Annotated in this window: 53 protein-coding genes and 3 tRNA genes (1 of these 56 only partly in view); 29 read left to right on the top strand and 27 right to left on the bottom strand. The window is 65.3% G+C overall.

Annotated features, from left to right (window positions below; genetic code table 11):
• Positions 1–355, top strand: partial view of a class I SAM-dependent methyltransferase gene (locus ACIPK7_RS01000; RefSeq protein ID WP_192430358.1) — the end only. 692 nt of this gene lie to the left of the window's left edge; 355 of the gene's 1,047 nt are visible here — the last part of the coding sequence; its start codon lies beyond the left edge, outside the window; it ends in the stop codon at positions 353–355.
• Between the two features lie 132 nt (positions 356–487).
• Complete coding sequence (locus ACIPK7_RS01005; RefSeq protein ID WP_401084535.1) at positions 488–1,057, top strand: hypothetical protein; 570 nt, start codon at positions 488–490, stop codon at positions 1,055–1,057.
• A gap of 77 nt (positions 1,058–1,134) precedes the next feature.
• On the opposite strand, the gene ACIPK7_RS01010 is transcribed toward ACIPK7_RS01005, so the two are convergent.
• The 4 genes from ACIPK7_RS01010 to ACIPK7_RS01025 all read right to left on the bottom strand — a co-directional run bounded on the left by ACIPK7_RS01010 (position 1,135) and on the right by ACIPK7_RS01025 (position 4,887).
• On the bottom strand, positions 1,135–1,350 hold the full coding sequence (locus tag ACIPK7_RS01010; RefSeq protein ID WP_401084537.1) for a DUF3079 domain-containing protein: 216 nt from the start codon (positions 1,348–1,350) through the stop codon (positions 1,135–1,137).
• Between the two features lie 133 nt (positions 1,351–1,483).
• The gene (locus tag ACIPK7_RS01015; protein ID WP_192430361.1) at positions 1,484–2,503 is read right to left on the bottom strand and encodes an AraC family transcriptional regulator; all 1,020 of its coding nucleotides are present in this window, start codon (positions 2,501–2,503) and stop codon (positions 1,484–1,486) included.
• Between the two features lie 222 nt (positions 2,504–2,725).
• Positions 2,726–3,907 (bottom strand): VWA domain-containing protein, encoded by a 1,182-nt coding sequence (locus ACIPK7_RS01020; RefSeq protein ID WP_184593066.1) that lies wholly within the window; start codon positions 3,905–3,907, stop codon positions 2,726–2,728.
• 134 nt (positions 3,908–4,041) lie between these two features.
• Positions 4,042–4,887 carry a MoxR family ATPase gene (locus tag ACIPK7_RS01025; protein ID WP_015476360.1) on the bottom strand — a complete coding sequence of 282 codons (846 nt, stop codon included), beginning with the start codon at positions 4,885–4,887 and terminating at the stop codon, positions 4,042–4,044.
• Positions 4,888–5,181: 294 nt separating this feature from the next.
• Here ACIPK7_RS01025 and cysK point away from each other — a divergent pair, with 294 nt between their 5' ends.
• The 3 genes from cysK to ACIPK7_RS01040 all read left to right on the top strand — a co-directional run bounded on the left by cysK (position 5,182) and on the right by ACIPK7_RS01040 (position 8,985).
• The gene (gene cysK / locus ACIPK7_RS01030) at positions 5,182–6,156 is read left to right on the top strand and encodes a cysteine synthase A (protein WP_401084539.1); all 975 of its coding nucleotides are present in this window, start codon (positions 5,182–5,184) and stop codon (positions 6,154–6,156) included.
• A gap of 211 nt (positions 6,157–6,367) precedes the next feature.
• Complete coding sequence (locus ACIPK7_RS01035) at positions 6,368–7,462, top strand: polyamine ABC transporter substrate-binding protein (protein WP_045212354.1); 1,095 nt, start codon at positions 6,368–6,370, stop codon at positions 7,460–7,462.
• A gap of 620 nt (positions 7,463–8,082) precedes the next feature.
• Complete coding sequence (locus ACIPK7_RS01040) at positions 8,083–8,985, top strand: DMT family transporter (protein WP_401084541.1); 903 nt, start codon at positions 8,083–8,085, stop codon at positions 8,983–8,985.
• A gap of 189 nt (positions 8,986–9,174) precedes the next feature.
• Here ACIPK7_RS01040 and ACIPK7_RS01045 read toward each other — a convergent pair whose 3' ends face one another.
• Entirely contained in the window at positions 9,175–10,080 is a 906-nt protein-coding gene (locus ACIPK7_RS01045) for a DMT family transporter (RefSeq protein ID WP_401084544.1), read from the bottom strand.
• Positions 10,081–10,165: 85 nt separating this feature from the next.
• Positions 10,166–10,663: a GNAT family N-acetyltransferase gene (locus ACIPK7_RS01050; RefSeq protein ID WP_401084547.1), complete on the bottom strand. Its 498-nt coding sequence runs from the start codon at positions 10,661–10,663 to the stop codon at positions 10,166–10,168.
• A gap of 176 nt (positions 10,664–10,839) precedes the next feature.
• On the opposite strand from ACIPK7_RS01050, the gene aceK reads away from it, so the two are divergent.
• Positions 10,840–12,588 (top strand): bifunctional isocitrate dehydrogenase kinase/phosphatase, encoded by a 1,749-nt coding sequence (aceK, locus tag ACIPK7_RS01055; RefSeq protein ID WP_401084550.1) that lies wholly within the window; start codon positions 10,840–10,842, stop codon positions 12,586–12,588.
• Positions 12,589–12,689: 101 nt separating this feature from the next.
• Here the strand turns inward: aceK and ACIPK7_RS01060 are convergent, their stop codons facing one another.
• The 4 genes from ACIPK7_RS01060 to ACIPK7_RS01075 form a co-directional block, all read right to left on the bottom strand.
• Entirely contained in the window at positions 12,690–13,214 is a 525-nt protein-coding gene (locus tag ACIPK7_RS01060; protein ID WP_045212366.1) for a DUF2937 family protein, read from the bottom strand.
• 90 nt (positions 13,215–13,304) lie between these two features.
• Positions 13,305–14,078, bottom strand: coding sequence for a class II glutamine amidotransferase (locus ACIPK7_RS01065; protein WP_192430368.1), 774 nt, complete (start codon positions 14,076–14,078; stop codon positions 13,305–13,307).
• A gap of 3 nt (positions 14,079–14,081) precedes the next feature.
• Complete coding sequence (locus tag ACIPK7_RS01070; protein ID WP_401084554.1) at positions 14,082–14,528, bottom strand: HIT family protein; 447 nt, start codon at positions 14,526–14,528, stop codon at positions 14,082–14,084.
• A gap of 64 nt (positions 14,529–14,592) precedes the next feature.
• Positions 14,593–15,063 (bottom strand): hypothetical protein, encoded by a 471-nt coding sequence (locus tag ACIPK7_RS01075; protein WP_017518502.1) that lies wholly within the window; start codon positions 15,061–15,063, stop codon positions 14,593–14,595.
• A gap of 99 nt (positions 15,064–15,162) precedes the next feature.
• On the opposite strand from ACIPK7_RS01075, the gene ACIPK7_RS01080 reads away from it, so the two are divergent.
• Positions 15,163–17,223 carry a S9 family peptidase gene (locus ACIPK7_RS01080; RefSeq protein ID WP_401084557.1) on the top strand — a complete coding sequence of 687 codons (2,061 nt, stop codon included), beginning with the start codon at positions 15,163–15,165 and terminating at the stop codon, positions 17,221–17,223.
• Positions 17,223–17,558: a CPCC family cysteine-rich protein gene (locus ACIPK7_RS01085; RefSeq protein WP_401084560.1), complete on the top strand. Its 336-nt coding sequence runs from the start codon at positions 17,223–17,225 to the stop codon at positions 17,556–17,558. The genes ACIPK7_RS01080 and ACIPK7_RS01085 overlap by 1 nt, the downstream gene beginning before the upstream one ends.
• Before the next feature lie 8 nt (positions 17,559–17,566).
• On the opposite strand, the gene ACIPK7_RS01090 is transcribed toward ACIPK7_RS01085, so the two are convergent.
• Positions 17,567–18,016, bottom strand: a complete 450-nt coding sequence (locus tag ACIPK7_RS01090) for a YcgN family cysteine cluster protein (RefSeq protein WP_192430372.1) — start codon at positions 18,014–18,016, stop codon at positions 17,567–17,569.
• A gap of 247 nt (positions 18,017–18,263) precedes the next feature.
• Here ACIPK7_RS01090 and ACIPK7_RS01095 point away from each other — a divergent pair, with 247 nt between their 5' ends.
• Positions 18,264–18,857, top strand: coding sequence for a nitroreductase family protein (locus ACIPK7_RS01095; protein ID WP_401084563.1), 594 nt, complete (start codon positions 18,264–18,266; stop codon positions 18,855–18,857).
• A gap of 133 nt (positions 18,858–18,990) precedes the next feature.
• Here ACIPK7_RS01095 and ACIPK7_RS01100 read toward each other — a convergent pair whose 3' ends face one another.
• The 3 genes from ACIPK7_RS01100 to rnd all read right to left on the bottom strand — a co-directional run bounded on the left by ACIPK7_RS01100 (position 18,991) and on the right by rnd (position 21,656).
• A complete protein-coding gene (locus tag ACIPK7_RS01100) occupies positions 18,991–19,923 on the bottom strand; it encodes a D-2-hydroxyacid dehydrogenase (RefSeq protein WP_192430374.1) in 933 nt (310 codons plus the stop codon).
• Positions 19,924–20,172: 249 nt separating this feature from the next.
• Entirely contained in the window at positions 20,173–20,466 is a 294-nt protein-coding gene (locus tag ACIPK7_RS01105) for a YcgL domain-containing protein (protein WP_045212389.1), read from the bottom strand.
• Positions 20,467–20,516: 50 nt separating this feature from the next.
• Entirely contained in the window at positions 20,517–21,656 is a 1,140-nt protein-coding gene (rnd, locus tag ACIPK7_RS01110) for a ribonuclease D (RefSeq protein ID WP_401084566.1), read from the bottom strand.
• Between the two features lie 134 nt (positions 21,657–21,790).
• Here rnd and ACIPK7_RS01115 point away from each other — a divergent pair, with 134 nt between their 5' ends.
• Positions 21,791–22,852, top strand: coding sequence for an SMP-30/gluconolactonase/LRE family protein (locus ACIPK7_RS01115; RefSeq protein ID WP_401084569.1), 1,062 nt, complete (start codon positions 21,791–21,793; stop codon positions 22,850–22,852).
• A gap of 23 nt (positions 22,853–22,875) precedes the next feature.
• Here the strand turns inward: ACIPK7_RS01115 and ACIPK7_RS01120 are convergent, their stop codons facing one another.
• Positions 22,876–23,670: a lysophospholipid acyltransferase family protein gene (locus ACIPK7_RS01120; protein ID WP_401085560.1), complete on the bottom strand. Its 795-nt coding sequence runs from the start codon at positions 23,668–23,670 to the stop codon at positions 22,876–22,878.
• 79 nt (positions 23,671–23,749) lie between these two features.
• Here ACIPK7_RS01120 and ACIPK7_RS01125 point away from each other — a divergent pair, with 79 nt between their 5' ends.
• The 4 genes from ACIPK7_RS01125 to ACIPK7_RS01140 all read left to right on the top strand — a co-directional run bounded on the left by ACIPK7_RS01125 (position 23,750) and on the right by ACIPK7_RS01140 (position 27,503).
• The gene (locus tag ACIPK7_RS01125) at positions 23,750–24,604 is read left to right on the top strand and encodes a sulfurtransferase (RefSeq protein WP_401084572.1); all 855 of its coding nucleotides are present in this window, start codon (positions 23,750–23,752) and stop codon (positions 24,602–24,604) included.
• 115 nt (positions 24,605–24,719) lie between these two features.
• The gene (locus tag ACIPK7_RS01130; protein ID WP_192430378.1) at positions 24,720–25,373 is read left to right on the top strand and encodes a tetratricopeptide repeat protein; all 654 of its coding nucleotides are present in this window, start codon (positions 24,720–24,722) and stop codon (positions 25,371–25,373) included.
• 182 nt (positions 25,374–25,555) lie between these two features.
• A complete protein-coding gene (locus ACIPK7_RS01135; protein ID WP_192430379.1) occupies positions 25,556–26,035 on the top strand; it encodes a hypothetical protein in 480 nt (159 codons plus the stop codon).
• 178 nt (positions 26,036–26,213) lie between these two features.
• Positions 26,214–27,503: an outer membrane protein transport protein gene (locus ACIPK7_RS01140; protein WP_192430380.1), complete on the top strand. Its 1,290-nt coding sequence runs from the start codon at positions 26,214–26,216 to the stop codon at positions 27,501–27,503.
• A 72-nt stretch (positions 27,504–27,575) separates the two neighbouring features.
• Here the strand turns inward: ACIPK7_RS01140 and ACIPK7_RS01145 are convergent, their stop codons facing one another.
• A complete protein-coding gene (locus tag ACIPK7_RS01145) occupies positions 27,576–28,145 on the bottom strand; it encodes a MarR family winged helix-turn-helix transcriptional regulator (RefSeq protein ID WP_192430381.1) in 570 nt (189 codons plus the stop codon).
• A gap of 114 nt (positions 28,146–28,259) precedes the next feature.
• On the opposite strand from ACIPK7_RS01145, the gene ACIPK7_RS01150 reads away from it, so the two are divergent.
• Both ACIPK7_RS01150 and ACIPK7_RS01155 read left to right on the top strand, forming a co-directional pair.
• Positions 28,260–28,484 (top strand): thioredoxin family protein, encoded by a 225-nt coding sequence (locus ACIPK7_RS01150; protein ID WP_192430382.1) that lies wholly within the window; start codon positions 28,260–28,262, stop codon positions 28,482–28,484.
• Between the two features lie 10 nt (positions 28,485–28,494).
• Entirely contained in the window at positions 28,495–28,776 is a 282-nt protein-coding gene (locus ACIPK7_RS01155) for a Rho-binding antiterminator (RefSeq protein WP_401084577.1), read from the top strand.
• A 15-nt stretch (positions 28,777–28,791) separates the two neighbouring features.
• On the opposite strand, the gene ACIPK7_RS01160 is transcribed toward ACIPK7_RS01155, so the two are convergent.
• Positions 28,792–29,331, bottom strand: coding sequence for a DUF2058 domain-containing protein (locus ACIPK7_RS01160; protein ID WP_192430384.1), 540 nt, complete (start codon positions 29,329–29,331; stop codon positions 28,792–28,794).
• Between the two features lie 162 nt (positions 29,332–29,493).
• Between ACIPK7_RS01160 and ACIPK7_RS01165 the strand changes: the two genes are divergently transcribed.
• Positions 29,494–30,426 (top strand): aspartyl/asparaginyl beta-hydroxylase domain-containing protein, encoded by a 933-nt coding sequence (locus ACIPK7_RS01165; protein WP_192430385.1) that lies wholly within the window; start codon positions 29,494–29,496, stop codon positions 30,424–30,426.
• Positions 30,427–30,584: 158 nt separating this feature from the next.
• Here the strand turns inward: ACIPK7_RS01165 and mazG are convergent, their stop codons facing one another.
• The 6 genes from mazG to ACIPK7_RS01195 all read right to left on the bottom strand — a co-directional run bounded on the left by mazG (position 30,585) and on the right by ACIPK7_RS01195 (position 38,200).
• A complete protein-coding gene (mazG, locus tag ACIPK7_RS01170) occupies positions 30,585–31,418 on the bottom strand; it encodes a nucleoside triphosphate pyrophosphohydrolase (RefSeq protein WP_192430386.1) in 834 nt (277 codons plus the stop codon).
• Positions 31,411–33,672, bottom strand: coding sequence for a GTP diphosphokinase (relA, locus tag ACIPK7_RS01175; RefSeq protein WP_401084582.1), 2,262 nt, complete (start codon positions 33,670–33,672; stop codon positions 31,411–31,413). Before relA ends, mazG begins: the two co-directional genes overlap by 8 nt.
• An 89-nt stretch (positions 33,673–33,761) precedes the next feature.
• Positions 33,762–35,132, bottom strand: coding sequence for a 23S rRNA (uracil(1939)-C(5))-methyltransferase RlmD (gene rlmD / locus ACIPK7_RS01180; RefSeq protein ID WP_401084585.1), 1,371 nt, complete (start codon positions 35,130–35,132; stop codon positions 33,762–33,764).
• A gap of 1 nt (position 35,133) precedes the next feature.
• Positions 35,134–36,033, bottom strand: coding sequence for a cysteine synthase CysM (gene cysM / locus ACIPK7_RS01185; protein WP_081520291.1), 900 nt, complete (start codon positions 36,031–36,033; stop codon positions 35,134–35,136).
• Between the two features lie 102 nt (positions 36,034–36,135).
• Positions 36,136–37,482, bottom strand: a complete 1,347-nt coding sequence (locus ACIPK7_RS01190; RefSeq protein ID WP_192430389.1) for a sensor histidine kinase — start codon at positions 37,480–37,482, stop codon at positions 36,136–36,138.
• Between the two features lies 1 nt (position 37,483).
• The gene (locus tag ACIPK7_RS01195; protein ID WP_192430390.1) at positions 37,484–38,200 is read right to left on the bottom strand and encodes a response regulator transcription factor; all 717 of its coding nucleotides are present in this window, start codon (positions 38,198–38,200) and stop codon (positions 37,484–37,486) included.
• A 127-nt stretch (positions 38,201–38,327) separates the two neighbouring features.
• Here ACIPK7_RS01195 and ACIPK7_RS01200 point away from each other — a divergent pair, with 127 nt between their 5' ends.
• The 4 genes from ACIPK7_RS01200 to ACIPK7_RS01215 all read left to right on the top strand — a co-directional run bounded on the left by ACIPK7_RS01200 (position 38,328) and on the right by ACIPK7_RS01215 (position 43,003).
• Positions 38,328–41,099, top strand: coding sequence for a response regulator (locus ACIPK7_RS01200; RefSeq protein WP_192430391.1), 2,772 nt, complete (start codon positions 38,328–38,330; stop codon positions 41,097–41,099).
• Between the two features lie 16 nt (positions 41,100–41,115).
• The gene (locus tag ACIPK7_RS01205; protein WP_192430392.1) at positions 41,116–42,105 is read left to right on the top strand and encodes a 2-hydroxyacid dehydrogenase; all 990 of its coding nucleotides are present in this window, start codon (positions 41,116–41,118) and stop codon (positions 42,103–42,105) included.
• A gap of 62 nt (positions 42,106–42,167) precedes the next feature.
• Positions 42,168–42,608 (top strand): hypothetical protein, encoded by a 441-nt coding sequence (locus ACIPK7_RS01210; RefSeq protein WP_192430393.1) that lies wholly within the window; start codon positions 42,168–42,170, stop codon positions 42,606–42,608.
• Positions 42,605–43,003 carry an META domain-containing protein gene (locus ACIPK7_RS01215; protein ID WP_192430394.1) on the top strand — a complete coding sequence of 133 codons (399 nt, stop codon included), beginning with the start codon at positions 42,605–42,607 and terminating at the stop codon, positions 43,001–43,003. Before ACIPK7_RS01210 ends, ACIPK7_RS01215 begins: the two co-directional genes overlap by 4 nt.
• A 4-nt stretch (positions 43,004–43,007) precedes the next feature.
• On the opposite strand, the gene dinB is transcribed toward ACIPK7_RS01215, so the two are convergent.
• On the bottom strand, positions 43,008–44,066 hold the full coding sequence (gene dinB, locus ACIPK7_RS01220; protein WP_401084592.1) for a DNA polymerase IV: 1,059 nt from the start codon (positions 44,064–44,066) through the stop codon (positions 43,008–43,010).
• Between the two features lie 219 nt (positions 44,067–44,285).
• On the opposite strand from dinB, the gene ACIPK7_RS01225 reads away from it, so the two are divergent.
• From ACIPK7_RS01225 to ACIPK7_RS01250, 6 genes are all read left to right on the top strand, one after another.
• Positions 44,286–44,362 (top strand) — tRNA-Met (locus ACIPK7_RS01225).
• 118 nt (positions 44,363–44,480) lie between these two features.
• A tRNA-Met gene (locus ACIPK7_RS01230) sits at positions 44,481–44,557 on the top strand.
• A gap of 117 nt (positions 44,558–44,674) precedes the next feature.
• Positions 44,675–44,751: transfer RNA gene (locus tag ACIPK7_RS01235), tRNA-Met, on the top strand.
• Between the two features lie 163 nt (positions 44,752–44,914).
• A complete protein-coding gene (gene mprF / locus ACIPK7_RS01240; RefSeq protein WP_401084595.1) occupies positions 44,915–47,548 on the top strand; it encodes a bifunctional lysylphosphatidylglycerol flippase/synthetase MprF in 2,634 nt (877 codons plus the stop codon).
• A 1-nt stretch (position 47,549) separates the two neighbouring features.
• Entirely contained in the window at positions 47,550–48,824 is a 1,275-nt protein-coding gene (locus ACIPK7_RS01245) for a virulence factor family protein (protein WP_401084598.1), read from the top strand.
• Positions 48,825–48,965: 141 nt separating this feature from the next.
• Positions 48,966–49,529: a cytochrome b gene (locus tag ACIPK7_RS01250; protein ID WP_401084600.1), complete on the top strand. Its 564-nt coding sequence runs from the start codon at positions 48,966–48,968 to the stop codon at positions 49,527–49,529.
• Positions 49,530–49,599: 70 nt separating this feature from the next.
• Here ACIPK7_RS01250 and ACIPK7_RS01255 read toward each other — a convergent pair whose 3' ends face one another.
• Positions 49,600–50,724: a GNAT family N-acetyltransferase gene (locus ACIPK7_RS01255; protein WP_401084603.1), complete on the bottom strand. Its 1,125-nt coding sequence runs from the start codon at positions 50,722–50,724 to the stop codon at positions 49,600–49,602.
• Between the two features lie 212 nt (positions 50,725–50,936).
• Between ACIPK7_RS01255 and ACIPK7_RS01260 the strand changes: the two genes are divergently transcribed.
• Entirely contained in the window at positions 50,937–51,185 is a 249-nt protein-coding gene (locus tag ACIPK7_RS01260) for a hypothetical protein (RefSeq protein ID WP_192430399.1), read from the top strand.
• Here the strand turns inward: ACIPK7_RS01260 and ACIPK7_RS01265 are convergent, their stop codons facing one another.
• Entirely contained in the window at positions 51,186–52,217 is a 1,032-nt protein-coding gene (locus ACIPK7_RS01265) for a glycosyltransferase family 1 protein (protein ID WP_192430400.1), read from the bottom strand. It abuts the gene before it with no gap.
• On the bottom strand, positions 52,214–53,023 hold the full coding sequence (locus ACIPK7_RS01270) for a UDP-2,3-diacylglucosamine diphosphatase (protein ID WP_401084606.1): 810 nt from the start codon (positions 53,021–53,023) through the stop codon (positions 52,214–52,216). The genes ACIPK7_RS01265 and ACIPK7_RS01270 overlap by 4 nt, the downstream gene beginning before the upstream one ends.
• Before the next feature lie 135 nt (positions 53,024–53,158).
• Between ACIPK7_RS01270 and ACIPK7_RS01275 the strand changes: the two genes are divergently transcribed.
• Positions 53,159–53,923 carry an AraC family transcriptional regulator gene (locus tag ACIPK7_RS01275; RefSeq protein ID WP_401084609.1) on the top strand — a complete coding sequence of 255 codons (765 nt, stop codon included), beginning with the start codon at positions 53,159–53,161 and terminating at the stop codon, positions 53,921–53,923.
• Position 53,924 lies beyond the last annotated feature (1 nt).

Here is a 53,924-nt window from a genome sequence, read left to right on the forward strand (position 1 = left end):
CCCGGGCAACGACTACGACCTGATCTGCTTCTTCGACTGCCTGCACGACATGGGCGACCCGGTGGGCGCCGCGCAACACGCTCGCCAGGCACTGAAGGCGGACGGCACGGTGCTGTTGGTGGAACCCTTCGCCAATGACCACCTGGACGACAACCAGAACCCGGTCGGCCGGCTGTTCTATGCCGCCTCGACCTTCATCTGCACGCCCAATTCGCTGTCCCAGGAAGTCGGGCTGGGGCTGGGTGCACAAGCCGGCGAAGCGCGGCTGCGCAAGGTATTCGAAGAGGCCGGCTTCAGCCGCTTCCGCCGCGCGGCGCAAACGCCGTTCAACCTGATCCTCGAAGCCCGCCCGTAACGCCTCCCCGATCAGCTACAGCGCCCGGAATACGGGCGCTGTACCACGGAAGCAATTCGTCATTTGGACGTCATCAATTCGTTATGTGGCCCGTTGAAACTCGCAGGCTTTCAACCCAGGGAAGCCCCCAAGATGTTCAATAAAAAGACTGCCAACAAAGCTGCATCTCTCGCTGTGCTCGTCGCCGCCCTCGCCGGCTGCGCCGCTCAGGCTCCGGTCGCCAGCAAGGAAGCCTCCCCCAACAACGACGACTGGTACCTGGTCCGCACCGACGAGACCCTCTACCTGTTCGATGACGCCACCGTTTACCGGGACTACATCGTGACCGGCAAGACCACCTACACCAAGGAAGTCGGCGAGAAGGACAAGTTCGGCCAGAACGTCGTGCTGGTCGTGCGTGCCGAAGACAAGGACAAGGACGCGAAGAAGATCGCCTCCTACCAGTTCTACAAGCAGAGCCTGCCGCCGGCGGCCGGCTTCTACGGCGAAATCCGCCAGGAAGGCGTGATCTACGTGGCCCAGCGCTACGGCGACATGATCGACATGAACGGCCTGGGCGAACCGATCTTCCGCCACACCGAAATCGCCAGCGGCCCCAATGGCGAGCGCGTGGTGTACCTGATGCAGAAGGAAGAGAAGAAGCCGGTCGGGCTGATCGCCCGCTTCCAGAAGATCTACGGCATCACTCCCGCCAAGGGCTGATGACGAAAAAGCGCGCACTCCGGGGAGGGAGTGCGCGCTTTTGGTCTTGACCGGCGCCGCAATGGCGCGGGTATCCGCTAGCTGGAGGGCTCCAGCTGCACGGTGGGAATCGTCTTCGGCACCTCGATGCCCCAGTCGCCGTACTGGTACCAGTCATCGCCGAGCATTTCGGCCGGGTGCATGGTGCGGTCCGCGCCGTTGCCGCAGGCCAGGTTGGTTGCCGGGCAATATCGGTCGCAGCCCCAGCAGATGCGCTCCGGGTGCGGCGGATTGAGGGGGAATTTCTTGGCCATGGTCAGGCCCTCGGGCTTCCTCGTGGGACTCCTGAAGGCTATGCCTGTCAGACCGACCTGAGCCTTGATCCGCGACAATTCCGCGCGCAATTCCTGCGCGGTGCTTGGTGCGCGAATATTTATGCTCGGCTCTCTATGCACGGAAGTGGCTCGGCGGCTGGCCGCTCCAGCGCTGGAAGGCGTGGCGCAGGCTGGCGGTCTCGCTGAAGCCCAGTTCCTCGGCGATGCGGTAGATCGGCATGTCGCCGTCCTGCAGCAGTTCCTTGGCGCGGGCGAAGCGCAGCTCGTCGAGCAGTTGCTGGTAGCTGGTCTGCTGTTGTTGCAGGTGGCGGCGCAGGCTGCGCGAGGAACAGTTCAGGCGCCGTGCCAGTTCCTCCAGGCCCGGCGGCTCCTGCAGGCGCTCGCCGAGGATCGCACGCACCTTGTCCAGCCAGGCACGGCGCGCCGCCAGGTCGATGTTCTGGCGGCGGCATTGTTCGAGCATCTCGCGGTGAGTCACCGCGTCGGCCAGCGGCAAGCGCATGTCCAGCCAGCTAGCGGGGAAGCCGATGGCGCTGCGCGCGCAATCGAACTCCAGCTGGCAGCCGAACAGCGTGGCATAGGCTGCGCGGCGGTCGGCCGGGCCGGCGTAGTCGAATTCGGCGCGCACCAGCGGCAGCGGCTGGCCGAGCAGGTCGGCGCAAGCCACCTTCAGCGAGCCCAGGCACAGCTCGGTGTTGAACGGGCGCATCTCCTCCTCTTCGCCGTAGCCGGTGGCGACCAGCCAGGCCATGTCGCCTTCCACTTCCAGCGCGAGGTGGAAGTACGTACCCAGCAACACCGGGTAACTCAGCCCGATGCGCAGCGCTTCGCCCAGGGTCGGCGCGGAGATCAGCGCATAACCCAGAAGGCCGTAGGCGGTGATCCGCGTGCGCACACCCAGGCGCAGGCCAAGTGCCGGTTCGCCAGCGAGGTTCTGCACATTGCCGAAGACCTGCTGCTCCTGCCAGGGGCTGACCAGCCGGCGCAGGTCGAGCAGATCGTCGCCGGTGATGCCGCTGCCCTCGAGGATGGACTCGCGGCTGTGCCCCTCGGACTCCATCAGCGCGACGGTCAGCGAGGTCATGTGCAGGGAGTTGAGCCAGGTGGAGCGGGAGAAGGTCAGAGGATTCATTCGATGCCCATCGTAGACGCTACGGCGCGCCAGCGGATGTTACCGCGGCTGGCGCAGGTCTGGGGGAGGCAAGATGCGTGCCGGCCACCTGGCGTGGCCGTATCGATCCCCACGGGCGGGGCTTGCGAGCCCGGACGGGAAATTTTCCGCCGGCTGCAGGGTTACCTTTGCGGACGCCAGGACGGTGCGGATGCACCGTCCTGGCGCTCGACCCTGTGTAGCTCAACCACGCGAGAGGAAGCGCATGCCCTCTTCCAGGCCGCTCAGGGTCAGCGGGAACATCTGCTCCTTCACCAGCTCGCGCACGAGGCCCGTGGAAGCGGTGTAGTTCCAGGTGTCCTTCGGGTACGGGTTGATCCAGATGAGCTTCTTGTACTTCTCCATGAAGCGCTGCATCCACACGTAGCCGGCTTCCTCGTTCCAGTGCTCGACGCTGCCGCCGGCCTGGGTGATCTCGTACGGAGCCATGGCGGCGTCGCCGACGAACACCACCTTGTAGTCCGGCCCATACTTGTGCAGCAGGTCGAAGGTGGAGGTACGTTCGCTCCCGCGACGCAGATTGTTCTTCCACACCGACTCGTAGATGAAGTTGTGGAAGTAGAAGTACTCCAGGTGCTTGAACTCGGTCTTGCAGGCCGAGAACAGTTCCTCGCAGACCTTCACATGGGCGTCCATGGAGCCGCCGATATCCAGCAGCAGCAACAGCTTCACGGTGTTGCGGCGCTCGGGACGCATCTGGATGTTGAGCAGCCCGGCATCCTTGGCGGTGTGGTCGATGGTGCCGTCGATGTCCAGCTCTTCCGCCGCGCCTTCGCGGGCGAACTTGCGCAGGCGGCGCAGGGCGATCTTGATGTTGCGCGTGCCCAGCTCAACCTGGTCGTCGAGGTTCTTGTACTCGCGCTGGTCCCACACCTTGGCAGCCTTGCCCTGGCGCTTGCCAGCGTCGCCGACGCGGATACCCTCGGGGTTGAAGCCGCCAGAGCCGAACGGGCTGGTGCCGCCGGTGCCGATCCACTTGTTGCCGCCAGCGTGGCGTTCCTTCTGCTCTTCCAGGCGTTTCTTGAACTCCTCGATGAGCTTGTCCAGGCCGCCGAGCGACTGGATCTGCGCGCGCTCCTCGTCGGTCAGCAGGCGCTCGAACTCCTTGCGCAGCCACTCTTCGGGGATCAGCGCCTTGAGATGGTCGTCGAGCTTTTCCAGGCCCTTGAAGTAGGCGCCGAAGGCCCGGTCGAACTTATCGAAGTGGCGCTCGTCCTTCACCATGATGGTGCGGGCGAGGTAGTAGAACTCGTCCATGTCGGCGAACACGACGCGGTGCTTGAGCGCATCGATCAGGTCGAGCAGCTCGCGCACCGACACCGGCACCTTGGCCGCGCGCATTTCGTTGAACAGGTTGAGCAGCATGGATATGCCCTCACAGAAAATCGGACAGTCCCCTCCCCCATTGGGAGAGGGTCAGGGTGAGGGGGAAACACGGCGCGGTGGCCATGCCCTCACCCCTGCCCTCTCCCAGAGGGAGAGGGGGAAAAGCCAGAACATCAGCGACTGGCGCGACGGCTCATGAACGCCAGGCGTTCCAACAGCTGCACGTCCTGCTCGTTCTTCACCAGCGCGCCAGCCAGCGGCGGGATGGCCTTGGTCGGATCGCGCTCGCGCAGCACCGCTTCGCCAATGTTGTCGGCCATCAGCAGCTTCAGCCAGTCCACCAGCTCGGAAGTGGAGGGTTTCTTCTTCAGGCCCGGCACCTTGCGCACGTCGAAGAAGATGTCCAGCGCTTCGCTGACCAGCGTGCCGCTGATCTTCGGGTAGTGCACGTCGACGATCTTCTGCAGGGTCTCGCGGTCGGGGAAGGCGATGTAGTGGAAGAAGCAGCGGCGCAGGAAGGCGTCCGGCAGTTCCTTCTCGTTGTTGGAGGTGATGATGATGATCGGGCGCTGTTTGGCCTTGATGGTCTCATTGGTCTCGTAAACGAAGAACTCCATCTTGTCGAGTTCCTGCAACAGGTCGTTGGGGAACTCGATGTCGGCCTTATCGATCTCGTCGATCAGCAGGATCACGCGCTCCTCGGCCTCGAAGGCCTCCCAGAGCTTGCCCTTCTTGATGTAGTTGCGCACGTCGTGGACCTTGTCCACGCCCAACTGCGAGTCGCGCAGGCGGCTGACCGCGTCATACTCGTAGAGGCCCTGGTGGGCCTTGGTGGTGGACTTGATGTGCCAGGTGATCAGCTTGGCACCGAAGGACTCCGCCAACTGCTCGGCGAGCATGGTCTTGCCGGTGCCCGGCTCGCCTTTCACCAGCAGCGGGCGCTGCAGGGTGATGGCGGCGTTGACCGCCAGCTTGAGGTCGTCGGTGGCGACGTAGGACTGGGTGCCTTCGAACTTCATCGGTGAATCCTCGAACGGTAGCGGCCGGGGAAGACCCGGGCGGAAATGTGCGTTTGGGAGACTGCGACTATAACGCGCATGGCGCTCGACTGTGAACGCAGGACGGGCATTCAGTCACTGAATGCCCAGTCACCCTCGGTCCAGCCACGCACGGCATCGGCGACGGCCTGCGGTTTCCAGTGGAGCCCGACTCCGGCGGCGCCGCGCCCATCCTTATGCCGGTTCTGCGTCTGGACTGGAAGGCGGGCTGGGAATAGGCTTTCTGATCACCTTCGAGCGACAAGGACTCTCATCATGAGCCGCATCTACGCAGACAACGCGCAGTCCATCGGCAATACGCCGCTGGTCCAGATCAACCGCATCGCCCCGCGCGGCGTCACCATCCTGGCCAAGATCGAAGGGCGCAACCCGGGCTACTCGGTGAAGTGCCGGATCGGCGCCAACATGATCTGGGATGCCGAGTCCGGCGGCCGCCTGAAGTCGGGCATGACCATCGTCGAGCCGACCTCCGGCAACACCGGCATCGGCCTTGCCTTCGTCGCCGCCGCCCGTGGCTACAAGCTGATCCTCACCATGCCCTCCTCCATGAGCCTGGAACGCCGCAAGGTGCTCAAGGCCCTGGGCGCCGAGATCGTCCTGACCGAACCGGCCAAGGGCATGAAGGGCGCCATTGCCAAAGCCGAGGAAATCCTCGCCAGCGACCCGGCGAAGTACTTCATGCCGGCGCAGTTCGACAACCCGGCCAACCCGGCGATCCACGAGAAGACCACCGGCCCGGAAATCTGGAACGACACCGATGGCGCGGTGGACGTACTGGTGGCCGGCGTCGGCACCGGCGGCACCATCACCGGTGTATCGCGCTACATCAAGAACACCAAGGGCAAGCCGATCCTCTCGGTGGCCGTCGAGCCGGTCACCTCGCCGGTGATCAGCCAGGCCCTGGCCGGCGAAGAGATCAAGCCCAGCCCGCACAAGATCCAGGGCATCGGCGCCGGCTTCGTGCCGAAGAACCTCGATCTGTCGCTGGTCGACCGCGTCGCCACCATCGCCGACGAAGACGCCAAGAACATGGCCCTGCGCCTGATGCAGGAAGAAGGCATCCTCTGCGGTATCTCCAGCGGTGCCGCCATGGCTGCCGCGGTCAAGCTCGCCGAAGAGCCGAACATGCAGGGCAAGACCATTGTCGTGGTGCTGCCGGACTCGGGCGAGCGCTACCTCTCCACCATGCTCTTCGACGGCCTGTTCGAGGACCAGGAACTGGTCCAGTAAGCTCTATTGCGCCCCTCTGCGGGGCGGATTCCTACCTGCCGTTCCGAATCGGTGCGGCTCGGGTCACATGCGCTGTCTGCGGACCCGCAGGCAGCCATGGCCCCTCGCCATGTTCCGGCAAAATGGTTAATTCTTGCGCAGCCCGCGACGAAGCGTCGCCCATCTTTCGCGGATGGCCCGGGCTTTCCGCACCGTTGTCAGGAACACAAGAATGAAAATTTCCGCCCCGTTGCTCTCCACCCTTGCTCTCTCCCTTTCCGTTGCCGCCGGCGCCGCCCAGGCCGACAGCGTGAAGATCTACAACTGGTCCGACTACATCGCCCCGGACACCGTGCCGACCTTCACCAAGGAAACCGGCATCCAGGCGACCTACGACGTCTACGACAGCAACGAGACCCTCGATGGCAAGCTGATGACCGGCAAATCCGGTTACGACATCGTGGTGCCGTCGAACCACTTCATGGCCAAGCAGATCCAGGCCGGCGCGCTGAAGAAGCTGGACAAGAGCCAGCTGCCGAACTGGAAGAACCTCAACCCGGTGCTGATGAAGGCACTGGAAGTGAACGATCCGGGCAACGAGCACGGCTTCCCCTACCTGTGGGGCACCACCGGCATCGGCTACAACCCGGCCAAGATCAAGGAAGTGCTGGGCGACAACGCGCCGATCGACTCCTGGGACATCTTCTTCAAGCCCGAGTACATGGAGAAGCTGGCCAAGTGCGGCGTAGCGGTGCTGGACAACGGCCCGGAGCTGCTGCCGATCACCCTGAACTACCTGGGCCTGCCGCATCACAGCCAGAAGCTGGATGACTACAAGAAGGCCGAGGAAGCGCTGCTCAAGGTGCGTCCGTACATCCGCTACTTCCACTCCTCCAAGTATGTCAGCGACCTGGCCAACGGCGAGATCTGCGTGGCCGTCGGCTTCTCCGGCGACATCCTGCAGGCCGCTACCCGCGCCAAGGAAGCCAAGAACGGCGTGGAAATCCAGTACTCCACCCCGAAAGAAGGCTCGCCGCTGTGGTTCGACATGGTCGCCATGCCCAACGACGCGCCGGATGAGAAAGCTGCTTACGCCTTCATGAACTACCTGCTGCGCCCGGAAGTGATGGCAGGCGTGAGCAACTACGTGCACTACGCCAACGGCAACCTGGCTGCCGACCCGCTGGTGGACAAGGCAATCAAGGCGGACCCGGCGATCTATCCGCCGCAGGACAAGATGGCCAAGCTGTTTGCCCTCGAATCCATGCCGATGAAGATCGACCGCGTACGTACCCGTACCTGGAACACCATCAAGACCGGCAAGTAAGCGTCACCCTTGCCTGACAACGCGCGGCCCGGCCGCGCGTTGTCGTTTCTGTCGCTTGCACCGAGCCGGATTTCGCAGACAACGCCTGTTCGCATGAGAGATGCAGGCGGCAAGCTTCCTGTAGGAGCGAGCTTGCTCGCGAACGGGGCCCGCGACGAAATCGGTTCGCGAGCAAGCTCGCTCTTACGAAAGGCACCAGCCCACGAGCATCCTGCCTGCGCAAGCAATTTTGTCGCAGGAATCGCACTTTGCCGCACGACTTGCGCAGGGCTCGCCAGCGGCGATGCGGGCCGCTATAGTCAGTCCACGCAGCCCGGTAGCTGCCCACTGAACAGGTTCGCCTTCAATGTCCCGATACCCATTGCCCGATCCGGCAATCAACGTTGCAGCCTCCCCGGCCTGCGGCGCGGGTGCGGGCGCGGCCTGCCCTCCTCCGCCTCCTGTCGTCGCTGTCGCGTCGCCTCCGCCTCCCGGTGCGGCCTATCCGCCACCCGGCGTGAGCTTCTGACGCCACACGCGTTTTCCATCGCCTGGTTTTCCGCGCTCGACTGACGCGGCTCCCGGTATGTGTCCGGCCCATTGGTGGCCGGTCGTGATCTGCCTGACGACAGGTGCATTGCATGATTTCGCTCAACCGTTCCTCCTTGGCCGCCCTGGCCAGCACCTCCCTGTTCGTGCTGCTGTGGAGCAGCGCCGCCATCATCAGCAAGTGGGGCCTGGCCCATGCTTCGCCGATGGTCTTCCTCATCGCCCGCTTCGGCACCGCGCTGGTGGCGCTGCTGATCCTCTCGCCGCTGATCGGCCTGCGCTGGCCGCGCGAGCACAAGCAGGTGCGCCACGCCGTGCTCACCGGCCTGGTGATGCTGGGCATCTACCCGATCTTCTACCTGATGGCGCTGGACCTGCACGTCACCCCCGGCGTCATCGCCACCGTTCTGGGCGTGCAGCCGATGCTGACCAGTTTCCTGCTCGAACGCCGGCATTCAGCGCCGCGACTGGGCGGCCTCGCGCTGGGGCTGATCGGGCTGGTGATGGTGGTCTACCAGAGCATAGGGCTGTCGGGCCTGACCTTCGCCGGGCTGGCCTGCTGCCTGCTGGCGCTGCTGTCGATCACCGGCGGCTCGATCCTGCAGAAGAACATCCGCGAGAACCCGCTGGGGACCCTGCCCCTGCAGTACCTGGCCGGGCTCGCGCTGTGCGCCGCCGTCGCGCCCTTCCAGCCGCTGCACGTGGAGTGGAACGCGGCGTTCATCCTCAGCGCGCTGTGGATGGGCCTGATGGTCTCGGTGCTGGCCACCGTGCTGCTGTACCGGATGATCGCGGCGGGCAACCTGGTCAATGTCACCAGCCTGTTCTACCTGGTGCCGGCGGTTACGGCACTGATGGACTACGCGGTGTTCGGGAATCGCCTGTCCGCCCTCGGCCTGCTGGGCATGGGGCTTATCGTGGTGGGGTTGATGCTGGTGTTCCGCCAGGCAGCTCCGGCAAGGGACGCCGGGGCGGTGAAGGCTGTGGATAACTGACAGTCCTGCGTGGAGCTTGCTCCCTCTCCCCAGCCCTGGCTAAGCGCCCCGCTCCGAAGGGAGAGCAAGCAGTTCGGAGTATGAGGATAGCTCGACGCTCTCCGGAGGCAGAGGACAGTCCCCTCTCCCTCCGGGAGAGGGCTAAGGTGAGGGCAACCCGTTGCGCTGAAATCAAACGATTTCAGGCTCTCACCCCGCCGCCTCTATCTTCGGCTGCGGCGCCGGACGCAGCACCAGCCATAGCGCCAGGGCAATCAGCACGCCACCCTGCAGGTGCGCCCAGGACAGCGATTCATCCAGCAGCAGCACGCCCCAGAACACGCCAAACGGCGGAATCAGGAAGGTCACCGTCATGGTCTTCAGCGGGCCGATGCTGGCCAACAGGCGGAAGTACAGGACATAGGCGAAGGACGTGCAGAGGAAGCCCAAGCCAGCCAGCGCCAGCAGGATCTTCGGCTCAGCCAGCGGCGCGAGCGGCATGTCCAGGCTGGTGCCGAAGAAGAACGGCAGCAGACACAGGGTTGCGCCCGTCTGGCTGCCCAGGGCAGAGACGGCGAAGTCCAGGCCGCCCTGGTCGTTGATCCAGCGCTTGGTGAAATAGCCGGCAAAACCGTAGCAGGTCGTCGCCACCAGGCAGGCGGCGGCGCCCCAGAGCACCTGGGAGTCGAAGGGCACGGGGCCGGCGCGGGTCAGCACCGCTACGCCGGCCAACCCCAGCAGCACGCCGAGCGCCTTGCCGCCGGTAAGCGCCTCACCGAAGAACAGCGAACCGATCAGCACGCCCATCAGCGGCGTGGTGGCGTTGAAGATCGCCGAATACCCCGCCGGCAAAAACTGCGCCGCCAGGCTGTACATCAGGACTGGGATACCGGAGGCGATCACGCCGATCAGCAGAATGCGCATGAGTTTGCCGCGAAAATCCCAGCGGGTGCGCAGGGCCAGCATGATCACGACCAGCCCGACTGCCGACAACACGACACGGAAGAACGCCGTTGGCATCACGCCAATGGTAGGCACCAGTTGGCGCATGAACAGGAAGCTGGCGCCCCAGATGGCGGCCAGCCCGAACATATTCAGCAGAGCAGCGGGATTCATCGCGAAAAGCTCCAGGGCAGGTAAGCCACCAGCCTACGCCGGTGGCAGACACCATCCATCCATAGCTGACTTTCAAAGTCCACTGTCAGAGGCGGCGCAGGCGGGCCATGCTCAGCACGTCGGCGTAAATACCGTCGCGTAGGGCGAATTCGCGCAGCGTTCCTTCCACCTCGAAACCGAACTTGCGGTACAGCGCGACGGCCGGCGCATTGTCGGTGTAGACGGTCAGCTCGACGCGACGCAGGCCCATCCAGTTGTCGGCCACTTCCATCAGTTCAGCCAGCAGTCGCGTGCCAACTCCCCGCCCCTGCCAGGCTACGGCGACACCCATGCCGATGCTGCCGCATTGGCTACGACGCACGCGGGGGAACTGTTCGAGGCTGGCACTGCCGATCACCTGGTCCTGGTGCATTGCCATCAGCGTGACGCGGCGCTCGTCATCCAGCACCAGTCGTTTGCGCCACAGCTCCGGCGCCTGGTACGGCATCTGCAGCACCTGGCGGGCGACCGCCGGATCGTTGTAGAGGGCCGCGAGACCGTTGATGTGCTGCTCGGTACAACGCTCGATGCGAAAGTCTTCCATTGTGTGCCAGCTCCTTGCCGATGGACTTTTCCAGGGCTCTTTATCCAAGAGCGCGGCCGGCCAGCATACGCGTTAATTTCACGGGAAAGCGCCACGATCCTCCAGCGAAATCGCCCTTTCCCTCACCGTTCCCCATGGCTAAGCTCGCTGCACCAGAACCCAGCAGAGGCTCTCCCATGGCTCAGCACTGGCCGGCGACCGAGATCGCCACCCTGATCCTCGAAGGCTTCGACGACTACCGCGCGAAGTTCCACCAGATCACCGCCGGAGCACCCGCGCGTTTCGAACAGGCGCAGTGGCAAGAGGCCCAGCGCGCCTCCGCCGAACGCATCGAGCTGTACGAGGAAATGGTTGCCGAGACCGTGGGCAGACTGACCCGCGCGATGGCCGGCATCGACCTGGTGGACGTGGAGCGCTGGCCCATTGCCAAGAGTGCCTACATCACCCTGATCGACCCGCGCCTGGACGATGAGTTGGCGGAAACCTGGTTCAACTCGATCTTCTGCGGCCTGTTCAGCCACGACAACATCAGCGACGGCACGATGTTCGTACACACCACCCGGCCCTCGCTGCGCGCCCATACGCGCGACCCGCACACCCGCATCTACCGCCCCGGCGGCAAGCTGCGCCAGGCGCTGGAAAGCATCTTCGACGACTACCGTTTCGCCGTGGACTACGACGACCGCGAGCGCGACCTGCAGCGTATGGACAGCCTGCTGCACGCCAACCTGCCGGACTGGGTGTGCAAGGACCCGACCCTGACCATCGAACTGATCGGCTCGGTGTTCTACCGCAACAAGGGCGCCTACCTGGTGGGCCGCCTGTTCACCCCGGAAGAGCAGTGGCCGCTGGTGTTCCCGCTGGTGCACCACGAAGGGCGCGGCATCCAGTTCGACACGGTGATCACCGATGAGGCGGAAGTCTCGATCATCTTCTCCTTCACCCGCTCCTACTTCATGGTCGACGCGCCGGTGCCGGCGGAGATGGTCGCCTTCCTCAAGCGTCTGCTGCCGGGCAAGCACATCGCCGAGCTGTACACCTCCATCGGTTTCTACAAGCAAGGCAAGAGCGAGTTCTACCGCGCACTGATCAATCACCTGGCGACCACCGACGACCGCTTCGTCATGGCCCCTGGCGTGCGCGGCATGGTCATGAGCGTGTTCACCCTGCCGGGCTTCAACACCGTGTTCAAGATCATCAAGGACAACTTCAACCCGGCCAAGACCGTGGACCACGCCACGGTGATCCAGAAGTACCAGCTGGTGAAGAACCACGACCGCGTCGGGCGCCTGGCCGACACCCAGCAGTTCGCCGACTTCCGCTTCCCGGTGCGCAAGTTCGACCCCGACTGCCTCGCCGAACTGCTGGACGTCGCACCCTCCACCGTGAAGCTGGAAGGCGACGTGGTCCTGATCCGCCACTGCTGGACCGAACGCCGCATGACCCCGCTGAACATCTATCTGGAGCACGCCACGCCGGCGCAGGTGGAGGAAGCGCTGAAGGACTACGGGCTGGCGATCAAGCAACTGGCGGCGGCGAACATCTTCCCCGGCGACATGCTGCTGAAGAACTTCGGCGTCACCCGTCATGGCCGCGTGGTGTTCTACGACTACGACGAAATCTGCTACCTCACCGAAGTGCACTTCCGGCACATCCCGCCGGCGCGCTACGAGGAAGACGAGATGTCCTCCGAGCCCTGGTACTCGGTGGGGCCGATGGATGTATTCCCCGAGGAGTTCCCGCGCTTCCTGTTCGTCGACCTGAAGCTGCGCCGGCAGTTCGCCAAGCTGCACGGCAACCTGTTCGACGCGGACTACTGGAAGGGACTGCAGGAGCAGATTCGCGCGGGGAAAGTGATCGACGTGTTCCCCTACCGCCGCCACGAATCGCCGGAGGAAGCATTGGGGCGTCAGGCCAACCTGTAGGAGCGAGCTTGCTCGCGAACAACGGCATCCCACCTGACATCGACACGTCGGGCTGATACCGGTTCGCGAGCAAGCTCGCTCCTACGAAGAGCCGTCGAGGTTCAGTTCCAGTGCCGACGCGAAGCGCGGCGGTTGTCTCCCAGGCCGACCAAAGCTGCCAGCGAAGCCATCAGCACCTCGGCGATCCACGCCAGCAGCAGCCCGCCGGCCAGCGCCCAGCCAATAGCCTCGGGCTCCAGCACCACCTGGTAGCGGTAGTTCTCGTAGGTTTCCTGCAGCAGCTCGTGGTTCGGGGCCGTGACCATGTGCAGCGCGCGCTGGTACCATGAGCCCTGCAGGGCCTGCCACTCGTTCTCGAACAGCTGGGCACGGCGCATCAGACGCTCGATGTTGTCCGCATCACGCTGGAATACCGGGTCGGCACTACCGCGGTAATGTGCCACCAGGGCACTCAGGTCACCCTTGAAGAACTGCCCCGATGTGTCCTTGAAGCCCTGCAGCGCTTGGGTAGCCTCGATGCGATGGGCGTCGACGCGTTGTGCGTAATCCTTGATGAAGCCCGGCACCTGGACGGCGACCATCAGCCCCAGTGCAAACAGCACCATGCGTACGTAGCTGCGCAACATTCTTTTCCCCTTCGTTCTTATGGATGTGCAAGGCGACGCCGGATTCTCCCGTTTGCCGCACCGGCATTCCGGGAATGCTTCACGTCCCGATCAGATGCGCCCCTGGGTGACGATCTCGCCACGCCACCAGAGCATCCATTCGCCGCCCTGCATCAGGGTCCAGTTTTCGTTGTCGGTCAGCGGCTCGGTGGCGATCACCGTCACCACATCGTTGGGTGTGGTTTCCGACTGGAAGTCCACCGTCACGTCGGCATCACGCAGGCGTGCCGGGCCGAATGGCGCGCGGCGGGTGATCCAGGCCAGCTTGGTGCTGCAGAAGGTGAACAGCCAGTCGCCATCGCTGAGCAGGCAGTTGAACACGCCCTTCTCGCGATAGGAGGCGCAGGCGGTGACCAGGGTGGGCAGCAGCACCTCCACCGGCACGGGCTCGGGGAAGGCACGGCGCACGCGGTTGAGCAGGTCGCAGAAGGCCGCTTCGCTGTCGGTGTCGCCCACCGCGCGGTACAGACCGGATTCGGGATGGAAGTCGGCGAGCTGGCCGTTGTGGGCGAAGGTCCAGTAGCGCCCGCCCATTTCGCGCACGAACGGGTGGGTGTTGGACAGGCAGACCTTGCCGACGTTGGCCTGGCGGATGTGGCCGATCACCGCCTCGCTCTTGATCGGATAGCGCTGCACCAGCCGCGCGACTTCCGAATCGACGCTGGCGGACGGGTCCTGGAACAGCCGCACACCGCGCCCTTCATAGAAGGCGATACCCCAGCCGTCGCGGTGCGGGCCGGTGCCGCCGCCGCGCTGCATCAGCCCGGTGAAGCTGAATACGATGTCCGTCGGGACGTTGGCGCTCATGCCGAGCAACTCGCACATGAATCAGTTCTCCTCCATCAGTGCCTCGCGCAGCTGATGCAGCTCGCGTTCCAGGCGATTCTGCATTCTTTTCCGCCCCAGCGGCAGGAACCGCGTGAGCGCGCGTAGCAGCAGGGCCGGCAGGTCGTTCAGCTCACGCGGGATCAGGTGCAGATGAAAATGTTCGACGTGCTGGTTGGCCGCGGGGCCGTCGTTGACCAGCAGGTTGATGCCGACCCGCCCGTAGCCGGCACGGCGCAGCACGCGCTCCATGCGCTCGGCCAGCGGGATCAGGTCCTGCTGCGCCGCTTCGGATAGTTGGTGCAGGAAGGTCGCGTGCTCGCGAGCCACCAGCAGCAGGTGCGCGGGGCGCAGCGGGTAGATGTCCAGCAGCACGATGAAATGATCGTCTTCGTAGAGGATACGGGCCGGCACGCGACCGGCCGCGATGGCACAGAACACGCAGTCCATGGGAACTCCTCGAAAGGCCGTTCAGTTCATGCTGGACGCGTGCGGGGCAGGACGCAAGGTCGGTCTACAGGCGCGGTTCGATCCGCGCGCGGTTGTCGCGGCGCTCGCTTGGGTGGGCGTCCACGCCCTCGACCAGCTCAGGCTGCATCAGCTGGCGCAGGGTCGGCTCGTCTTCCGCTTCCTTGTCCTGGCGGCGCTTCTTCAGCGAACGCTCCAGCGGCCAGCGGATCAGCACGAACAGCAGGTACAGGCCGAACGCGGCGAGCAGCACCAGGGCGAGGTCGGAGACGGCGCGCCAGGCGTTGTTGCCGACCTTGAACACCACGTCCAGCGCGGTGATGGCGATCGCCGGGGCGTACAGGTTGTTCGCCGGGTCCACCGGGGTCGGGGTGAACAGCAGGACGATGACGATCACCCGCAGGGGTTCGCGCAGCCAGCGCCACATCCAGCCGGTCATCAGAAACCAGACCAGGGTCAGGCCAAGGCCGGCGGCGATATAGGCGCCCCAGGCAAGCGTGTAATCGTGTTCGTTCATGCGCGTGCGTGCGGTGTCGACAGAGGGGTGCGTATGATAGCTGCTTTTCCCCATGGGTGCGCAGCCGGGCGTCATCCATGCCGTCCCCGAGGAATCGCCATGACCGACCGACAGCCCCCCATCGCCCGCCGCGAGGCCGCCGCCGATCCCTACGCCTGGCTGGAAAACCGCGACGCCGAGGACGTCCTCGACTACCTGAAAGCAGAAAATGCCTACCTAGAAGATCGACTTCATCCTCAGACGAAACTGCGCGAAACCCTGTTCCAGGAGATCAAGGGCCGGATCCGCGAGACCGACCTGTCGCTACCCACGCCTTGGGGGCCCTGGCTCTACTACCAGCGCACCACCGCTGGCGACGAGTACCCGCGCCACTATCGCAGCCCGCGCCCGGCCGATGGTTCGCTGACTGTCGAGGAGAGCACCGAGCAGTTGCTGCTAGACCCGAACGAGCTGGCCGGCGACGGCTTCCTGTCGGTCGGTGCCTTCAGCATCAGCCCCGATCATTCGAAGCTGGCCTACAGCCTGGATACCAGCGGGGACGAGATCTACACCCTCTACGTGAAGGAATTGGCTGACGGCAGCGTCACCACCCTGCCCTTCGACGACTGCGATGGCAGCCTCACCTGGGCCAACGACAACCGCACCCTGTTCTTCGGTGAGCTGGACGACACCCACCGCCCGCACAAGCTCTATCGCCACCGTCTGGGCGAGAGCGGCGCGCAGCTGATCTTCGAGGAGCCCGACGGGCGCTTCTTCCTCAACTGCTACCGCGCCAGCTCCGAGCGCCAACTGATTCTGCTGCTGAACAGCAAGACCACCAGCGAAGCCTGGGTGCTGGACGCCAGTAAGCCCGAGGGCGAGTTCGTCTGCCTGGCGCCGCGCGAAGAAGGCCACGAGTACTATCCGGACCACGGCCGCCTGAACGATGACTGGGCCTGGCTGATCCGCAGCAACCAGACCGGCATCAACTTCGCCCTCTACCATGCAAGCGAAGCGCAGCCGACCCGCGCGCACTGGTTCGAGCTGGTGGCGCACCGCGACGACGTGATGCTCGAAGGCCTGACCCTGAGCGCCAGCGCCCTGACCCTGAGCCTGCGCGAAGGCGGCCTGCCAATCGTCGAAGTGCACCCGCACGGCCAGCCGACGCACCGAGTCGACCTGCCGGACGCCGCCTACAACCTCTACGTGCAGGACAGCCTGGAATTCGACAGCGTGGTGATCCGCCTGCGCTACGAAGCGCTCAACCGACCGGCGCAGATTCGCCAGCTGGACCTCGCCAGCGGCGAACAGAAAGTCCTCAAGCAGACCCCGGTTGAAGGTCCGTTCGACGCCGACGCCTACGAAAGCCGCCGTCTCTGGGCCGATGCGCCTGACGGCGTGCAGGTGCCGATCAGTCTGGTCGGCCGCCGCGAGGTACTGGAAGACATCGCCCGTGGCAAGCCCGCGCCGCTCTACCTCTATGGCTACGGCGCCTACGGCGAGAGCCTCGACCCCTGGTTCTCCCACGCCCGCCTGAGCCTGTTGGAGCGCGGCTTCGTCTTCGCCATCGCCCACGTGCGTGGCGGCGGCGAGTTGGGCGAAGCCTGGTACCGCGCCGGCAAGCTGGAGCAAAAGCAGAACACCTTCAGCGACTTCATCGCCTGTGCCGAACACCTGCTCAGCCACGGCTACAGCACCCCGGCGCAGCTGGCGATCAGCGGCGGCAGCGCCGGCGGCCTGCTGATCGGTGCGGTGCTCAACCAGCGCCCGCAGCTGTTCGCCGCAGCCATCGCCGAAGTGCCCTTCGTCGACGTGCTCAACAGCATGCTCAACCCCGACCTGCCGCTGACCGTCACCGAGTACGACGAGTGGGGCAACCCGCAGGAGCCGGACGTCTACGCCCGCATCCGCGCCTACGCGCCCTATGAGAACGTCAGCGCGCAGGACTACCCCGCCCTGCTGGTGGTCGCCGGCTACAACGACAGCCGCGTGCAGTACTGGGAAGCCGCGAAGTGGGTGGCCAAGTTGCGCGTCAGCAAGACCGACGAGCACCTGCTGCTGCTCAAGACCGACCTGGGCGCCGGCCACGGCGGCATGAGCGGCCGCTACCAAGGCCTGAAGGACGTGGCGCTGGAGTACGCCTTCCTGTTCAAGGTGCTGGGCATCGAAGGCAACGCCTGATGCTCTACACCTGCCCGTGCTGCGGCTACTTCAGTTTCGGCGACCCTCCGGGGTCGTACGAAATCTGCGAAATCTGCTTCTGGGAAGACGATCACCTGCAGCTCTGCTTCCCCGACGCACGCGGCGGCGCCAATGCGGTGAGCCTGATCGAAGCGCAGGTCAACTTCGTGCAATGGGGTGCCTGCGAACGGCGCCTGCGCGCCCAGGTGCGCCCGGCGACCATCGATGAGGTAAAGGATGACCGCTGGTTCCCGCTTTGGGAAAAGCGCGTGGAGCTGGCGGACGAGGAAGCGCCGCTGGCCGGCGAAGAAGCCTGCTACTGGCTGCGCGGCTGACGCGAGGATCAGCCGGCGCGGAAGATCAGGTGCTCTTCCCAGTCGTCTTCAGGCACCGAGCCCTCGGCGAGCATGCGGCCGGACTGGGAGATACGCTCGTGGTGCACCGCGTCCCGATCACCGCAGACGAGGTGGTGCCACAGCGGCAGGTCCTTGCCCTCGGACACCAGGCGATAGCCGCAGGTCGGCGGCAGCCACTGGAACTCGTCGGCCTGCGCCGGGGTGAGCTGGATACAGTCCGGGACGCTGGCGCGGCGGTTGGCGTAGTCGGTGCAGCGGCAGGTCTTCAGGTCCAACAGCTTGCAGGCGATGCGCGTGTAGTAGACGGCACCGTCATCTTCGTCTTCCAGCTTCTGCAGGCAGCACAGGCCGCAGCCGTCACACAGCGATTCCCACTCTTCCTGATCGAGTTGGTCGAGGGTCTTGCGTTTCCAGAAGGGTTCGACTTTGGCGGCCATTTTTTGGTCAGGGGCAATTTCACGGGGCGCAAAGTCTAAGCCCGCCGCGACCGCAGGCCAAGCGCAGGCGACCATTGACCGTGCAACGCTTGCCAGAGCGGGCCGCGCTGGTTAGTTTGATCGCCCCACGGGCCCGTTCCGCTTGCCTTCTACCAGCGCCGCGAGAACCGCCAACCGCCCGATCCCACCGCGATGCCCGGCCGACCACGGCACCATCGGCAGATTCCACGCCCCTCAAGGAGCCACCATGAGCGCCAACCCTCGCGTTTCCGAGCACCCGATCGACCCGCAGTTCATCAATCGCTGGTCGCCCCGCGCCTTCAACGGCGAAGCCATTCCCGAAGCCACCCTGCTGAGCTTTATCGAGGCCGCGCGCTGGGCGCCGTCCTCCTTCAACTCGCAGCCCTGGCGCTTCCTCTTCGCCCTGCGCGACACGCCAAACTGGCAGCGTTACCTGAACCTGCTGGGCGAGTTCAATCGCGGCTGGGCGCAGCACGCCTCGGCGCTGGTGGTGGTGCTGTCCAAGACCACCTTCGCCCCGCCCGGCTCCAGCGAAGAAAAACCGGCCCTGTGGCACAGCTTCGACACCGGCTCCGCCTGGGGCTTCCTCGCCCTGCAGGCAAGCCTGGCGGGCTGGCACACCCACGGCATGGCCGGCTTCGACCGCGAACTCGCGCGCACCGAACTGAAGGTCCCGGCGGACCATGAAATCCACGCGGTGATCGCCATCGGCAAGCAGGGAGACAAGTCGATCCTCGCCGAGAGCCTTCAGGCCCGCGAAGTGCCCAATACCCGCCGCCCGCTGGCGGAGATCGTCGCCGAGGGTGACTTCTCGCTCTGATGCCGAATGTAGGAGCGAGCTTGCTCGCGAACTTGCACGGCACGGAACTATGCGGTTCGCGAGCAAGCTCGCTCCTACAGAAAAGCAAAAAGAAAAAAGCCCCGGATGGGGCCTTTTTTCATGTCCGCAGCGGTCAGTAACCGCGGGAGAAATCCACTTCTCCGCGCATGGCCTGCCCCGCCCAGAAGCGCGTTAGGTTGTCGCGGAACAGGTCGATCAGCAGGCTGGGCAACGTCGGCGCGGCGGTATGACCGGTCAGCAGCAGGCGCGGCGTATGCCAGAACGGGTGCGAAGTCGGCAGTGGCTCCTGGCGGCAGACGTCGATCACCGCGCCGGCCAGCTGATTGGCTTCCAGCGCCGCAACCAGATCCTCGTCCACAACCGAAGTGCCACGCCCGGCGTTGAGGAACAGCGCAGTAGGCTTCATCCGCTGGAACAGCGCGAGGTTGAATATATCCGCGGTTTCCGGCGTATCAGGCAGCAGGTTGATCACGTAGTCCGCGGTCTCGGCCAGACGCGGCAGGTCATCCAGCCCGCCCATGCGGCCGAAGGGCACCAACGAACGCGGGGTCTTCGCGACGCCCACCAACTCCACGCCGAAGGGCGCCAGCATGTGCGCCACGGCCTGGCCGATCTCGCCGGTGCCGACGATGAGAATCTGCCGGCCACTCAGGCTGCCCGGCGCGCGGTCGTCCCATTGCACGCCGACCTGGCTGGCCAGACGGCCGAGGAACTGGCGTTCGTGGGCAAGCATGTAGGTGAGCAGGTATTCGGTCATGACCTGGCCGAAGATGCCGACGGCGCGGGTCAGGGCGTAGTCCTTGGGCAGGTCGTCGGCCAGCAGCGGGGTGATGCCCGCCCAGCTCGACTGGATCCATACCGGGTGCACGCCCTGGCGCAGCAATTGCGCGGCCAGGGTCGGCTCAGCCAGCCACACGGGGCATTCGGCCGCCGCTTCCACAAGGGTGTCGGGATTATGGCCGGAGATCACCGTCAACCGGGGTTCGGCCGCCATCAGCAGGGCGGCGTAGAGGGCGTGTTCGCGATCGAGTACGAGCAGGCGCATGATCAGGCCTTTCGCTTCGAACGGTGGAGCATTTCCGGCTGGCGCATCTGGACTCGCTTCAAGGGAGCTTCCCTGGGGAAATCGTCGTCAGTTCTAGGGAAGTCAGGCGGCTATAGACACAGCCAGAGACCAAGCGTTCCGCTCCGTTGAACCCTTTTTACCCCTGCATAATGCGCTCAGGCCGCATATTTGCACAGTGCCAGCACTGGGCGAATACGCGGCCTGAAGGGAGTGACGATGCGGTCTCGATCAGACCGGGTCGTTCCGTCGCAGCAGTTCCTCGGGGAGGTGCTGGATGTATTCCTCCTCCGCCGGCGGCATCTGCAGGTGAAAACCTTGCTTCTCGATGTTTTCCAGCACCACGTTGATGTCTTCCCGGGCCAGCTGGCGCTCGGGGCTAAGGACCAGGTCGAAGGCATGCTGCGGCGCGCCGAAGGCGACGAGCAGCGCCTCGGGCACGCGGCTGAGGGCTTCGCGCTTGTCGACGTACAGGTACATCTCGTTCTTGCGCGGACTCTTGTAGATGGAGCAGATGCGTTTCATGTCGGTTCTTTCCGCGTTTGGAGTGGGCAGCGTATAAGGAGGGGGCCGCGTTATTCAGGGGTCTGGGCAGACAGGCTGTCCAGCAGAGCCTGCCCCATCAGCTCGCGGCGCCAGCCTTGCAGCGAATCGGGGAGGTGGTAAGGGCCGTCGGGCCAGCCGGTTTTGAGCAGGGCTTCGAGAATCTTCTTGCGCAGCATCAGCTCCGGCGCCATTTCCAGGCGCTCAGCTTCCTTCTGGCCGACTTCACGCAGCTTCTTCAGTACCGGGGTGATCTCGCGCGGCAGCGGCTCGGGCAGAGGCTGCGGCCAGACCGCTTCGGGGAGCTTCGCCGCGTGGGCGATCAGTGCGATCAGGGTGTCGCCGTCCTGGCGCACGGTGCGCGGGTGCATGTCGTCGATGCGCGCCAGGGCGACCTTGTCGGCCGGCTGGAAGCGCGCCAGTGGCCACAGGGTGTGCTCGCGCAGAATGTGGTTGCGCGGCTTGTTGCGCAACCGCGCCTGTTCCTCACGCCAGACACAGAGCTCACGCAGTACGGCCAGTTGCGGGCGATTGAGCTTCCACGCCAGCTTGACGTCGAGGTAGGCCTCCTGCGGGTCGCTGACGCGGCTCTGGTTGTTGGTCAGGTCCGTGCCGTCGGCCAGCAGCCATTGCAGCTTCTCGTCGCTCAGGCGCGGCGCGAGCTTCACGTAGACCTCGGCCAGGTGCTGCACGTCCTCGGCGGCGTAGCGCACCTGCATGTCGGTCAGCGGGCGTTGCAGCCAGTCGGAGCGGGTTTCGTCCTTGGGCAGGTCGAGTCCGAGGATTTCCAGCACCAGCTTGGAGTAGCCCATGGAATGCGGCATGCCCAGGTAGGCGGCGGCCAGCTGGGTGTCGAACAGCGGCTGAGGCAGGCTGCCGGTCAGGCGCTGGAAGACCTCCAGGTCTTCGCCGCAGGCATGGAACACCTTGACCACCAGCGGCGACTCCAACACGGCAGCGAACGGCGACCAGTCGCGGATCAGCAGCGGGTCGATCAGCCACACACCACGGCCGTCGCCCACCTGCACCAGGCCGGCGGCCGGGTAGAAGGTATCGACACGCATGAACTCGGTATCGAGCGCGAGGTACGGCAATTCTTTCCAGTCCTGGCACTTGCGCTCCAGGGCGGCATCGTCGCGAATCCACTGTATGTCGAGGACGGTCACGAACATCTCCTTCGTTTCGGTGCGCGCAGTATATAGAGATGCAGGATGTGCGAGCATTCCGCTCGGCTATCGGTCTGTGACAACTGCATGGCAATCTCTACGCTTTGCCCCGCCCACAACAACAAGAAGGCAGCTTGCGCATGAAAAAGCTTCTCGGACTGGTCGTCCTGCTGGCCGCAGCCGTTGCGGTCTACCTGGCGCTCACGCCCAGCCCCATCGATCCGCTGGCCTGGACGCCGCCCAAGGCGCCACCGATGACCGGCGTGATGGAACCCAACGACACGCTGATGAAAGCCGAACTGCTCGCCCAGGGCCAGATCGTCGGCCCCGAAGACACCGCCGTGGACAGCCAGGGCCGGGTTTTCGCCGGGCTGGATGACGGGCGCATCGTGCGCATCGGTGCCGACGGTAAGGCGGAAACCTTCGTCGAGACCGGCGGCCGCCCGCTGGGCCTGGCGTTCGACAAGAGCGGCAACCTGATCGTCGCCGACGCCTGGAAGGGCCTGCTGGCGGTCGATCCACAGGGCAAGATCCGCGTGCTGACCGATTCGGCCGACGGCGTTCCCTTCGCCTTCACCGATGACCTGGACATTGCCAGCGATGGCCGCATCTACTTCAGCGACGCATCCAGCCGCTTCCACCAGCCTGACTACATCCTCGACCTGCTCGAAGCGCGCCCCCACGGCCGCCTGCTGCGCTACGACCCGGCCACCGGCAAGACCGAAACCCTGCTCAAGGACCTGTACTTCGCCAACGGCGTGGCGCTGTCACAGAACGAGGACTTCGTGCTGGTCAACGAAACCTACCGCTACCGCATCACCCGTTACTGGCTCAAGGGCGAGAAGGCTGGTCAGCACGAGGTCTTCATCGAAAACCTGCCGGGCCTGCCGGACAACCTCGCCAGCGACCGCAGCGGCACCTTCTGGGTCGCCCTGCCCTCGCCGCGAAAGGCCGATGCCGACATGATCCAGCAGTTGCCCTGGCTGAAGCGCCAGCTCACCAAGCTGCCGCGCGCCGTGCTGCCCAAGCCAGTGCCCTACGGCTTGGTGATCCAGTTGAACGAGAAAGGCGAGATCGTCCGCAGCCTGCATGACACCAGCGGCCAGCACCTGCGCATGGTGACTTCGGCCAAACCGGTGAATGGCGTGCTCTACCTGGGCAGCCTGGAGAACGACCGCATCGGCCGGCTGCCGATCCACTGAAGGACGCCGGTTCCCAGGACGCTTCAGGCCGGCGCCTGCTCCTTCAGGGCAGGCGCCGATGCGGGCGCTGCGGCAGGTTCCAGCAACTCCAGCATGCGCTCGCGCGCCTCGGCCATCAGCGCATCGACGCCACGTTCGGTGAACTGGGTGGAGTCGATCGGCGCGCCGACATGCACTTCCACCGGCATACCGAGGTTCAGCTTCAGCCCGCCAGCCGGCAGCAATTGCTGGATGCCGCGAATGGCCACCGGAACGATGATCGCGTCGGTCTGCTGGGCCAGGCGGAAACACCCCTTCTTGAACGGCTGCAGCTTGCCATCCTTGGAGCGCGTGCCCTCGGGCGCAGCCCAGAGCACGATGCCGCTTTCCATCATCTCCCGCGCCTTCGCCAGGTCGGCCATGGCCTGGTGACGGTTGTGCCGGTCGATGGACGGGAACTCCGCCGCGCGCATAGCCGCGCCCCAAACCGGCACGGCGAACAGCTCGCGCTTGGCCAACATGCGGATCGAACCGGGCATGGTCACGAAGATCGCCGGGATGTCGTAGAAGCTGGAATGGGTACAGAGGATCATGTAGCGACGACCATCGCCGAAGTCCGGCACCTCGCCGTGGCGACTCAGGCGCGCACCGGTCAGGCGCAGTAGGCTGCCGGACCAGTCGCGGGTGAAACCGTCGACCTTGGCGCGGCGCAGCCGGCCGATGGCGCCCAACGCCAGGACCCGGACGCTGTAGCCCAGGGTGATCAGAACGGTCGCCAAACCCACCAGGGCGACGCGCAGCGGGCCCGCCTTGCGCGGTGCCGATTGCTGGTCGTGCATGTTCGCCAACTCCCACCAACTTTTCATCGTACAAGCCTTATGATGCGCCTCAGCCCCGTCACGACACAGGAACGCGCCCATGACCCAAGCCCGCCTGCTCACGCCCGAGCAACTGGCCGCCCGCCTCGATGACCCGAATCTCGTCCTGCTCGACTGCCGTTTCGCTCTCGAAGACCCGGCCTACGGTGCCCGCAGCTACCAGGAAAACCACATCCCCGGCGCGCACTTCGCCGACCTCAACCGGGACCTTTCCTCCCCGGTGATTCCGGGTGTCACAGGCCGCCATCCGCTGCCCGATCCGCTGCATCTGCAGGAACATCTGCGCGCCTGGGGCCTGAACGACGACAGCGAAGTGGTGCTGTATGACGACGGCCCCGGCGCCTTCGCTGCCCGTGCCTGGTGGCTGCTGCTGTGGCTGGGCAAGAGCGAGGGCGTGTACCTGCTCGATGGCGGCCTGACCGCTTGGCGCAATGCCGGCCTGCGCCTGACCACTGCCGAAACGCCGCTGCGTCCGGGCGACTTCAAAGGCGAGCCGGACAACAACCTGCTGATCAGCGCAAGTGAACTGGCCGCGAAACTCGGCTCTGCCGAACTGCCACTGATCGATGCCCGCGGCCTGCCGCGCTTCCGTGGCGAGATCGAACCCATCGACCCGGTCGCCGGACACATTCCCGGTGCCCAGTGCGCAGCCTTTACCGACAACCTCGGCAACGACGGCCGCTTCCTGCGCCCGGAGCACCTGCACCAGCGCTTCGCCGGGCTGCTGCGCGGACGTTCGGCTGAAGATCTGGTGGCCTACTGCGGCTCCGGCGTCACCGCCTGCCATAACCTGTTTGCCCTGAGCCTGGCGGGCTACCCGCTGGGTCGCCTGTACGCCGGCTCCTGGAGCGAATGGATCACCGATGCCCGCCGCCCGGTGGCCAAGGGCGACTGATCACCCCGCTCTGGCGGAAAAAACGGAAGGCGCTTCACACCAACGCCTTCCGTTCCTATGGATAGGTGTCAGGGCATCGGTCAGACTCGTGCCCATTCTTCAAAGGAGTGATCCCATGCCTTCGCGCATCCGCCAAACCCTGCTCGCCAGCCTGCTGTTCGGCCTGTGCAGCGCCACCCCGCTCTACGCCGCCGCACTGGAAGCAACGCCCTGCGACATCCAGGACCAGTGGTCCGACCTCTACGGCGAAGACCTGGTGAAAGCCGCCAAGGCCGGCCACGCCAGCGCCCAGTACAGCCTCGGCTTGGAATACGACTCCGGCAGTGACGAATACGACCAGGACTACGAGAAAGCCGCCTACTGGTACGAGAAGGCCGCCAAGCAGGGCCACGCCTGCGCCCAGTACAACCTCGGCAATGCCTACGATAATGGCGATGGCGTCGAACAGGACTCGGCCAAGGCGGTGTACTGGTACCAGAAAGCCGTCGACCAGGGCGACAAGGATGCCCAGTACAACCTCGCGATCATGTACGAGAACGGCACCGGCGTGACCCGCAGCTACAAGAAGGCCTTTGCTCTCTATCTGCTGTCCGCCGAACAGGGCGATGTGGATGCCGAGTACGAGGTAGGCGAAAGCTACGCCAAGGGTCGCGGCGTGGCGAAGAATCCCGCACAGGCCCGCGCCTGGTACCAGAAGGCAGCGGACCAGGGCCACGAAGAGGCCGAGGAAAAGCTCTCTGCGATGCCGGAGTTACCGCCGAGCATCTAATCGCCAGAAGGAATATGAACGAAAACTGCGCCGACGAAACAGTTTAAAAACAGGCCTTTACATCATCTTCATCGCACTACACTTCAATTCGAGCGGCTAAGTCCGCTTCCGGCGGGGCCGAGGATAATCATCAGAAGCTGCCAAGACGCCCAGCCCCGCCGGTCATTGATGACGAGGATGTCATGGGTATCGCCGCGAATGATCTTTGCCAGTATGTGATTCGCCCCACCCTGCACTATCTGGGGCGTCACAGTGTCGCGGCCGAATCGCTGCTGCTGGGGGCAGCGGCCTGTCAGTCGGCGCTGGGGAGCGCCCTCGATGACAGCCATGGCCACGGGCTGTATCGCATTGGTGATCAACAGCACCAGACGGTCTGGGATGGATTCCTGGCGCTGGACCCCGAGCTGGCCAGCCGCGTGCGAGGGCTGGCCAGCCAGCATGCCTTCCTCGACGCACCGCATCTCGAACTCACAGTCAACCTGCGCTACAGCACCGCCATCGCCTGGATGCTCGTGGAGGCGGAGCACCTGCCCCTGCCGCTCACAGGCGACCCCATGGAACTGGCCCGCGTCTGGCGCCAGGTATTCCACCCTCACGGCCGGCTTCACGACTTCGTCGACGCTTGGCACAGCTACGTCGGAAATTTCAGTCGAGTCGCGTAGGACTTTTTAACGTGACCAGTCGGTCAGAAATTATTTACATACAGCGACGAACGGCCATCATTCAGATGGAACGCTTGTTTGAGCCCGAAAGCCCAAGGTAGAGCGCCTGCCCACCACTACCCAAGACCCGGGAATCTTGGTAGCTTGCGCGCCGATAAACACAGGAGTTGCTCTTACAATGAAAACAACATGGCTCAAGACTACCCTCGCACTGACCATCAGCGCTGCCTCCGCTCAGGTGCTTGCCAACGGCATCGCCATCAACGAGCAGAGCGCCAGCGGCGCCGGTACCGCCTACGCGGGCCGCGCTTCCTCGGCATTGGACGCCAGCACCATCTACGGCAACCCTGCCGGCATTTCCAAGCTCAAGCGAACTGAAGTCAGCGGCGGTCTGGCCGTGGTGTCCGCCAAGGACGACATCAGCGACGCCCACAGCACTGCCTCGGGCTCCAACAAGGGCGACTCCGTCCCGATTGCTGCCGTTCCCTTCGGTTACTTCTCCACTCCGCTGGACGACAAGGTCAGCGTCGGCCTGGGCGTGTACGTGCCCTACGGCATCATCAACGACTACGAAAGTGGCTTCCAGGGCCGTTCCCACGGTTCCTACAGCAAAGTCCAGGTGATCACTGTCCAGCCGACCATCAGCTACAAGTTCAACGACGTGGTGGCTGTCGGCTTCGGCCCGACCATCAACCGCATCGACGGCAAGCTGGAAAACTACCTGAACACCGGCGCGCTGAACGGCGCTCTGGGCGGCAACGGTGACGACACCAAGATCAGCATCAAGGGCGACGACACCGCTGCCGGCTTCAACGTCGGCGTCCTGGTGACCCCGACCGAGAGCACCTCCATCGGCGCCACCTACCACTCCAAAGTCAAGTACAAGCTCGACGGCCATACCACCGTGTCCAACTCGCCGGCAGGCCTGTTCGACTCGCGCATGGACGCCAGTCTGGACATCACCCTGCCCGAGTCCCTGGACCTGTCGATCACCCAGAAGCTGGATGACCGCTGGACCGTCTACGGCGGCACCACCTGGACGCGCTGGAGCCGTTTGAAGTCCATCGAGGTGCAGAACACCGGCGCCCCGCTGGCCGCTTTCGACACCATCGGCGAAGACCTGAGCTGGCATGACACTTGGTCCGCTGCGATTGGTACCTCCTACCAGTTCAACGACCAATGGGTCCTGCGTACCGGCTTCGCCTACGATCCATCGCCGACCACCAATGAGCACCGCAACGTGCGCATCCCAGTGGGCGACCGCAAGATCTTCACCCTGGGCGCCGGCTACTCGCCTAACGCCGACATGACCTTCGACGTGGCCTACGCCTACCTGTGGGAATCCACCGCCGGCGTGAACCAGCCCGACGGCCAGGAACTGGCAGGCCTGCAACTGCAGCCGGCCTACAGCGCCAAGTACGACAACAGCGCCCACGGCCTGACCGCGCAGATGACCTATCGCTTCTGATAGCGTCTGCGCCATGAAAAAGCCGGGCAGATGCCCGGCTTTTTCTTGCCCGTTATTTTGCGAGAGGGCCGCTCAGGCAGCCTCGTCAGGCGTCGCGTGCTCGCGGCAGATCAATTCGCCTTCGTGCGCTGCCAGTCTTTCGCCCGTCAGCCCGCAGAGCGCACCGTCATCCAGCTTCTGATGGAAGCGACAGGTGCGGCACAGGCCGAACCCCGGCACGTTCTCCTGGCGTTGCACGGTCGCTAGCAGTTCTCGCAGTAGCTCGACCAGCAAGGCGCTGCGCTCCCCCAGCGCCTCTTCGGCGCGACGCAAGAATACCGGCGGCACCAGCGTATCGATCAGCCCCCGCCCCTCCTGTGTCAGTTCCAGGTGCACGCTGCGGCGATCCAGGGCGTCCGGGCGCTTCTCGATCAACCCTTTGGCCTCCAAAGCCTTGAGCGATTGGGACACCGTGCCCTTGGTCAGCCCGAGGAAATCCGTTACCCCCAGCGGCGTATTCGAATAACGGTTGCAACGCGCCAGGTAGTTCAGCGCGCTCAGCTGGATCGGCTGCAACTCCGCCATCAGCGGCTGCTCGCGCGCCCAGGCGCGCATCAGGCTAGCGATGCGTTCGAGGTAGTCGAACAGGGTCGTATCGGTCATGGGCTGATCCCTCCGATAGATAGTATCGATCAAAAACCAGTTTGACAGAAGGTCATTTTCAGCCGCAGACTGAAACAGTATCGATTCGATACTTAATTAATCAGGAGAAGGACCATGAGCAAAGCCGTTTACTACCATGCTGGCTGCCCCGTTTGCGTCGAAGCCGAGCGCTCCCTGCTGCCCTTACTGAACCGCGAAATCGAAGTGGTGCACCTGGGCGAGCAGTCGCCACGCGTGGCCGAAGCCGAGGCGGCCGGGGTCAAATCCGTACCGGCACTGGTGGTCGATGGGCAGGTGCTGCACCTGAACTTCGGCGCCGCCCTGGTGGACCTGAAATAGGCCGGGCGGCATGAGCGACTACCAGCCATTGCACTGCGATCTCCATGACTTTCTGGAGATCGCCTGCCTCTATCGCTACTGGCTGCGTCTGGAACTGCGTGACGGCCTGGTGTTCGACGCCCAGGCCTTCACAACGCATACGCGAAGGAACGCGGGCGGAGTGCTGGAAGAGTTTCTCGAAGTGCGCGTGGACGATGCCAGCCGGGAACTCCGGCTGGACCGTCTGCACGCCATTACGCCCTTGTCGACGCAGGCGCTGTTCGGAAGGGTGGAGCTGGATGCCGCCGGCTGAGCGACTGCACCGACCTCACCACATGAGGTCGTCGGGCACCACGTAATCCTTGTACGGATCGTCTTCGTCCGGCTCGCCGCTGGGCTCGCTGAGGACGATGATGCGGCGCTCGTCGCGCTCCTGGATACGTAGCGCGGCATCGCGCGGCACGATCTCGTAGCGACCGTCATAGCTGACGATGGCCAGGCTTCCGCGGCTGAGCTTGTCGCGGAGCATGTCGTTGACCGCAATACGCTTGACCTTCTTGTTGTCGACGAAGTTGTAGTAATCGTCCGACTCCAGTTTCGGCAGGCGCGTGCCTTCGATCAATTGCTTGATCTGCGCGGCCTTGGCCTTCTTTTCGGCCTTCTCCTGCTGCTGGCGGTTCAGCTCGGCGTCGCGGGCCTGCTTCTCGGCCTGGGCCTGCAGGGCCGCCTGACGCTGGCTGTCGTCCTTGGCCACCTGGTTCTTGTGTTCCAGGCGCTGTTGCTTCTGCTTCTGCTTGCCGGCCTGTTTGGCCTGCTTCTCGTTGACCAGCCCAGCTTTCAGCAACTGGTCACGCAATGACATGCTCATGAATCGAGGCTCTCCAACAGCCCATATTGATGCAGGACAACTCCCAGACCAACGCATAGGTGCGGCGGGATCGTCCTCAGGGGGTATAATCCTCGGGCCTGTGCCAGCGCAGCGCAAGTGCCTGGCTCGAAATCACTCATCTGGAGCGGACTCGCAACCTCCATGCTGAAGCTCATCGTTCTCGCGGTACTGGCCATCTTCCTCATTGCCATTCTCTACGTGCATCTGCGCGGCAAGGTGCGCTTGCCCTTCCTGCGCCAGATCGTGAACCACTCCGCCTGGTTCGCCCCCTACAACTCGCTGATGTACCTGAACTCCAGCGTGCCGTCCAAGCCCTACCTGGACCGTGAGCGCTTCCCTGAGCTCGACAAGCTGCGCGACAACTGGCAGATGATCCGCGAGGAAGCCGAGCAGCTGTTCGACGAGGGTTACATCCGCGATGCCCTGAACAACAACGAGGCCGGCTTCGGTTCCTTCTTCAAGAAGGGCTGGACGCGCTTCTACCTGACTTGGTACGACGGCCCCTTGCCCTCGGCGCAGCAGTTGTGCCCGAAGACTGTGGAACTGGTGAGCAGCATCCCCAACGTCAAGGGCGCAATGTTCACCCGCCTGCCGCCGCGCAGTCACCTGAACAAGCACCGCGACCCCTATGGCGGTTCGCTGCGCTATCACCTGGGCCTGGCCACGCCGAACTCCGACGAATGCCGCATCTTCGTCGATGGCCAGCCTTACGCCTGGCGCGACGGCCAGGACGTGATGTTCGACGAGACCTTCGTCCACTGGGTGAAGAACGAGACGGACGAGTCGCGCCTGATCCTCTTCTGCGATATCGAGCGCCCGCTCAAGTCGCCGCTGCTGACCCGCATCAACCGTCGCGTCAGCGCCTTCCTTGGGCGCGCCACGGCGCCACAGAACGTCGAGGGAGAGCGCGTCGGCGGGATCAACCAGGCCTACTCGGTGCTGATCCGCTTCGGCAACGCCGTGGGCAGCAATGTGAAAGTGTTCAAGCGAGCCTATCCCAAAGCCTACCGCATCGGCCGGCCGGTGCTGGCGGTGGTGCTGCTGGTGCTGATCCTGCGCTGGTTGTTCGGCTGAGACCCGGGTATCGGTAGGAGCGAGCTTGCTCGCGAACAGATTTTCCGGCAGCGCCGGCGTCAAGCGGTTCGCGAGCAAGGACTAGGCGTCCCCCTCGTTCCTACAAAATCCAATAAAAAAGCCCCGCGATTGCGGGGCTTTTTTATTGGAGCGAGAACTTATCCACAGCTGAGCGGGCTCTTCTCGTCGCGCTTGGCGGCGCCCCACAGTTCGTCCATCTCTTCCAGGTTGCTGTCTTCCAGGGTGCGACCCTGGTCGCGCAGGGCCGTTTCGATGTAGCGGAAGCGGCGCTCGAACTTGGCGTTGGCGGCACGCAGGGCGGTTTCCGGGTCAACCTTGAGCTTCCGCGCCAGATTGACCACCACGAACAGCAGGTCGCCAACCTCCTCCGCCTGGGCCTCGGTGTCGCCACCGGCCATGGCCTCGAGTACTTCGTCCAGTTCCTCGCGCACCTTGTCCACTACCGGCAGGGCGTCGGCCCAGTCGAAACCGACCTGGGAGGCACGCTTCTGCAGTTTGGCGGCGCGGCTCAGCGCCGGCAGGGCGTTGGGTACATCATCCAATAGGGACAGTTGCACCGGCTCGGCGGCCTTGGCGGCGCGCTCCTCGGCCTTGAGCTCTTCCCAACGCTGCTTGACCGCCGCTTCCGCCAGCTTCGCCGGGTCTGACTCGCCGTACAGGTCGCCGTCGGGGAACACATGGGGATGGCGGCGAATCAGCTTGGTGGTGATGCCATCCACCACCGCATCGAACTCAAAGCGCCCCTCCTCCCTCGCCAGCTGCGCGTAGTAGACGACCTGGAAAAGCAGGTCACCCAGTTCCTCGCGCAGGTGGTCGAAGTCGCCGCGCTCGATGGCATCGGCGACTTCGTAGGCTTCCTCGAGGGTATACGGCACGATGGTCGCGTAGCTCTGCTTGAGATCCCAGGGGCAGCCGTGCTGCGGGTCGCGCAGCCGGGCCATCAGGTACAGCAGGTCGTCGAGCTTATGCATCCTTGGCACCCGCGCCGCGGTCGCGCCGCGCCTCGATGATGTTGGGCAACTGGGAAATGCGCGCCAGCAGGCGGCCCAGCGAGTCGAGACCGGGGATCTCGATGGTCAGGCGCATGATCGCGGTGTTGTCTTCCTTGTCCGAGCGGGTGTTCACCGCCAGCACGTTGATGCGTTCGTTGAGCAGCATCTGCGAGACGTCGCGCAGCAGGCCGGAACGGTCGTAAGCACGGATGACGATATCCACCGGATAGGTGCTGACCGGCACCGGCCCCCAGCTGACCTGGATGATCCGCTCAGGCTCGCGCCCGGCCAGTTGCAGCGCGGTGGCGCAGTCCTGGCGGTGGATAGTGACGCCGCGGCCGAGGGTGATGTAGCCGACGATCGCATCGCCCGGCAGCGGCTGGCAGCAGCCAGCCATCTGCGTGAGCAGGTTGCCGACGCCCTGGATCTGGATGTCGCCGCGCTTGCCGTGGCCGATCTTGCTCGGCTTGCGCGGGATGAGTTCGAGCTGCTCGGTGCCGCGCTCGGGCTCGACCAGCTGCTGCGCGTAGTTGACCACATGGGCCAGGCGCAGGTCGCCGGCGCCCAGGGCAGCAAAGAGGTCTTCGCCGGTCTTGTAGTTGGCCTTCTCGGCGAGCTTCTCGAAGTCCACCGGCGGCAGCGCCAGGCGGCCCAGCTCGCGTTCGAGCATGGCCTTGCCGGCGGCGACGTTCTGGTCGCGCGCCTGCAGCTTGAACCAGTGGACGATCTTCGCCCGCGCCCGCGACGTGGTGACGTAGCCCAGGTTCTGGTTCAGCCAGTCGCGGCTCGGCCCGCTCTGCTTGCCGGTGATGATCTCCACCTGCTCGCCGGTCTGCAGGCTGTAGTTGAGCGGCACGATGCGCCCGTTGATCTTGGCGCCACGGCAGTTGTGCCCCACCTCGGTATGCACGCGGTAGGCGAAGTCCAGCGGCGTGGAGCCCTTGGGCAGGTCGATGGCGTGGCCGTCGGGGGTAAAGACGTAGACGCGGTCGGGCTCGATATCCACCCGCAGCTGTTCGGCCAGGCCGCCGATATCGCCCAGTTCCTCGTGCCACTCCAGCACCTGGCGCAGCCAGGAAATCTTCTCTTCGTAGTGGTTGGAGCTGGCCTTGACGTCGGTGCCCTTGTAGCGCCAGTGCGCGCAGACGCCCAGCTCGGCTTCCTCGTGCATGGAGTGGGTGCGGATCTGCACTTCCAGCACCTTGCCCTCGGGGCCGATCACCGCGGTGTGAAGCGAGCGGTAGCCGTTTTCCTTGGGATTGGCGATGTAGTCGTCGAATTCCTTGGGGATGTGCCGCCACAGCGTGTGCACGATGCCCAGCGCGGTGTAGCAGTCACGCATTTCCGGCACCAGCACGCGCACGGCGCGCACGTCGTAGATCTGGCTGAAGTCCAGGCCCTTGCGCTGCATCTTCCGCCAGATGGAATAGATGTGCTTGGCCCGGCCGGAGAGGTCCGCCTTGATGCCGGTGGCGGCCAGGGCATCCTTGAGCTGCTGCATCACGGTGGCGATGTACTGCTCGCGGTCCAGCCGGCGCTCGTGCAGCAGCTTGGCGATCTGCTTGTACTGGTCGGGCTCGAGGTAGCGGAAGGACAGGTCCTCCAGCTCCCACTTGATGTGACCGATGCCCAGACGGTGGGCAAGCGGGGCGTAGATATCGAAGACTTCGCGGGCGACGCGCATGCGCTTTTCTTCGTCGGCGTTCTTCACCGCGCGAATGGCGCAGGTTCGCTCGGCCAGCTTGATCAGCGCGACGCGAACATCATCGACCATGGCCACCAGCATCTTGCGCAGGTTCTCGATCTGCGCCTGGGTGCCGAGCACCAGGGACTGCCGCGGGCTGAGGCTGGTACTGATCGCCGCCATGCGCAGCACGCCCTCGATCAGCTTGGCGACGACGGGGCCGAAACGCTGCGCCACGTCCTCAAGCTTGACCTTGCCCTCGCGCACGCCGCGGTAGACCACCGCGGCGACCAGCGATTCCTGGTCAAGCTTCAGGTCCGCCAGGATTTCGGCGATCTCGAGCCCCGTCTGGAAGCTGGAGGTGCCGTCCGCCCAGGAGTTGTCCGTCGTGCTGACCGCCTTGTGCTCCACCTCGCGGGCGAATTCACAAGCTTCCAGCAGGACCTTGCGATCCAGTCCCGGGACCAGGGTCTGGACATGGTCCAGCCAGGCCTCGAGATTGATGCTGCCGTCAGTGTTGACCGGCTGGTGCGCTCTCACCTGTACCATCGTGTCTACCCTTCCCCACGGTGCGCCACAACACACCGCTCACTGCGCCGGCCTTTCTTGCTTGAGCCGGTCGGATTGCGCAGGCCGTCCTAGCCTGCCTCGAACAAAGCCATGGCCTCGACATGGGCCGTCTGCGGGAACATGTCGAGAATGCCGGCGCGCTTCAGACGATAGCCCTGTCGGGCCAACTCGCCAGCGTCACGCGCCAGGGTCGCCGGGTTGCAGGACACATAGAGTACCCGCTCCGCGCCCAGTGAACGCATCTGCCGCGCCGGCTCAAAGGCTCCGTCACGCGGAGGGTCGAGCAGCACGGCGGTGAAATCCTCCGCCGCCCAGGGGGCGTCGGCAAGCGGTTTCATCAGGTCTGCCTGATGGAACCGGGTATTGGCCAGGCCGTTGGCCCGGGCGTTGGCAGCGGCGCGCTCGACCATGGCCTGCACACCTTCCACGCCCACCACCTCGCGCACCTGGCGCGCCAGCGGCAGGGCGAAGTTGCCCAAGCCACAGAACAGGTCCAACACGCGCTCGTCGCTGCCCGGCTTCAGCCAGTCCAGCGCCTGCGCGACCATCGCCTCGTTCACCGGCTCGTTCACCTGAACGAAGTCGCCGGGGCGGTAGGCCAGGGTCAGGTTCCAGGCTTCGAGCCGGAAGCCGAGCTCGCGGTTCCCGCTGTTTTCTGCAGCATCGGAGCAAAGCGTCGGTTCGCCGTCACCCTGCAACCACAGCTGCACATCCCGTGCCGAACAGAATTCCAGCAGTCGCGCACGGTCGCTATCGGACAAAGGTTCGATATGCCGCAGCAGCAGCGCGCTGGAAGAGCCGTGGAACAGCTCGACATGGCCAAGGCACTGCGGCTTGGCGAAGCCACGCAGCAGCTCCGGCAGCTCGCGCGCGAGAACCTGCAGCTCGGGCACCAGTACCAGGCAGTCGTCGAAGGCGACGATGGCCTGGCTGGCGGCGGCGCGGAAGCCGACCTCCAGGCGCTTGGCCTTCACGTCCCAGCGCACGGCGAGGCGGGCGCGGCGGCGGTAGCCGAATTCCGGCCCGACCAGCGGCGCCGCCCACTCCTGCGGGACCAGGCCGGAGAAGCGCTCCAGCTGCTCCGCCAGGGTGCGCTGCTTGAGCGCCAGCTGATCGGCGTGGGACAGGTGCTGCAGGCTGCAGCCGCCACAGGTGCCGGCCACCGGGCAAGGCTCGGTGCGGCGGTTGGCGGCGGCGGTGAAGATACGTTCGCTACGGGCGTCGACGATCTGCGCGCGGGCGGACAGCACGCGGGCTTCCACCGACTCGCCCGGCAGGGCGTTGTCGACGAACCAGGTGCGCCCGTCGATGTGGGCGATGCCGCGGCCGTCGTGGGCCAGGCGCTCGATGTTCAGGCGCTGTTTCTTGCCCACCGGTACCGCAGGGCTGCGCGCTCCGCCACTGGGCTGGAAGCGCAGACCGGATCTCTGCTTGGCCATGTCAGTTGGAGTCGAACACGCCCGAGGACAGGTAACGGTCGCCACGGTCGCAGATGATTGCCACCAGGGTCGCGTTTTCCAGCTCGCGCGACAGGCGCAGCATGGCCGCCACCGCACCACCGGAGGATACGCCGCAGAAAATGCCCTCTTCGCGGGCCAGGCGGCGCATCACGTCCTCGGCTTCGTTCTGCTGCATATCGACTACGCGGTCGACGCGAGTGGCATCGAAGATCTTCGGCAGGTATTCCTGCGGCCAGCGGCGGATGCCGGGGATCGCCGAGCCTTCCATTGGCTGCAGGCCGACGATCTGCACGTTGGGGTTCTGCTCCTTGAGGTAGCGCGACACGCCCATGATGGTGCCGGTGGTGCCCATGGAGCTGACGAAATGGGTGATCTCGCCGCCGGTCTGCTGCCAGATTTCCGGGCCGGTAGAGTGATAGTGGGCGATCGGGTTGTCGCCGTTGGCGAACTGGTCGAGCACCTTGCCCTGGCCTTCGCGCGCCATCTGGTCGGCGAGGTCGCGAGCGCCTTCCATGCCCTGCTCCTTGGTCACCAGGATCAGCTCGGCGCCATAGGCGGTCATGGCGGCCTTGCGCTCGGCGGTGGAGTTGTCGGGCATGATCAGGATCATGCGGTAGCCCTTGATCGCCGCCGCCATCGCCAGGGCGATGCCGGTGTTGCCGGAGGTGGCTTCGATCAGCGTGTCGCCGGGCTTGATGTCGCCGCGCAGTTCAGCACGGGTGATCATCGACAGCGCCGGGCGATCCTTCACCGAACCCGCGGGGTTGTTACCCTCGAGTTTCACCAGCAGGGTGTTGGAAGTTTCCCCGGCCAGGCGCTGCAGGCGCACCAGCGGGGTATGGCCGACGCAATCGGCGATAGTCGGGTACTGCACGGTCATGGAAGCACTCGGATCTGGAACAGGGCGCCCTATGATACCGGCAAAAACCGCCCCGCCATACGAAACTTCCTAACAAGCCATGTGCAGGGGCCCACCTCCCGCTCAGGCCACCGCCGCGGCGGGCAGGCGCAGGTGCACGCGCAGACCCGCCTCGGCGCAGTCCGCCCAGAGTTCGCCGCCCTGCATGCGCAGCGAGCTGCGGGCAATGCTCAGGCCCAGGCCGAAGCCTTCGCCGGTACGCGCGTCGGAGAGCCGGGTGAAAGGCAGGAAGATGCGCTCCAGGTCACTTTCAGCCACGCCGGGACCATCGTCTTCCAGCCACAGATGCCAGCCGCCGGACTCGCGCCGGCCGCTCAGGCGGATGCGACCGTTTTCCGGCGAATGACGGATAGCATTGCGCAGCAGGTTTTCCAACGCCTGGGCCAGGCCGTTGAGATGGCCGCGCACGCGGCAGTCCGCCGGCACCTGATAAAGGAAGCGCTCGGTACTCCAGCCCGCCTCGAAGCGTGCGTCGTCCACCAGCAGGTCCCATAGCGAGCGCAGGTCGATCTCTTCCAGTTCCACGCGCGGGCGTTCGGTGTCCAGCCAGGCAAGCTCCAGGGTATCGGCGACCAGGCGCTGCATCACCTCCACTTCCCGCTCGACCCGCTGGCGCAGCGCGGCTTCGCTGATCGGGCTGTCGCCCGCTACCCGCAGGCGGCTGAGCGGCGTACGAAGTTCGTGGGACAGGTCGCGCAGCAACTGGCGCTGCAGGCCGACGTGGCCGCGCAGGCGCTCGGCCATGTGGTCCAGCGCGCGCCCCAGTTCGCCGAGTTCGTCGCGGCGGGCGATCAGCTCCGGTCCGGCGACCGAGCCGAGGTTATCCGCCTGCAAGGCGTTAGCGTGCTCGCGCAGACGGCCGAGCGGGCGCACCAGTCGGCGATAGATCAGCCCGCAGAGCATCAGCGCAAGGATCGCCGGCACCAGCGCGTGGCTGATGGACTGGCGCAGGAAGCTCAGACCGCCCGGCAGGTAGCGCTGCGGCAACTGGACGACCAGCCGGCCACCGCCCGGTTCGTCCGGGAAGGGAATACCAATGTACGGCAGGTTCACCGAGCGCGAGCTTACCGGCCAGTCAAGCCCGCGCTGGAATGTCAGGTGCGCCACGTCCTCTATCGACAGCGGCTGCGTGCCCAGCGACTGCAGGCGCGCATCTACCACAACCATCCACACCGGCTCGCGCTGCTTCATCTGCGCCAGCCAGGCATCGACGCCTGCCGCCCCGCCGGTGCGCCAGGCTTGCTGGGCCTCGTCGGCATAGCCTGTGAGCACCTGCTGCGCCGCCTCAGAGAGGAAGTAGCTGTCGCGCTCCATCTGCTTGCCCCAGTTCCAGGACAGCCAGATCACCGACAGGCACAGCGCCACGAGGGCGATGGCAAGCTTCCAGAACAGCGAGTGACGGCCGGGCATGTCAATCCTCGGCCTCGGCGAACACATAGCCCTTGCCCCAGACCGTGTGCAACTGGTGGCGGACGTAGCCGATGGCCTGCAACTTGCGGCGCAGGTGGCTGACGTGCATGTCCAGGCTGCGGTCGTGGGCGGTGAAGGCGCGATGCAGCACGTGCTGATAAAGGAAGGGTTTGCTCAGGGTCTCACCCTGGCTGCTGAGGAAGGTTTCCAGCAGACGGTACTCGGTGCCGGTCAGGCCGGCCCATTGGCCGTCGAGTCCCACGTCGTCCTGCTGCGGGTCCATCTGCAAACCAGTCGGCGTAGGCGTGCTGCTCAGCGACTGGCTGCCGCGCTCCAGCGCCACCCGGCGCAGCACGGCGTCCACGCGCACGCTGAGTTCGGCAAGACTGAAAGGCTTGGGCAGGTAGTCGTCGGCGCCCTGGGAGAAGCCGGCAATGCGGTCCTGCTCGGCGCCCAGGGCGGACATCAGGATCACCGGCACCGCGCGCTCGCGGCGCAGGGTGCGAAGGATATCCAGGCCACCGGTGCCGGGCAGCATGATGTCCATCAGTATCAGGTCGTAGTCGCCGCCGCGGGCCTGGGCCAGGCCTTCGTCGCCGTCCTGGCACCAGGTGACCGCGAAGCCGCGTTCGCTCAAGTGGGAAGACAGGTGGGCCCCCAGAGTCGGGTCGTCCTCAATGGTCAGCAGACGCAGGCCGGGCGAAGCGAAGTTGTTCATATCAAATAAGAGTGATTAGCAATTGCGCGAAGTATTCACGATTCCGCTCATTCCCGGCAAGGCAAAGGGCTTCCGACGCAGGTCTGAACCGCTACACTGCCGGGGATAAACGCATTGGAGGACGCGCGTGTTCAAGGATCTCGGCATCAAGGGACGGGTACTGCTGCTCACCCTGCTGCCCACCAGCCTGCTGGCGCTGGTGCTGGGCGGTTATTTCACCTGGGTGCAGCTGTCGGACATGCACGCCCAGTTGATCGAGCGCGGGCAACTGATCGCCGAGCAACTGGCGCCGCTGTCGGCCCCGGCCATGGCCAACCACAACAACGAGCTGCTCGAGCGCATTGCCAACGAAGCGCTGGACCAGCCCGACGTGCGCGCCGTGACCTTTCTGGGACCGGATCGGGAAAAACTCGTCCACGCCGGCCCCAGCATCCTCACTCCCATGCCCTCGGGCGACGGCTCGCACCTGAGCATGGCGAGCAACCTGGACACCACCCACTTCCTCCTGCCGGTACTGGGTAAACACCGCAGCCTGTCCGGCGACCCGGACGACGACGCCGAAAAGCTGCTGGGCTGGGTCGAGCTGGAGCTTTCGCACCACGGCACCCTGCTGCGCGGCTACCGCAGCCTGTTCACCAGCCTGCTGCTGATCGGCGCGGGCCTGGCTGTTACCGCCCTCCTCGCCCTGCGCATGAGCCGCGCGATCAACGCGCCCCTGGGGCAGATCGCCCAGGGCGTCGCCCAGCTCAAGGAAGGCCGCCTGGAAACCCGCTTGCCCGCGCTGGGCAGCCACGAACTGGACGAACTCGCAGGCGGCATCAACCGCATGGCCGAGGCGTTGCAGAGCGCCCAGGAAGAGATGCAGCACAACATCGACCAGGCCACCGAGGACGTGCGGCAGAACCTGGAAACCATCGAGATCCAGAACATCGAGCTGGACCTCGCCCGTAAAGAGGCCCTGGAGGCGAGCCGGATCAAGTCCGAGTTCCTCGCCAACATGAGCCACGAGATCCGCACCCCGCTCAACGGCATCCTCGGCTTCACCAACCTGCTGCAGAAGAGCGAGATGACCAGCCGCCAGCAGGATTACCTCTCTACCATCCACAAGTCCGCCGAAAGCCTGCTGGGGATCATCAACGAGATCCTCGACTTCTCGAAGATCGAGGCCGGCAAGCTGGTACTGGAGAACATCCCGTTCAACCTGCGCGAACTGATCCAGGACACCCTGACCATCCTCGCCCCTGCCGCCCACGAGAAGCACCTGGAGCTGGTCAGTTTGATCTACCGCGACACCCCGCTGCAGCTGGTGGGCGACCCGCAGCGCCTGAAGCAGGTGCTGACCAACCTGGTGAGCAACGCCATCAAGTTCACCCACGACGGCAGCATCGCCGTGCGCGCCATGCTCGAAGACGAGAGCGACGACCGCGCGCAACTGCGCATCAGCGTGCAGGACACCGGCGTGGGCCTGACCGACGCCGACCTGCGCGCGCTGTTCCAGGCCTTCAGCCAGGCCGACAACTCGCTGTCGCGCCAGGCCGGCGGTACCGGCCTCGGGCTGGTCATTTCCAAGCGACTGATCGAGCAGATGGGCGGCGAGATCGGCGTGGAAAGCAGCGCCGGCGATGGCTCTGAGTTCTGGATCAGCCTCAACCTGCCCAAGGCCCGCGACGACGGCGACGACCTGCCGCACGCGCTGGCGGGCGGCCTGCGCGTGGCACTGTACGAACCCCACGAACTGACCCGCACCGCGCTGCACCACCAACTGGAAGACTGCGGCCTGGAAGTCACCGAATTCCCTGATCTCGTCACGCTGGAGAAGACCCTGCTGGAGGGGCCGTCGGACAAGGCACCGATCACCCTGGCGCTGCTCGGCGTGACCGCCGCCGACCATCCGCCCGAGGCGCTGCGCCAGTCCATCCGCGAGCTGGAACAGCACGGCTGCAAGAGCCTGGTGCTCTGCCCGACCATCGAACAGGCGCACTACAACGACGTGCTGCCCGATGCCCAGGTACAGAGCAAACCTGCCTGCACGCGCAAGCTGCAGCAGGCATTGAATGAATTGCTGCACCTGCGGCCGGCGCGCAAGGACAAGAACGTTAACGGCAAGCTTGAACGCATTCCACGCCTGCTCTGCGTCGACGACAACCCGGCCAACTTGTTGCTGGTGAAGACCCTGCTGACCGACATGGGCGCCGAGGTGACCGCCGTCGATAGCGGTCTCGCCGCCGTCGAGGCGGTGCAGCGTGAGCGCTTCGACCTGGTCTTCATGGACGTGCAGATGCCGATCATGGACGGCCGCCAGGCCACCGAAGCGATCCGCCAGTGGGAAGGCGACCGCGAGGTCAGCCCGGTGCCGATCATTGCCCTCACCGCCCACGCCCTGGCCAACGAGAAGCGCGCCCTGTTGCAGGGCGGCATGGATGACTACCTGACCAAGCCGATCGACGAGCGCCAGCTGGTCCAGGTGATCCTCAAGTGGACCGGGCTGGCGCTGGGTGAGCCACGTGACGAGCGTCCGCGCCAGGCCCAATCCTCGCTGGACGGCCTCAGCGTCCTGGACCCGGAGGAAGGCCTGCGCCTGGCCGCCGGCAAGCCGGAGCTGGCCGCCGACATGCTCGGCATGCTGCTCGCATCGCTGTCCGCCGACCGCCAGGTGATCCTCCAGGCCCGCGAGCGCAATGACCGCAATACCCTGCTCGAACGGATCCACCGCCTCCACGGCGCGACCCGCTACTGCGGCGTGCCGATGCTGCGCGCGGCCTGCCAGCGCGCCGAGACATTGCTCAAGCAGAACGATCCGGACGGCCCCGCAGCGCTGGACGAGCTGGACAAGGCCATAGCCGAGCTGGCACAGGCAACCGAGGGCCATCTGGAAATCGAAGCCGGCCAGACGCACTGAAGACGGAATTCAATTGATGCGCATCATCCTGTTCAGCAACCAGACCTACGACCGCGACAGCTTTCTCGCCGCCAACCATGGCCGCGGGTTCGAGCTGCATTTCCAGCAGGCGCAACTGCGTGAGGACACCGTCGCCCTGGCCATGGGATTCGAGGTTGTCTGCCCCTTCGTCAACGACGACCTGTCGCGCCCGGTGCTGGAGCACCTGGCCGCTGGCGGCACGAAACTGATCGCCTTGCGCTCGGCCGGCTACAACCATGTCGACCTCGCCGCCGCCCACGCGCTGGGTCTGGCCGTGGTGCGCGTACCGGCCTATTCGCCCCACGCGGTAGCCGAACATGGCGTAGGACTGGTCCTAGCACTGTGCCGGCACCTGCACCGCGCCTACAACCGCACCCGCGAAGGTGATTTCTCGCTGCACGGCCTGACTGGCTTCGACCTGCACGGGCGCACTGTCGGAATCATCGGCAGCGGGCAGATCGGCGAAGTCTTCGCCCGCATCATGAGCGGCTTCGGCTGCAACATCCTGGCCTACGACCCTTACCCCAACCGCGCCATTGAGGCCCTGGGCGGGCGCTTCGTCGAGCTGGACGAGCTGCTCGCGCAGTCCGACATCATCAGCCTGCACTGCCCGCTCAACGAGGCCACCAAACACTTGATCAACGCCGACAGCCTGCAACGCATGAAGCGCGGCGCCATGCTGATCAACACCGGCCGCGGCGCGCTGGTCGACACCCCGGCGCTGATCGAGGCGCTGAAAAGCGGCCAGCTCGGCTACCTCGGCCTGGACGTCTATGAAGAGGAAGCCGACATCTTCTTCGCCGACCGCTCCGACCTGCCGCTGCAGGACGACGTGCTGGCGCGTCTGCTGACCTTCCCCAACGTGATCATCACCGCGCACCAGGCCTTCCTGACCCGCGAGGCGCTGGCCGGAATCGCCCAGACCACGCTAGCCAACATCGCCGCCTGGCAGGCCGGCCATCCGGTCAACCTGGTGAAAAACTGAGCAGAAGGCGCTCGCATCCGCACGCCACGCGCCCTAGAATGCCGCGCTTTCCCGGAGGACCCATGGCCCAGCACGATTTCCGCTATACCCTGCTCAACCCGCAATTCACCCTCAACGAGTGCCGCGCGCTGACTCCGGGCCGCTACCAGGTCACCGGCATCGGTGGCTCGATCAAGGCCGGCGACACAATGCTGGTCAGCCTCAAGGGCAGCAAAAGCCTGAGCATGACGCTGGAAGTGGAAAAGGTCCGCCACCTGATCAACCCACCGGGACAGTGGATGGCCGTGGCCAAGGGCCCGGTGTTCCGTGAACTGGGTATCCATGAATGGAAGGTCAACTGCGACGGCTGCGCAGCTACACTGGACTTCGAATTCGCCGTCGATGCCACCCACGGAAAGGCTGCCCAGCAGCCCGCCGCCGAGCAGCGCATCGCCGAACTCGGATGGGCCAAGGTCGGCAATCGCCACCTCTGCCCGGATTGCCAGAGCAAGGAGATTGCATGAAAGCCCTGATCGCCAGCGCCTGCACCGCGCTGGCTTTGGCCGGTTGCGCCAGCAAGCCGGTCCCCGAAGCGGAACAGACCTACCGCGTTGAGTGGGTCGGTGAGCACCCGCTGATCGACTACACCCACATCAGCCTGACCCTGGACGGCAACGGCCGCGCCTACGGCAGCGCTGGCTGCAACCACTGGTTCGCCAGTTACAAGCTCGAAGGCGACCAGTTGACCTTCGGCCAGCCTGGCGCCACCCGCAAGCTGTGTGCCGACCTGGTGATGGAGCAGGAACAGCAGTTCCTCCAGATGCTCGGCGAAGTGCAGCGCTGGGATATCACCGAAGAAGGCGAGCTGCGCCTGTGGCCCGCCAGCGGCCGCGCCATGCGCATGTGGCCGGAAGGCTGAGCAGCTAGAACAGACTGAGCTGCTCGTGGGCGCCGCGCAGATCGACCAGGCGCACGCCCACACCGATCAGCCGCACCGCCTTGTTGCCGCGCTGGAAGGCCTGCCCCAGCAAAAGCCGATAGCTTTCCAAGTCCCGCGCGGCGCCCGCCTGCTCCAGGGTGGTCTGGGTGAAATCGTGGAACTTCAGCTTGATGAATGGCTTGCCCGGCCGGTAGCTGGCGTCCAGGCGCGTCATGCGCCGCTCCAACTCACTCAGTAGAGACGGCAACTCTTCCTGGCAAGCGGCCAGGTCCGGCAGGTCCTGATCGAAAGTATTCTCCACGCTGATCGACTGACGCCGGCTATCCACTTGCACCGGACGCTCATCGATACCCCGCGACAAGCCCCAGAGCCGCTCGCCGAAGCTGCCGAATTCCTTCGCCAACTGAATCCGCGACCAGTCGCGCAGGTCCGCGCAGATGCGAATCCCCAGGCGGGCCAGCTTCTCGGCGGTGACCTTGCCCACGCCATGCAGCTTCTTCACCGGCAGTTCGGCGACGAAACCATCCACCTCGTCGGGCGTGACCACGAAAAGGCCATTGGGCTTGCGCCAGTCGCTGGCGATCTTGGCGATGAACTTGTTCGGCGCCACCCCGGCGGACACCGTGATGTGCAGGGTTTCCCAGACCCGCTGGCGAATCTCCCGGGCGATCCGCGTAGCGCTGCCGCCGCAGCGGTCGCTGTCACTGACGTCAAGGTAGGCCTCGTCCAGGGACAACGGCTCGATCTGGTCGGTGTAGTCGCGGAAGATCGCGTGGATGTCCCGCGAAGCTTCTCTATATACGTCCATGCGCGGGCGCACGATGGTGAGATCGGGGCACAGCTTGACCGCCGTGCGCATGGCCATGGCCGAATGTAGCCCGTAGGCACGCGCCTCATAGTTGCAGGTCGCGACCACGCCACGCTTGTCCGGCGATCCACCCACGGCCAGCGGCTTGCCCGCGAGGGTCGGGTCGTCGCGCATCTCGATGGCGGCGTAGAAGCAGTCGCAATCGATGTGGATGATCTTTCTCTGCCGAGTCACTAAGAAGGCGCCTGCATCACCATCGGAAGCCGCCCGGAAAGACGGCGGAAAACCCGTCCATGGTAATGCAAAACGCCGCCGCTTCGGTTATCCACAGCCGGGAAGATTCCGCCCCCGGACCACTGCCCTGCCACTATCCGCCGGGGCTAAATATTTGAAAGAAAATCACTTTTTCCCGATTTTCATTGACACACCAGTCCATCGGCGTAGAATGGCCGGCGCGGGATGGAGCAGTCTGGTAGCTCGTCGGGCTCATAACCCGAAGGTCGTAGGTTCAAATCCTGCTCCCGCAACCAGATACAAGAGAAAGGGTCACTCTTCGGAGTGGCCCTTTTTCGTTTGCGCTCGATTTAAATTATTGATCGAAAGCTAAATATCGATTGACAAGACCTTTCATATCCGTAGAATGGCCGACGCGGGATGGAGCAGTCTGGTAGCTCGTCGGGCTCATAACCCGAAGGTCGTAGGTTCAAATCCTGCTCCCGCAACCAGACACAAGAAAAAGGGTCACTCTTCGGAGTGGCCCTTTTTCGTTTGCGCGCGTTTAAATTATTGATCGAAAACGAAATATCGATTGACACAAGTCTTCATATCCGTACAATTGCCGCCGCGGGATGGAGCAGTCTGGTAGCTCGTCGGGCTCATAACCCGAAGGTCGTAGGTTCAAATCCTGCTCCCGCAACCAGACACCAAGAAGAAAGCCACTCTTAGGAGTGGCTTTTTTCGTTGTGCCCGAAATATCTTCGCCCACGGGTGGCGTCTCGCGGATCAGGAAAATACTCTTCCGGGGACTTGGGAATTCGCGTCAGTGCCCCTACTCTGTCGCGCTAAATCGTTTGAGGTGCCCGATGAGCGCCAACCCCACCACACCCGATACCCCTGCCGCCGAAGACGCTCCCAGCCGAGCGACCTGGCTCAATTGGGTGAACGCCAACCGCCAGGCACTCGGCCTGGGCGTGACCCTGGTGTTGTTCAGCCTCGCGCTGATCGCCTGCTATCACCTACTGCGCGACATCGACGCCTATTCCCTGCACGACGCCCTGCTCGACGTACCTACCACCTCGCTGCTCGGTGCCTTCGCCGCCACCGCGGTCGGCTTCATCTTCCTGCTCGGCTATGAATGGTCAGCCAGCCGCTTCGCCGGCGTGAAGCTGCCCGTCCCGGCGCTGCTGACCGGTGGCTTCTCGGCGTTCGCCATCGGCAATGCCGTGGGTCTATCGATGCTCTCCGGCGGCTCGGTGCGCTATCGCCTCTATGCCCGCCAGGGGCTCGGCGCCGGCGACGTAGCGCTGATGACGCTGTTCGCAAGCTTGTCACTGGGCTGCGCTCTGCCGGTGCTGGCGGCGCTCGCCGCACTGAGCGACCTTTCCGACGCGTCCCTGGCCCTGCACGTGCCGGAGTGGCTGGTGGCGGTGCTGGCGCTGGGCGTCATCGCTTTCTGCCTGCTGCTGGTCGTCGGCATCGAACGTCGTCGCCTGCCGGAGCAACCCTCGCCCGATAGCCATCTGGTCCGCTTCGGGCGCCGCACCCTGCGCCTGCCGGGCCTGCGCCTGTCGCTGCTGCAACTGCTGATCACCGCGCTGGACGTGGCTGCCGCCGCCACCGTGCTCTATCTGCTGCTGCCGGAGGCGCCGCCCTTTGGTGCCTTCCTGCTGGTCTACCTGATCGCCCTGGCCGCCGGCGTGCTCAGCCATGTGCCGGGTGGTGTCGGCGTGTTCGAAGCGGTGCTGCTGGCGGCCTTCGCCAACCAGCTGGGCGCCGCGCCGCTGGCCGCAGCCCTGCTGCTGTACCGCTTGATCTATGTGGTCCTGCCGCTGATTGTCGCCTGTCTGTTGCTGCTGTTCCTCGAAGCCCGCCGCGTCCTGGTGGCCAAGCAGGCCGTGCGCATCACCTCCGGCTTTGCCGCGCAGATCCTCTCCCTGCTGGTGTTCATCTCCGGCATCGTGCTGCTGTTCTCCGGCGCCACGCCATCCATCGACACCCGCCTGGACGAAGTCGGCTTCCTCGTGCCGCACCGCCTGATCGATGCCTCGCACCTGGCCGCCAGCCTGATCGGCGTGCTCTGCCTTCTGCTCGCCTACGGCCTGCGCCGCCGCCTCTCCGCCGCCTGGGCACTGACCATCGGCCTGCTGATCGCCGGCGCCGCGCTGTCGCTGCTCAAGGGCTTCGACTGGGAAGAAGCGCTGATCCTCAGCTTCACCGCCGCCCTGCTGGTGATCTTCCGCAGCGCCTTCTACCGCCGCAGCCGCCTGATGGACCTGCCCTTCTCGCCGCTGTATCTGGGCGCCGCGGCCTGCGTGATCGCCGCGTCGATCTGGCTGCTGCTGTTCGCCTACCAGGACGTGCCCTACAGCCACGAACTCTGGTGGCAGTTCGCCCTGGATGCGGATGCCCCGCGAGGCCTGCGCGCCGCTCTGGGCAGTTGCCTGCTGCTGGCTGCGCTGGCGCTGTACTGGCTGCTGCGCACCGCGCCACCGGCCATCCACGCACCGACCCGCCAGGACCTGGACACCGCCGCCGGCATCCTGGCCAATTCCGCGCAGCCCGACGGCGGCCTGGCCCTGTCCGGCGACAAGGCCCTGCTGTTCCACGAGGGCAACGATGCCTTCCTGATGTACGCCCGCCGCGGCCGCAGCCTGGTGGCGCTGTTCGATCCGGTCGGCCCGGCCCAGGCCCGTGCCGAACTGATCTGGCAGTTCCGCGACCTCTGCGACCTGCACCACGCGCGCCCGGTGTTCTACCAGGTGCGCGCGGAGAACCTGCCGCTGTACATGGACATCGGCCTGACCGCGCTCAAGCTCGGCGAGGAGGCGCGGGTCGACCTGCGCCGCTTCGACCTGGAGAGCAAGGGCAAGGAGATGAAAGACCTGCGCTACACCTGGAACCGCGGCCAGCGCGATGGCCTGAGCCTGGAGTTCCATGATGCCGGGCAGGCGCCGATGGACGAGCTGCGCGCCATCTCCGATGCCTGGCTGGGCGGCAAGAACGTCCGCGAGAAGGGCTTCTCCCTCGGCCGCTTCACCCCTGAGTACCTGCGCTATTTCCGCGTCGTCGTGGTCCGTTTCCAGGGCCGCGCCGTGGCCTTCGCCAACCTGCTGGAAACCTCCGGTAAGGAGCTGGCGAGCATCGACCTGATGCGCGTGGCCCCCGACGCCCCCAAGCTGACCATGGAATTCCTCATGCTCGGCCTGATCCTGCATTACAAGGAGAGCGGGCACACCCGCTTCAGCCTCGGCATGGTGCCCCTGGCCGGCTTGCAGCCGCGCCGTGGCGCCCCGCTGACCCAACGTCTCGGCGCGCTGGTTTTCCGCCGGGGTGAGCAGTTCTACAATTTCCAGGGGCTACGGCGCTTCAAGGACAAGTTCCAGCCCGACTGGGAACCCCGTTACCTGGCCGTGCCCGCCGGATTGGATCCGCTGGTGGCCCTGGCCGATACGGCCGCCCTCATCGCAGGCGGCCTGAGTGGATTGGTAAAACGCTGATATGTTGAAACGACGCTGGCGACACCTGCTCGCCCTCCTCCTGCTGGTCATCATTGCCGTGGGTCTGCTGCTGTGGAGCCGACCGGCTTCCCAGGCTTCCCTCGAACACCGCCAGCTCGCCGACGGCAGTGCCGTCGCCCTGGCCATCCCCGGCAAGCAACCGAACGCCCGTGTACTGCTGGCCGTGCAGGCCGACCAGAAACTCGACGACGGCCAATTGCTGGCCCTGACCCACGACAGCGGCGCCCGCGTGGTGCAGTTCGTCTTCCCGGAAAAGGACTGCGCCACCCAGCAGGTCCGCATCAAGGCTGCCGGCGAGCTGCTCGACGGCCAGCCGACCCTGGTCGCCGGCATCGGTCCGGGCAGCGCCTGGGCCTTCCGCTGGCTCGCCGGGCAGACCGACGACAAGGCCAAGGCCCTGTCGGTCGGTTTCTCCCTGGAGAAGCCCGACTGCGCCGCCACCCCGCTGCCGACGACGGCCGCCCACGGCCACTGGCTGGCCGCCTGGAACGACAACCCGGACGACGCCAGCGCGCGCTTCGCCCGCGGCCTGAAGAACGCCGAGACGGTGATCACCGACTACGACACCCCGCTGCCCAAGGTCCTCGCCGACCAACTGCGCCAGCAGCTGCAAGGCGGCGGTGACAACGTGCCGGTGGTGGAAGTCCCGGCCGCCAAGCCCTCGGAAACCGTCACTCTGTTCTATTCGGGCGATGGGGGCTGGCGCGACCTGGACCGTGACGTCGCCGCCCAGATGGCCGAGCTGGGCTATCCGGTGGTTGGCGTCGATGCCCTGCGCTACTTCTGGGAGCACAAGACCCCGGAGCAGAGCGCCGCCGACCTCGCCCTGCTGATGCAGCACTACCGCGAGAAGTGGGGTGCCAAGCACTTCGTGCTGGCCGGCTACTCCTTCGGCGCCGACGTGCTGCCGGCGATCTACAACCGCCTGCCGGCGGATGCGAAGAAGGACGTCAGCTCGGTGATCCTGCTGGCCTTCGCCCGCAGCGGCAGCTTCGAGATCGAAGTGCAGGGCTGGCTCGGCAAAGCCGGCCAGGAAGCCTCCACCGGCCCGGAGATGGCTCGCCTGCCCGGGCCGAAGGTGCTCTGCGTGTACGGCATCGAGGAGAAGGACGAGAGCGGCTGCACCCAGCCCCAGGCGGTGGGCGAGAACCTGCAGCTGCCCGGTGGCCACCACTTCGATGAAGACTATCCTGCGCTGGCCAAGCGCCTGGTGAACGCCATCCGCTCCCGCCAGTCAGCCGACGACGAAGGCTGACCGACGTCAAAAGGGCCGCACATCGCGGCCCTTTCACTTTGCCTTCACGGTGTTTCAGGCAGGGTTAAGGCTCTATGCTGAGACTGACAGCCCCGTCGCCAGAACGGGGCGTCACGACTCCGAGCCAAACAAGGAACCGTCATGAGCCTGTCCAAGACCCCGTCCCGCTATGGCAGCCTGTCCATTGCCCTGCACTGGATCATGCTACTGCTGATCGCCGCCACGTACTTCTGCATGGAGTACCGCACCAACTTCCCTAAAGGCAGCGATACCCGCGCGCTGTTCTCCCAATGGCACTTCATGCTCGGCCTGAGTGTTTTCGTACTGGTCTGGCTGCGTATCATCGGCCGCTTCATCTACCCCACCCCGCCGATCGTCCCGGCGCCACCAGTCTGGCAGATGGCGCTGGCCAAGCTTGCGCACCTTGCACTCTACGGCCTGATGATCGGCCTGCCGCTGGCCGGCTGGATCATTCTCAGCGCCGCCGACAAGCCGGTGCCGTTCTGGGGCATGGAGCTGCCGCACCTGGTGGACAAGAACCCGGACCTGGCCAAGCAGGTGAAGTACTGGCACGAGACCATCGCCGTGCTCGGCTACTGGCTGATCGGCATCCACGCGCTGGCCGCGCTGTTCCACCACTACATCAGCCGCGACAACACCCTGGTGCGGATGCTGCCGGGCAAGGGCGAAGCGAAGCCGGAGTAAACCTTCAGCGCCTGTAGGAGCGCGCCCTGCGCGCGATCGCGGGCATGGCCCGCTCCTACAGGGAAATGCCCTACTCCTGGCGGTAGGGCAGCGCCGCGCGGGCCTCTTCGGCGTAGGCCAGAATGCCCGCCCTCTCCCCCACCAGGAATTCCGCCACCGCTTCGCGCAGCCCCGGATGCCCCAGGCGATGCCAGGAGCGCGTGATCACCGGCTCGAAGCCACGGATCAGCTTGTGCTCGCCCTGCGCCCCAGCATCGAAGCGCTTGAGGCCATGGCTGATGGCGAAGTCCAGCCCCTGGTAGAAGCAGGTCTCGAAATGCAGACGGTCGAACTCCGCAAGACAGCCCCAATAACGGCCATACAGCGTGTCACCACCCAGCAGGCTGAAGGCCATGGCCACGGGCCGGCCATTCTGGTGGGCGAAGACCACGCGGATCGCCTCGGGCATGCGCTCGCCGATCAGGCTGAAGAACGGGCGGCTCAGGTAAGGCGCCTGCCCGCGCACCTCATAGGTGCTGCTGTAGCAGGCGTAGACGAAGTCCCAATGCGCCTCGGATAGCTCGCGCCCTTCCATCCAGATGAAATCCAGCCCGAGCCCGGCGACCTGCTCCCGCTCCTTGCGCAATTGCTTGCGCTTGCGCGAGCTGAGCGCGTCGAGGAAGTCCTGGAAATCGCGATAGCTGCGGTTGCTCCAGTGATACTGGCAGCCAAGACGCTCCAGCCACCCATCGGCATCGCGCAGCAGCGCATCGGCGGTGGGGTCGGTGAAGTTCACGTGCACGCCGGAACAATGCCCCTCGTCCACCTCTCCCGCCAAGGCGCCGACCAGACTCAGCGCTGCTTCCGGGGCTCCTAGCAGACGAGCACCACCGACAGGGGTGAAGGGAATGCCCACCAGAAGCTTGGGGTAGTACGCAATGCCAGCTCGCAAGCAGGCATCCGCCCAGCCCCAGTCGAATACGTACTCGCCGTAGGAATGACTCTTCAGATAGGCCGGCACGGCGGCCAGCAGGCGGCCGTCGTCGCCCAGCAGCACACGATGGGACGGCTTCCAGCCGGTCCGACCACCGACACTGCCGCTGTCCTCCAGGGCGGAGAGGAAGGCATGGCGCAGGAACGGCTGGTCGTCCGGCAGCAGGGCATCCCACTGGCGGGCGTCGACTTCACAGAGGCGGGAAAGGGTCTGGATAGGCATGGCCGACAGTCTGGCGCGGGGCGCAGGCGAAGGGAAGATTCGGGCAGGAAATCTCCAGCGAAGGTGACATTCACGTTCGTCGGTATCCGACGGAAAGGCCTGTCGGGTGGACTATGTTGGGGTTAGCAAGGCTTGCCGGCGCGCGACGCCGGCACCGTTCCGCCGCCTGCCGCCCGCTTCGGGCCGCTGGCGAACCGCCAGGAGGACGCCCCATGAGCCTGATGCAATGCGAGTACCGCAAGTACACCATCACTGCCGATGTCGTCGAACACCCCGGCATCCCCACTCCCTGGGCCGCCGGCTGCCACATCACCGCCCCGGACGGGCAGACCACCAAACGCAAGACACTGCCGGTTGAATTCGCCTTCATGTCGGACCTTCAGAAGGCCCAGCACGCGTCCATCGCCCACGGCAAATGGCTGGTGGACCAGAGCCTGGACCACGATCGCCAGCTGTTCTGATCAGTTGTTCGCGTAGCCCGGTTCTTCACTGACGGGCAGTTCCGTCAGGCGTACCTGAAGCGCCAGGAATTCCTGCGCCGATGCCCGCCAGGTCTGCCTGCGCGCCCATTCCACGCAGGCCTGGCGATCCAGCTCCAGCGCCCGCAGGCAGGCACTGCGCAAGTTGGCGTCCATCACCCCGGTTACGCCCTGTTCCAGCACATCCAGCGGTCCCGTCACCGGAAACGCCGCCACTGGCGTGCCGCACGCCAGCGCTTCATACATCACCAGACCGAGGGTGTCGGTCAGCGACGGAAAGGCCAACACGCTGGCGGTGCGGTAAGCCTCGGCGAGGTCGTCGCCATGGCGATAACCGAGGAACTCCACCTGTGGATAAGTTGCTTGCAGCTCAGCACGCTGCGGGCCGTCGCCCACCACTCGCTTGCGCCCCGGCAGGTCGAGAGCGAGGAAGGCTTCGAGATTCTTTTCCCGCGCCAACCGGCCGACATAGAGGAACACCGGCTCCTCCGGCGATGCGCCCTCACCCGGCTGGAAGCGCTGGATATCCACACCCTTGCGCCAGAGCGCGAGGTTGTCGAAGGCGTGATCGACGAAAGTGCCGCGCATTCGTTCGCTGCTCACCAGCACGGCCTGGCTCGGCGCGTGGAAGCGGCGCAGGAAGGCATAGCCCCAGCCCAGCGGCAACCAGGGCCAGCGGGTGTTCACGTATTCGGGAAAGCGCGTGTGGATGGCGCTGCTGAATTTCAGGCCACGGCGCACCAGCCAGCGCCGAGCGGCCCAGCCCAGCGGGCCTTCGGTGGCGAGGTGAACGCAGTCGGGAGCGAAGCGAGTGATCTTCTCGCCCACCTTCCACAGGTCCCACGCCAGCGGAATCTCCGGGTAACTCGGGCACGGGCGGTGGCGGAAGTCCTGGGGTGTGAGCAGGCCGACCACATGGCCCAGCCCTTCCAGCTCGGCCACCAGTGCCTTCAGGCTGGTGACCACGCCATTGACCTGCGGTAGCCAGGCATCGGTGACGATCAGCAGCCTCATGCCGCCGACTCGACCACCACCGGCTCCTCGGCGCGAGCCTGCTCCTCGGCCAGTCGATAGAGCTGGATGCTGCCGTCCCAGTGCTCGATCAGCGCCGAGCAGGATTCCACCCAGTCGCCACAGTTGAGGTATTCCACCTCGCCAATCTGGCGGATTTCCGCGTGGTGGATGTGCCCGCAGACCACGCCGTTGAGACCACGCTTGTGAACCTCATGGGCGATGGCTTCCTCGAAGTCGCTGATGAAGTTCACCGCTGTCTTAACCTTGTGCTTGAGGTACGCCGACAGCGACCAGTAGCCGTAGCCATAGCGTCTGCGCCAGTGGTTGAGCCAGCGGTTGAGGGTCAGGGTGAATTCGTAGGCGGAGTCGCCGAGGAAGGCCAGCCACTTGTGGTAGCGGGTGATCACGTCGAACTGGTCGCCGTGGATCACCAACAGCTGGCGGCCGTCAGCGGTGGTGTGGACGATCTCGTCGACAAGACGGATGTTGCCCAGCAGCAGCGAGGAATACCGGCGCAGGAACTCGTCGTGGTTGCCGGTGACGTAGATCACCTCGGTACCGCGCTTGCTCATGGTCAGCAGGCGGCGGATCACGTTGGTGTGCGCCTGCGGCCAGTAGATGCCGCCACGCAGCTTCCAGCCGTCGATGATGTCGCCCACCAGGTAGATGCGGTCGGCGTGGTAGCGCTTGAGGAAGCCGGCCAGGTGCTCGGCCTGGCAATCGCGGGTGCCCAGGTGGACATCGGATATCCACAGGGTGCGTACCCGTTGTTTCTTCGTCGGCGTCATGCGTTGCGCGCTGCTCATCGTCGGCGACCTCCAGTGGGGTTTCTCCGAGTGTCGACCGGCGCGGTGAAGCGAAGGTGACCGACTCGCGACAGTCCCGTTACAGCCCACGGCGCGCTAGACTGTCAGCCTGCCCGCCAGCCGAAAGCAGCCTGCATGAGCCAGATACTCTCCCTGCGCCACTACAGCCATGACCACCTCGCCCACAGCCACAGCCATGCGCAGCTGGTGCTGGGCTTGTCCGGCAGCCTGGATTTCGAAGTGGGCGGTCGCGGCAGCCTGGTAACCCGGCAGACCTTCGCGGTGGTCCCGCGTGACGAGCACCACGCCTGCGCCAGCCCCGATGGCAGCCGCTGCCTGGTGGTGGACCTGGAGGACGAGGAAGATCTGCTCGGCGGCCTCGGCCTGCACAGCGATGCCGGCCGCCGCCTGCTGGAAACCCCCGGCCAGCGCCTGCTCAGCAACGACCAGGCGCAGCTGGTGCACTGGCTCGCCGGCAGCTCGCTGCATGACCCGGTGCTGGCGCGCCAGGGCGCCATCCTGCTGCTTGCCAGCCTCGCCGCCGGCCAGCAGCGCCTCGACGAACCGGCGCAACTGCCGCTGGCCAGCCTCGACAGCTACATCGACCGCCATGCCGCGCACCCGCTGCAGGTGGCCGACCTGGCGCGCCTCGCCGGGCTGTCCGCCGCGCGCTTCCACGCGCGCTTCCTCGCCGAAACCGGGCAGACGCCGATGGACTACGTGCGCCAGCGCCGCCTGCAACTGGGTCGCGACCTGCTGCGCGGCTCGCACCAGTCGGTTGGCGAGATCGCCGCACAGGTCGGCTACACCTCGCAGAGCGCCTTCACTGCCGCCCTGGTCCGCCAGTTCGGCACCACCCCGCGCCAACTGCGTCAGCAGTCGCGCGACAATTCCCGCTAGC

Origin of the sequence: Pseudomonas sp. NPDC086581 (assembly GCF_044746165.1) — a bacterium.
Classification (GTDB): Bacteria; Pseudomonadota; Gammaproteobacteria; order Pseudomonadales; family Pseudomonadaceae; genus Pseudomonas.

What these genes read in the sequence shown, in the direction of transcription:
- ACIPK7_RS01005 (WP_401084535.1), top strand. Translation starts at nt 488, where the DNA reads ATGTTCAATAAAAAGACTGCCAACAAAGCTGCATCTCTCGCTGTGCTC.
- ACIPK7_RS01010 (WP_401084537.1), bottom strand. Translation starts at nt 1,350, where the DNA reads ATGGCCAAGAAATTCCCCCTCAATCCGCCGCACCCGGAGCGCATCTGC.
- ACIPK7_RS01015 (WP_192430361.1), bottom strand. Translation starts at nt 2,503, where the DNA reads ATGAATCCTCTGACCTTCTCCCGCTCCACCTGGCTCAACTCCCTGCAC.
- ACIPK7_RS01020 (WP_184593066.1), bottom strand. Translation starts at nt 3,907, where the DNA reads ATGCTGCTCAACCTGTTCAACGAAATGCGCGCGGCCAAGGTGCCGGTG.
- ACIPK7_RS01025 (WP_015476360.1), bottom strand. Translation starts at nt 4,887, where the DNA reads ATGAAGTTCGAAGGCACCCAGTCCTACGTCGCCACCGACGACCTCAAG.
- cysK (WP_401084539.1), top strand. Translation starts at nt 5,182, where the DNA reads ATGAGCCGCATCTACGCAGACAACGCGCAGTCCATCGGCAATACGCCG.
- ACIPK7_RS01035 (WP_045212354.1), top strand. Translation starts at nt 6,368, where the DNA reads ATGAAAATTTCCGCCCCGTTGCTCTCCACCCTTGCTCTCTCCCTTTCC.
- ACIPK7_RS01040 (WP_401084541.1), top strand. Translation starts at nt 8,083, where the DNA reads ATGATTTCGCTCAACCGTTCCTCCTTGGCCGCCCTGGCCAGCACCTCC.
- ACIPK7_RS01045 (WP_401084544.1), bottom strand. Translation starts at nt 10,080, where the DNA reads ATGAATCCCGCTGCTCTGCTGAATATGTTCGGGCTGGCCGCCATCTGG.
- ACIPK7_RS01050 (WP_401084547.1), bottom strand. Translation starts at nt 10,663, where the DNA reads ATGGAAGACTTTCGCATCGAGCGTTGTACCGAGCAGCACATCAACGGT.
- aceK (WP_401084550.1), top strand. Translation starts at nt 10,840, where the DNA reads ATGGCTCAGCACTGGCCGGCGACCGAGATCGCCACCCTGATCCTCGAA.
- ACIPK7_RS01060 (WP_045212366.1), bottom strand. Translation starts at nt 13,214, where the DNA reads ATGTTGCGCAGCTACGTACGCATGGTGCTGTTTGCACTGGGGCTGATG.
- ACIPK7_RS01065 (WP_192430368.1), bottom strand. Translation starts at nt 14,078, where the DNA reads ATGTGCGAGTTGCTCGGCATGAGCGCCAACGTCCCGACGGACATCGTA.
- ACIPK7_RS01070 (WP_401084554.1), bottom strand. Translation starts at nt 14,528, where the DNA reads ATGGACTGCGTGTTCTGTGCCATCGCGGCCGGTCGCGTGCCGGCCCGT.
- ACIPK7_RS01075 (WP_017518502.1), bottom strand. Translation starts at nt 15,063, where the DNA reads ATGAACGAACACGATTACACGCTTGCCTGGGGCGCCTATATCGCCGCC.
- ACIPK7_RS01080 (WP_401084557.1), top strand. Translation starts at nt 15,163, where the DNA reads ATGACCGACCGACAGCCCCCCATCGCCCGCCGCGAGGCCGCCGCCGAT.
- ACIPK7_RS01085 (WP_401084560.1), top strand. Translation starts at nt 17,223, where the DNA reads ATGCTCTACACCTGCCCGTGCTGCGGCTACTTCAGTTTCGGCGACCCT.
- ACIPK7_RS01090 (WP_192430372.1), bottom strand. Translation starts at nt 18,016, where the DNA reads ATGGCCGCCAAAGTCGAACCCTTCTGGAAACGCAAGACCCTCGACCAA.
- ACIPK7_RS01095 (WP_401084563.1), top strand. Translation starts at nt 18,264, where the DNA reads ATGAGCGCCAACCCTCGCGTTTCCGAGCACCCGATCGACCCGCAGTTC.
- ACIPK7_RS01100 (WP_192430374.1), bottom strand. Translation starts at nt 19,923, where the DNA reads ATGCGCCTGCTCGTACTCGATCGCGAACACGCCCTCTACGCCGCCCTG.
- ACIPK7_RS01105 (WP_045212389.1), bottom strand. Translation starts at nt 20,466, where the DNA reads ATGAAACGCATCTGCTCCATCTACAAGAGTCCGCGCAAGAACGAGATG.
- rnd (WP_401084566.1), bottom strand. Translation starts at nt 21,656, where the DNA reads ATGTTCGTGACCGTCCTCGACATACAGTGGATTCGCGACGATGCCGCC.
- ACIPK7_RS01115 (WP_401084569.1), top strand. Translation starts at nt 21,791, where the DNA reads ATGAAAAAGCTTCTCGGACTGGTCGTCCTGCTGGCCGCAGCCGTTGCG.
- ACIPK7_RS01120 (WP_401085560.1), bottom strand. Translation starts at nt 23,670, where the DNA reads ATGCACGACCAGCAATCGGCACCGCGCAAGGCGGGCCCGCTGCGCGTC.
- ACIPK7_RS01125 (WP_401084572.1), top strand. Translation starts at nt 23,750, where the DNA reads ATGACCCAAGCCCGCCTGCTCACGCCCGAGCAACTGGCCGCCCGCCTC.
- ACIPK7_RS01130 (WP_192430378.1), top strand. Translation starts at nt 24,720, where the DNA reads ATGCCTTCGCGCATCCGCCAAACCCTGCTCGCCAGCCTGCTGTTCGGC.
- ACIPK7_RS01135 (WP_192430379.1), top strand. Translation starts at nt 25,556, where the DNA reads ATGGGTATCGCCGCGAATGATCTTTGCCAGTATGTGATTCGCCCCACC.
- ACIPK7_RS01140 (WP_192430380.1), top strand. Translation starts at nt 26,214, where the DNA reads ATGAAAACAACATGGCTCAAGACTACCCTCGCACTGACCATCAGCGCT.
- ACIPK7_RS01145 (WP_192430381.1), bottom strand. Translation starts at nt 28,145, where the DNA reads ATGACCGATACGACCCTGTTCGACTACCTCGAACGCATCGCTAGCCTG.
- ACIPK7_RS01150 (WP_192430382.1), top strand. Translation starts at nt 28,260, where the DNA reads ATGAGCAAAGCCGTTTACTACCATGCTGGCTGCCCCGTTTGCGTCGAA.
- ACIPK7_RS01155 (WP_401084577.1), top strand. Translation starts at nt 28,495, where the DNA reads ATGAGCGACTACCAGCCATTGCACTGCGATCTCCATGACTTTCTGGAG.
- ACIPK7_RS01160 (WP_192430384.1), bottom strand. Translation starts at nt 29,331, where the DNA reads ATGAGCATGTCATTGCGTGACCAGTTGCTGAAAGCTGGGCTGGTCAAC.
- ACIPK7_RS01165 (WP_192430385.1), top strand. Translation starts at nt 29,494, where the DNA reads ATGCTGAAGCTCATCGTTCTCGCGGTACTGGCCATCTTCCTCATTGCC.
- mazG (WP_192430386.1), bottom strand. Translation starts at nt 31,418, where the DNA reads ATGCATAAGCTCGACGACCTGCTGTACCTGATGGCCCGGCTGCGCGAC.
- relA (WP_401084582.1), bottom strand. Translation starts at nt 33,672, where the DNA reads ATGGTACAGGTGAGAGCGCACCAGCCGGTCAACACTGACGGCAGCATC.
- rlmD (WP_401084585.1), bottom strand. Translation starts at nt 35,132, where the DNA reads ATGGCCAAGCAGAGATCCGGTCTGCGCTTCCAGCCCAGTGGCGGAGCG.
- cysM (WP_081520291.1), bottom strand. Translation starts at nt 36,033, where the DNA reads ATGACCGTGCAGTACCCGACTATCGCCGATTGCGTCGGCCATACCCCG.
- ACIPK7_RS01190 (WP_192430389.1), bottom strand. Translation starts at nt 37,482, where the DNA reads ATGCCCGGCCGTCACTCGCTGTTCTGGAAGCTTGCCATCGCCCTCGTG.
- ACIPK7_RS01195 (WP_192430390.1), bottom strand. Translation starts at nt 38,200, where the DNA reads ATGAACAACTTCGCTTCGCCCGGCCTGCGTCTGCTGACCATTGAGGAC.
- ACIPK7_RS01205 (WP_192430392.1), top strand. Translation starts at nt 41,116, where the DNA reads ATGCGCATCATCCTGTTCAGCAACCAGACCTACGACCGCGACAGCTTT.
- ACIPK7_RS01210 (WP_192430393.1), top strand. Translation starts at nt 42,168, where the DNA reads ATGGCCCAGCACGATTTCCGCTATACCCTGCTCAACCCGCAATTCACC.
- ACIPK7_RS01215 (WP_192430394.1), top strand. Translation starts at nt 42,605, where the DNA reads ATGAAAGCCCTGATCGCCAGCGCCTGCACCGCGCTGGCTTTGGCCGGT.
- mprF (WP_401084595.1), top strand. Translation starts at nt 44,915, where the DNA reads ATGAGCGCCAACCCCACCACACCCGATACCCCTGCCGCCGAAGACGCT.
- ACIPK7_RS01245 (WP_401084598.1), top strand. Translation starts at nt 47,550, where the DNA reads ATGTTGAAACGACGCTGGCGACACCTGCTCGCCCTCCTCCTGCTGGTC.
- ACIPK7_RS01250 (WP_401084600.1), top strand. Translation starts at nt 48,966, where the DNA reads ATGAGCCTGTCCAAGACCCCGTCCCGCTATGGCAGCCTGTCCATTGCC.
- ACIPK7_RS01255 (WP_401084603.1), bottom strand. Translation starts at nt 50,724, where the DNA reads ATGCCTATCCAGACCCTTTCCCGCCTCTGTGAAGTCGACGCCCGCCAG.
- ACIPK7_RS01260 (WP_192430399.1), top strand. Translation starts at nt 50,937, where the DNA reads ATGAGCCTGATGCAATGCGAGTACCGCAAGTACACCATCACTGCCGAT.
- ACIPK7_RS01265 (WP_192430400.1), bottom strand. Translation starts at nt 52,217, where the DNA reads ATGAGGCTGCTGATCGTCACCGATGCCTGGCTACCGCAGGTCAATGGC.
- ACIPK7_RS01270 (WP_401084606.1), bottom strand. Translation starts at nt 53,023, where the DNA reads ATGAGCAGCGCGCAACGCATGACGCCGACGAAGAAACAACGGGTACGC.
- ACIPK7_RS01275 (WP_401084609.1), top strand. Translation starts at nt 53,159, where the DNA reads ATGAGCCAGATACTCTCCCTGCGCCACTACAGCCATGACCACCTCGCC.